The organism is Rhizobium changzhiense (assembly GCF_013087625.1).
GTDB classification, from domain to species: domain Bacteria; phylum Pseudomonadota; class Alphaproteobacteria; order Rhizobiales; family Rhizobiaceae; genus Rhizobium; species Rhizobium sophorae.
Window position 1 is genome coordinate 1 of the sequence record NZ_JABFCQ010000012.1, and the last position, 51,366, is coordinate 51,366.

General features: G+C 61.9%; 45 protein-coding genes and 2 pseudogenes. 32 read left to right on the forward strand and 15 right to left on the reverse strand.

From position 1 onward, the window contains the following. Positions 1-248 (forward strand): annotated as a pseudogene (locus G9X68_RS31210) (sugar ABC transporter ATP-binding protein); the annotation flags it as partial. Between the two features lie 62 nt (positions 249-310). On the opposite strand, the gene G9X68_RS31215 reads toward G9X68_RS31210, so the two are convergent. The 3 genes from G9X68_RS31215 to G9X68_RS31225 all read right to left on the reverse strand — a co-directional run bounded on the left by G9X68_RS31215 (position 311) and on the right by G9X68_RS31225 (position 4,672). Beyond that, a complete protein-coding gene (locus G9X68_RS31215; RefSeq protein ID WP_171605672.1) occupies positions 311-2,554 on the reverse strand; it encodes a glycoside hydrolase family 2 protein in 2,244 nt (747 codons plus the stop codon). A 102-nt stretch (positions 2,555-2,656) separates the two neighbouring features. Beyond that, the gene (locus tag G9X68_RS31220; protein ID WP_064650841.1) at positions 2,657-3,655 is read right to left on the reverse strand and encodes a LacI family DNA-binding transcriptional regulator; all 999 of its coding nucleotides are present in this window, start codon (positions 3,653-3,655) and stop codon (positions 2,657-2,659) included. Between the two features lie 12 nt (positions 3,656-3,667). Next, complete coding sequence (locus G9X68_RS31225) at positions 3,668-4,672, reverse strand: Gfo/Idh/MocA family protein (RefSeq protein ID WP_171605673.1); 1,005 nt, start codon at positions 4,670-4,672, stop codon at positions 3,668-3,670. A gap of 203 nt (positions 4,673-4,875) precedes the next feature. Between G9X68_RS31225 and G9X68_RS31230 the strand changes: the two genes are divergently transcribed. The 5 genes from G9X68_RS31230 to G9X68_RS31250 all read left to right on the forward strand — a co-directional run bounded on the left by G9X68_RS31230 (position 4,876) and on the right by G9X68_RS31250 (position 9,971). Next, complete coding sequence (locus tag G9X68_RS31230) at positions 4,876-6,168, forward strand: ABC transporter substrate-binding protein (RefSeq protein ID WP_171605674.1); 1,293 nt, start codon at positions 4,876-4,878, stop codon at positions 6,166-6,168. A gap of 104 nt (positions 6,169-6,272) precedes the next feature. After that, positions 6,273-7,160, forward strand: a complete 888-nt coding sequence (locus tag G9X68_RS31235; protein ID WP_171605675.1) for a carbohydrate ABC transporter permease — start codon at positions 6,273-6,275, stop codon at positions 7,158-7,160. Position 7,161: 1 nt separating this feature from the next. Beyond that, positions 7,162-8,073, forward strand: a complete 912-nt coding sequence (locus G9X68_RS31240; protein ID WP_064650850.1) for a carbohydrate ABC transporter permease — start codon at positions 7,162-7,164, stop codon at positions 8,071-8,073. A 19-nt stretch (positions 8,074-8,092) separates the two neighbouring features. Next, the gene (locus G9X68_RS31245) at positions 8,093-9,175 is read left to right on the forward strand and encodes an ABC transporter ATP-binding protein (protein WP_168310080.1); all 1,083 of its coding nucleotides are present in this window, start codon (positions 8,093-8,095) and stop codon (positions 9,173-9,175) included. Positions 9,176-9,221: 46 nt separating this feature from the next. After that, the gene (locus tag G9X68_RS31250) at positions 9,222-9,971 is read left to right on the forward strand and encodes a ThuA domain-containing protein (protein ID WP_171605676.1); all 750 of its coding nucleotides are present in this window, start codon (positions 9,222-9,224) and stop codon (positions 9,969-9,971) included. Position 9,972: 1 nt separating this feature from the next. Here the strand turns inward: G9X68_RS31250 and G9X68_RS31255 are convergent, their stop codons facing one another. The 3 genes from G9X68_RS31255 to G9X68_RS31265 all read right to left on the reverse strand — a co-directional run bounded on the left by G9X68_RS31255 (position 9,973) and on the right by G9X68_RS31265 (position 13,079). Beyond that, a complete protein-coding gene (locus G9X68_RS31255; RefSeq protein ID WP_171605677.1) occupies positions 9,973-10,884 on the reverse strand; it encodes an SMP-30/gluconolactonase/LRE family protein in 912 nt (303 codons plus the stop codon). 95 nt (positions 10,885-10,979) lie between these two features. Beyond that, on the reverse strand, positions 10,980-11,801 hold the full coding sequence (locus G9X68_RS31260) for an SDR family oxidoreductase (RefSeq protein ID WP_171605678.1): 822 nt from the start codon (positions 11,799-11,801) through the stop codon (positions 10,980-10,982). A gap of 90 nt (positions 11,802-11,891) precedes the next feature. Then, the gene (locus G9X68_RS31265; protein WP_171605679.1) at positions 11,892-13,079 is read right to left on the reverse strand and encodes a phytanoyl-CoA dioxygenase family protein; all 1,188 of its coding nucleotides are present in this window, start codon (positions 13,077-13,079) and stop codon (positions 11,892-11,894) included. Positions 13,080-13,174: 95 nt separating this feature from the next. Here G9X68_RS31265 and G9X68_RS31270 point away from each other — a divergent pair, with 95 nt between their 5' ends. Further along, a complete protein-coding gene (locus G9X68_RS31270) occupies positions 13,175-14,200 on the forward strand; it encodes a substrate-binding domain-containing protein (protein WP_171605680.1) in 1,026 nt (341 codons plus the stop codon). A 64-nt stretch (positions 14,201-14,264) separates the two neighbouring features. Next, positions 14,265-15,482 (forward strand): adenylate/guanylate cyclase domain-containing protein, encoded by a 1,218-nt coding sequence (locus G9X68_RS31275; protein ID WP_171605681.1) that lies wholly within the window; start codon positions 14,265-14,267, stop codon positions 15,480-15,482. 16 nt (positions 15,483-15,498) lie between these two features. On the opposite strand, the gene G9X68_RS31280 is transcribed toward G9X68_RS31275, so the two are convergent. From G9X68_RS31280 to G9X68_RS31295, 4 genes are all read right to left on the reverse strand, one after another. Further along, positions 15,499-16,278, reverse strand: coding sequence for an SDR family oxidoreductase (locus G9X68_RS31280; protein ID WP_171605682.1), 780 nt, complete (start codon positions 16,276-16,278; stop codon positions 15,499-15,501). An 83-nt stretch (positions 16,279-16,361) separates the two neighbouring features. Next, a complete protein-coding gene (locus tag G9X68_RS31285; protein WP_018072665.1) occupies positions 16,362-16,757 on the reverse strand; it encodes a DoxX family protein in 396 nt (131 codons plus the stop codon). 153 nt (positions 16,758-16,910) lie between these two features. Continuing rightward, positions 16,911-18,059, reverse strand: a complete 1,149-nt coding sequence (gene dgoD, locus G9X68_RS31290; protein WP_171605683.1) for a galactonate dehydratase — start codon at positions 18,057-18,059, stop codon at positions 16,911-16,913. A gap of 66 nt (positions 18,060-18,125) precedes the next feature. Continuing rightward, positions 18,126-18,881: a FadR/GntR family transcriptional regulator gene (locus G9X68_RS31295; protein WP_003543153.1), complete on the reverse strand. Its 756-nt coding sequence runs from the start codon at positions 18,879-18,881 to the stop codon at positions 18,126-18,128. Positions 18,882-19,094: 213 nt separating this feature from the next. Between G9X68_RS31295 and G9X68_RS31300 the strand changes: the two genes are divergently transcribed. The 10 genes from G9X68_RS31300 (at position 19,095) to G9X68_RS31345 (ending at position 32,263) form a co-directional block, all read left to right on the forward strand. After that, positions 19,095-20,078, forward strand: coding sequence for an arabinose ABC transporter substrate-binding protein (locus G9X68_RS31300; RefSeq protein ID WP_171605684.1), 984 nt, complete (start codon positions 19,095-19,097; stop codon positions 20,076-20,078). A gap of 69 nt (positions 20,079-20,147) precedes the next feature. Further along, positions 20,148-21,653 carry an L-arabinose ABC transporter ATP-binding protein AraG gene (gene araG, locus G9X68_RS31305; protein WP_171605685.1) on the forward strand — a complete coding sequence of 502 codons (1,506 nt, stop codon included), beginning with the start codon at positions 20,148-20,150 and terminating at the stop codon, positions 21,651-21,653. A 17-nt stretch (positions 21,654-21,670) separates the two neighbouring features. Further along, positions 21,671-22,621, forward strand: coding sequence for an L-arabinose ABC transporter permease AraH (araH, locus tag G9X68_RS31310; protein ID WP_171605686.1), 951 nt, complete (start codon positions 21,671-21,673; stop codon positions 22,619-22,621). Beyond that, positions 22,618-23,508, forward strand: coding sequence for an aldose 1-epimerase (locus G9X68_RS31315; RefSeq protein ID WP_171605687.1), 891 nt, complete (start codon positions 22,618-22,620; stop codon positions 23,506-23,508). The genes araH and G9X68_RS31315 overlap by 4 nt, the downstream gene beginning before the upstream one ends. Further along, positions 23,509-24,288 (forward strand): SDR family oxidoreductase, encoded by a 780-nt coding sequence (locus G9X68_RS31320; protein ID WP_171605688.1) that lies wholly within the window; start codon positions 23,509-23,511, stop codon positions 24,286-24,288. It begins immediately after the preceding gene. Between the two features lie 207 nt (positions 24,289-24,495). Beyond that, entirely contained in the window at positions 24,496-24,927 is a 432-nt protein-coding gene (locus G9X68_RS31325; protein WP_138333178.1) for an OsmC family protein, read from the forward strand. Between the two features lie 244 nt (positions 24,928-25,171). Next, the gene (locus G9X68_RS31330; protein ID WP_168310091.1) at positions 25,172-25,780 is read left to right on the forward strand and encodes a TetR/AcrR family transcriptional regulator; all 609 of its coding nucleotides are present in this window, start codon (positions 25,172-25,174) and stop codon (positions 25,778-25,780) included. 48 nt (positions 25,781-25,828) lie between these two features. Beyond that, positions 25,829-26,968: an efflux RND transporter periplasmic adaptor subunit gene (locus G9X68_RS31335; protein WP_171605689.1), complete on the forward strand. Its 1,140-nt coding sequence runs from the start codon at positions 25,829-25,831 to the stop codon at positions 26,966-26,968. Between the two features lie 27 nt (positions 26,969-26,995). Then, entirely contained in the window at positions 26,996-30,139 is a 3,144-nt protein-coding gene (locus G9X68_RS31340; protein WP_171605690.1) for an efflux RND transporter permease subunit, read from the forward strand. 213 nt (positions 30,140-30,352) lie between these two features. After that, positions 30,353-32,263 carry a beta-N-acetylhexosaminidase gene (locus tag G9X68_RS31345; protein WP_171605704.1) on the forward strand — a complete coding sequence of 637 codons (1,911 nt, stop codon included), beginning with the start codon at positions 30,353-30,355 and terminating at the stop codon, positions 32,261-32,263. On the opposite strand, the gene G9X68_RS31350 is transcribed toward G9X68_RS31345, so the two are convergent. Beyond that, positions 32,260-33,174 (reverse strand): ROK family protein, encoded by a 915-nt coding sequence (locus tag G9X68_RS31350; RefSeq protein ID WP_171605691.1) that lies wholly within the window; start codon positions 33,172-33,174, stop codon positions 32,260-32,262. The genes G9X68_RS31345 and G9X68_RS31350 overlap by 4 nt on opposite strands. 307 nt (positions 33,175-33,481) lie before the next feature. On the opposite strand from G9X68_RS31350, the gene G9X68_RS31355 reads away from it, so the two are divergent. The 9 genes from G9X68_RS31355 (at position 33,482) to G9X68_RS31395 (ending at position 43,415) form a co-directional block, all read left to right on the forward strand. Beyond that, a complete protein-coding gene (locus G9X68_RS31355) occupies positions 33,482-34,060 on the forward strand; it encodes an exopolysaccharide biosynthesis protein (protein ID WP_171605705.1) in 579 nt (192 codons plus the stop codon). A 149-nt stretch (positions 34,061-34,209) separates the two neighbouring features. Beyond that, a complete protein-coding gene (locus tag G9X68_RS31360; RefSeq protein ID WP_171605692.1) occupies positions 34,210-35,163 on the forward strand; it encodes a sugar-binding transcriptional regulator in 954 nt (317 codons plus the stop codon). 145 nt (positions 35,164-35,308) lie between these two features. Beyond that, positions 35,309-36,619, forward strand: a complete 1,311-nt coding sequence (locus G9X68_RS31365; RefSeq protein WP_171605693.1) for an ABC transporter substrate-binding protein — start codon at positions 35,309-35,311, stop codon at positions 36,617-36,619. A gap of 138 nt (positions 36,620-36,757) precedes the next feature. Further along, positions 36,758-37,630: a carbohydrate ABC transporter permease gene (locus tag G9X68_RS31370; RefSeq protein WP_017989489.1), complete on the forward strand. Its 873-nt coding sequence runs from the start codon at positions 36,758-36,760 to the stop codon at positions 37,628-37,630. A gap of 1 nt (position 37,631) precedes the next feature. Beyond that, positions 37,632-38,462 (forward strand): carbohydrate ABC transporter permease, encoded by an 831-nt coding sequence (locus G9X68_RS31375; protein ID WP_017989488.1) that lies wholly within the window; start codon positions 37,632-37,634, stop codon positions 38,460-38,462. Positions 38,463-38,479: 17 nt separating this feature from the next. Further along, the gene (locus G9X68_RS31380; protein WP_168263026.1) at positions 38,480-39,478 is read left to right on the forward strand and encodes an ABC transporter ATP-binding protein; all 999 of its coding nucleotides are present in this window, start codon (positions 38,480-38,482) and stop codon (positions 39,476-39,478) included. A gap of 85 nt (positions 39,479-39,563) precedes the next feature. Then, positions 39,564-41,045, forward strand: a complete 1,482-nt coding sequence (locus G9X68_RS31385; protein ID WP_171605694.1) for a mannitol dehydrogenase family protein — start codon at positions 39,564-39,566, stop codon at positions 41,043-41,045. A 97-nt stretch (positions 41,046-41,142) separates the two neighbouring features. Further along, the gene (locus G9X68_RS31390; RefSeq protein WP_171605695.1) at positions 41,143-41,832 is read left to right on the forward strand and encodes an HAD family hydrolase; all 690 of its coding nucleotides are present in this window, start codon (positions 41,143-41,145) and stop codon (positions 41,830-41,832) included. After that, on the forward strand, positions 41,832-43,415 hold the full coding sequence (locus G9X68_RS31395; protein WP_171605696.1) for an FGGY-family carbohydrate kinase: 1,584 nt from the start codon (positions 41,832-41,834) through the stop codon (positions 43,413-43,415). The genes G9X68_RS31390 and G9X68_RS31395 overlap by 1 nt, the downstream gene beginning before the upstream one ends. Before the next feature lie 53 nt (positions 43,416-43,468). Here the strand turns inward: G9X68_RS31395 and G9X68_RS31400 are convergent, their stop codons facing one another. Next, on the reverse strand, positions 43,469-44,323 hold the full coding sequence (locus tag G9X68_RS31400) for a MurR/RpiR family transcriptional regulator (RefSeq protein WP_171605697.1): 855 nt from the start codon (positions 44,321-44,323) through the stop codon (positions 43,469-43,471). A 235-nt stretch (positions 44,324-44,558) separates the two neighbouring features. On the opposite strand from G9X68_RS31400, the gene G9X68_RS31405 reads away from it, so the two are divergent. Next, positions 44,559-45,272 carry a sulfate transporter family protein gene (locus G9X68_RS31405; protein WP_171605698.1) on the forward strand — a complete coding sequence of 238 codons (714 nt, stop codon included), beginning with the start codon at positions 44,559-44,561 and terminating at the stop codon, positions 45,270-45,272. Positions 45,273-45,280: 8 nt separating this feature from the next. Here the strand turns inward: G9X68_RS31405 and G9X68_RS31410 are convergent, their stop codons facing one another. Beyond that, on the reverse strand, positions 45,281-45,706 hold the full coding sequence (locus G9X68_RS31410) for a VOC family protein (RefSeq protein ID WP_171605699.1): 426 nt from the start codon (positions 45,704-45,706) through the stop codon (positions 45,281-45,283). Between the two features lie 85 nt (positions 45,707-45,791). Here G9X68_RS31410 and G9X68_RS31415 point away from each other — a divergent pair, with 85 nt between their 5' ends. Continuing rightward, the gene (locus G9X68_RS31415) at positions 45,792-46,370 is read left to right on the forward strand and encodes a TetR/AcrR family transcriptional regulator (protein WP_171605700.1); all 579 of its coding nucleotides are present in this window, start codon (positions 45,792-45,794) and stop codon (positions 46,368-46,370) included. Here G9X68_RS31415 and nth read toward each other — a convergent pair. Continuing rightward, positions 46,335-47,141, reverse strand: coding sequence for an endonuclease III (gene nth / locus G9X68_RS31420; protein ID WP_171605701.1), 807 nt, complete (start codon positions 47,139-47,141; stop codon positions 46,335-46,337). The two genes, G9X68_RS31415 and nth, sit on opposite strands and share 36 nt — an antisense overlap. Between nth and G9X68_RS31425 the strand changes: the two genes are divergently transcribed. Next, positions 47,140-47,637, forward strand: a complete 498-nt coding sequence (locus G9X68_RS31425) for a DUF2244 domain-containing protein (protein ID WP_171605702.1) — start codon at positions 47,140-47,142, stop codon at positions 47,635-47,637. The genes nth and G9X68_RS31425 overlap by 2 nt on opposite strands. Positions 47,638-47,839: 202 nt before the next feature. Beyond that, positions 47,840-48,712 carry a methylated-DNA--[protein]-cysteine S-methyltransferase gene (locus tag G9X68_RS31430; protein ID WP_012759061.1) on the forward strand — a complete coding sequence of 291 codons (873 nt, stop codon included), beginning with the start codon at positions 47,840-47,842 and terminating at the stop codon, positions 48,710-48,712. 133 nt (positions 48,713-48,845) lie between these two features. On the opposite strand, the pseudogene G9X68_RS31435 reads toward G9X68_RS31430, so the two are convergent. Then, positions 48,846-49,853, reverse strand: a pseudogene (locus tag G9X68_RS31435) (sugar-binding transcriptional regulator); the annotation flags it as partial. A 426-nt stretch (positions 49,854-50,279) separates the two neighbouring features. Between G9X68_RS31435 and tal the strand changes: the two are divergent. Then, positions 50,280-51,245 (forward strand): transaldolase, encoded by a 966-nt coding sequence (tal, locus tag G9X68_RS31440; RefSeq protein ID WP_171605703.1) that lies wholly within the window; start codon positions 50,280-50,282, stop codon positions 51,243-51,245. Positions 51,246-51,366: the final 121 nt, after the last annotated feature.

Genomic DNA, 51,366 nt, shown 5'->3' on the forward strand with positions numbered 1-51,366 from the left:
CGGAGGCCTTGACCGATCCCGATGGCGCCGACCGCAAGGCGCGCTCGCTGACCGAGGGCGACTGCCTGATCGAGGTGGTCGAACCGGCCGGCTCCGATACCTTCGCCGTCACCAAGCTCGGCGGCAAATCCGTCGTCGCCCGCCTGCGCGCCGACACAGGCATCGCGCCCGGACAAAACACCCGCCTCGCATTCAATCTCGACAAGGCCGTCTTCTTCGATCCGGAAAGCCAGGCCAGGATCGGGTGAGGGTCGTTAGAGCGCCGCGCGTCCATAAGACGCTAAGGACGCTCTAACACTTTGAGTTTTCGCTAGGCGGCCGTCACGCCGAGCGTCACTGGCGCGAAACGCGTGGAAACCGCTTCGACGGTGATTTCGCCAGTGAACCCTGTCGCCTCCAGCCAGAAGCCGGCAGTGCCGCCCTGCAATGGCACGTTGGTCGGGCCGACGATCCTTGCCGGGCCGTGAACCTTCAGCGAAACGCTGTCGTTCATGAAGGGCAGGCGCTGGCCGCGCTGGTCGAGGGCACGGATGATGACGCGCGTGCTGTCGCGTTCACGGGCTTTCAGCGTCGAGCTGTCGGCAACCACTTCCAGCGCCGTCGGCAGCGGATCGGCCGCCAGCGTCAGGCTGGTCACCGGCTCGCCACCTATATAGCCGGTGAAGGTGCCGTCGATCCATTCGAGGCCCCAGGTGCCGAGCTCGTCGGCGGTAAAGTGCCGATGGTCGAGCACGACGGGCGGATGCGGCAGATGCGGGTAATTCTCGCGGTCCGGACCGATGCGCTTGGAAAGCGCGCCATATTGCAGCTCCACCTCGTCGCAGTTGGTCAGGATGATCAGCGGCAGCACGCCGCCGATATTGCGTTCGCCGCGCGCCCAGAAGGTCACCGGCTTCATGACGATCTCCTCGGAAGGATCGCACTGGCTGATATAGGCATAGGCCGCGAATTTCGGCTCGCGGAACATGTCCATCACGCCGTGATAGCAGATGCGGTCGCCGGATCCGAAATCCTTGTGGGTGTTGTAATCGAACATGCACCAGCCGATGGCGCCGGAGATATCGGGATCGCCATAGGCGGCATTCAGCACTTCCAGGTGACGGCGCACATGCTCGGCCTGGCGCTGCTCCTGGTCATAAATCTTCGTCGGGTGCATGTGGCCGTTGAACTCGGTGATGAGGTACGGCACCTTGTGGGACAGTCCGGTATTTTCCTGCTGAGCGCGCAGCGCGGTGCGCGGGCGGTTGGCGCCCGGCAGCTCTTCATTGCCGAGGATGAAGTCGTTCATCGTGTAGACGTCTTCGAGCAGCTCGCTCTCGGTGAGATAACGCACGCCGCCGGTCTGGCGGGTACTGTCGAGTTCACGGGCGAGGCGATTGGTCTCGGCGTAGAAATTGTGATTATCCTGCGATTCATTGATGCGCACGCCCCAGATGATGATCGAGGGGTGGTTCCAGTCGCGCTCGATCATGCGGCGGACGTTCTCGATCGATTCCTGCTGCCAGTCGGCATCGCCGATATGCTGCCAGCCGGGGATCTCCTCGAAAACCAGCAGACCGATCGCGTCGCATCGGTCGAGGAACCATTTCGACTGCGGATAATGCGAGGTGCGGACGATGTTGCACTTCAGCACCGTCTTCATGATGTCGGCATCGCGCTCCTGGGCGGAACGGCCGGCGGCATAACCGACATAGGGGAAGGCCTGGTGCCGGTTGAGGCCGCGCAGCTTCAGCGGCTTGCCGTTGAGGAGGAAACCTTCCGGCGTGAATTCGGCGGTGCGGAAGCCGAACCTTGTCGAGACACGGTCGGAGCCGTGTTCGGTCCGGAGCTCGACGGTGACATCATAGAGCGTGGGATCGGTGATGTCCCAGAGGGCGATGCCGGTGAGGCCGCCAAAGGAGAGCGTGGTGCGGCTGCCGATCGTTTCGGTCGCGGCAGTGGCGACCACCGTGCCGTCGGCCTGCTTCAGCGTGGCGGTGACGGTCGCCGAGAAGTTGCGGCCCTCGGGATTGGCGATGTCGACGCGTATGGTCGCCGACTTCTCCGGGCGAAGAACGTCAGTGGTTTCGATCTTGAGATTGCGGATGGAGACCGGGTCGGTGACCTTCAGCCAGACGTCGCGGTAGATGCCGGCATAGGTCAGATAATCGATGCGGCCGCCGAAAGGCGGAATGTCGGGATTCTCGCTGCCGTCGATCTTGACGGTGACGAGGTTCTCGCCCTTGACGAGCTTGCCGGTGAGGCGGGCCTCGAAGGGGGTATAACCGTCCTTATGGGCAATGATTTCCTCGCCGTTCAGATAGACGACGCTGTCGGCCATGGCGGCGTCGAAGACGAGCGAGACTTCGCGGCCTTCGAATTCCGGCAGCCAGCGCAGCACCTTCTGATAGGTGAAGGCGCGCTGATAGCTGGTCTCGTCGAAATAGCTGAAGGGCAGTTCGACAGCGGTATGCGGCAGGCTGACCGACTTGGCCGCATCGAAAGCTTCGAGCAAACGCTGGCCGAAGCCCTCATGGAAACTCCAGCCTTCGTTGAAGGAAACGACGGAACGCATCTCAGGCTCTCCCGGTTACGGCATCAGGGACGGTGCGGCGCCTTTCGGCGCGTGAAAATTGAGTCATACTATTCCTCCTTGATGCAATGGGTATGCGAGCTGTTAGGCGGTCGAGCCCCAGCGGGCGGTGCAGGTGAGCGTGATGCTGTGCGGGCCTTCGATCTCGGCGTCATGGCGTTCGATCAGTTCGACGACGGCATCAATAAAGGCAACGTGGTCGAGGCTCAGCGTGGTCAGGTCGTTGCAATCCCAGGCGGCCATAGCGATGCCGTCTTGGCCGACGATGGCGATATCATCAGGTGTGTTCTTGCCAAGCACTCGGCGGGCTGCATCGCGTGCGCCGATCGCCATGACGTCGTTGCCGCAGATGATGGCGTCGACCTTGTCACGGTGCAGCAGGAGCACGGCTTCCTTGAAGCCGGAATCATAGGAGTAGTCACCGAAGGCCTGCGCTTCGAAGGAAAGGCCGCGCTTGGCCAGCGCATCGGCGAACCATTTTCGCCTGAGTTTGTCGATCCAGCTTGAATTGGTGCCGGAGAGGTAGGCGAAACGCTTTTTCCCGTCGCGGACGATCTTGTCGATGATCTCGTCGGCGGCTTCAGCGCCGTCGATGCGGATACTGGAGACGCTTTCGTTGTCGAGCGGCTCGAAGGAGACGATGATCGGCTTCGTCGTGTGGAAGATGTCGACCGCATCCTGCATCGATACCATGTCGGAAAAGACGACGACGTGATCGACCTGATAGGTGGAGGCAAGACGCATCAGCTGCAGCCGGTCGGAATGATCGGCGCAGCAGAGGATGATCGGCAGCAATTGTCTTGCCTGCAGGCGGTGAACGAGAAGCTGCTGCTCCTCGGCCTCGCAAGGGTTGCCGATCGCATTGACGACGAGGGCGACGAGGCGGGAACGCTGGTTGTTCAGCGAGCGGGCGATCGCGTTCGGCTGGTAGCCATGTTCACGCGCGACGGCGAGGATGCGGTCGCGCGTAGCGCTGCCGATACGCGAATCCGGCGAGAAGGCGCGGGAAATGGTGGCGGAGGAGACGCCGGCGAGTTTCGCCAGTTCCTTCGAGGTGATCCGCCGTCTGCTCATACCGCTCATCTTCAGCGCCTGTTAGGCGGCGATCCTGACGGAAGCGCCGTCGGCCGCTGCCGATTCCTTGATTGCATCCCATAGCCTAGCGAATCTGAGGCCCATTTCAACGGAGCCGGAGTTTTCCATCTTTCCCTCACGAATGGCGAGGAAATTCTTCATCGGGTTGCCGAGAATCTCGGCTTCCTCGCGCGGCTCGGCGGTGCGCCCTATACTGATCTCGCGCCAGCCGCCCCAGGCGTCGATGCGTACGATCGCCTTCGAATAGAAGAAGGTGATATAGGAAGCGCAGCCGGGAGGGCCTTCGCCGGCGGCCGTCAATGTCGCCAGCGCTCCGTTCTTCAGCCGGGCGGAGACGGCGGTGGCGATATCGACCTGTCTGCCGTGGTTGTTCATGTAGGCCGACACGCTGTCGAAATCGGAATTGGCGAGCAGGCAGACCGTATTCATCATATGGGCGCCGGTGTCGAACATGAAGCCGCCGCCGGAGATGTCAGGCTGCTGCTTCCAGTGGCCGTGGTAATTGGACGACCAGCTTTCCCAGATCATGCCCGATATGGCGATCAACTCGCCGAACTCGCCGGCGAGAGCCCGCCGGCGCGTGTCGAGCACCAGTGGCGACAGGCCGCCCTGGAAGGCGGTGACGATGGTGACGCCGCTCTTTTTCTGCGCGGCGATCAGCCTCTCGGCTTCAGTGACAGTCGTCACCATCGGCTTTTCCAGGAAGAGATCGAGGCCGGCCTCGGCAACGGCGGTTGCCTGCTCGGCATGGAAGGCATGCGGGGTGGAGACGTAGACGATTTCGAGTTCGCCCCGGCACTCGGCGAGCATCTGACGATAATCCTCGAAACCCTTCGGTTCGGGGGCGCCGGCGGCGAGGCAGACGTCGATCAGGCGCTGGCGCGAAGCCGCCGTGGTGTCGGCGAGTGCAGCAAATTCGATCTCCGGCATCTTGACCCAGCTCTCGGCATATTCCGCCGCCTTCAAGCCGGCACCGATGACGCCGAGACGCAATTTCTCAGACATGAAAATTCCTCCCTGGATGGATTGTGCACACGATTACACAAACGGTATGGCGATGGCAATATCTAAATAAACAAGTAATATCAGTATATTAAAAATCGAGTTCGAATCTTTTCAAAAACCGCCTTGCCAGCATTTGGAATGCGTGTACATTTTCACGACCGGTGCTGGAGGGCGCCGTGTCTCTACAAAAGGGAGGACTTCCGTTGAAGAAGATGGTTCTTGGCGGCCTATGCGCCGTTCTGCTGAGCGCGGTTTCGACGCTGGCGCAGGCAGAAACAATCCGAATTGCAAATCATGGTCAGGCCGGCATCGACGCGATGAAGTCGACGGTCGAGCGGATCGAAAAGAAATATGGCGTCACCGTCGAGGTCATCGAATATCCGGCGCCCGACAAGGATTATCTTACCAAGCTTCTGACGGAGCTCGGCGCCGGCAACGCGCCCGACCTGTTCTCCATCCCAACGACGGCTGCCGTTTCCGACATGGTGGAAGCCGGCTACCTCGCGCCTGTTACCAAGGAGTTCAAGGCCTGGGACGGCTACGCCAACCTCTATGACGTCGCCAAGGAGCTTGCTGTCAGCCCGGATGGCGAAACCTATGTGATGCCGTTCATGCTCGGCATCCAGGAAATCTATTACCGCAAGGACGTTCTCGAAAAAGCCGGCATCTCCACCGAACAGCCGAAGACCTGGCAGGAACTTCTCGACCGCGCGGCCGAGATCAAGCAGAAGACCGGCGCCTACGGCCTGCTCTTTCCGGCCGGCGTCTCCTGGGGAAGCGGCGCCTTCGACGAAGGCTTCCAGCATCTGCTCGTCGGTTCCAAGACGCCGCAGCTCGTTGATGCCGACGGCAAGCTCGACCTCAATGGCGAGGGCATCAAGGACGTCTTCAACGTCTACAAGGAACTGATCGACAAGGATCTGATGCCGACGCAGCCGCTGCTCGGGCCCGAGCCCTGGGTCGTGCCGAAATACCAGATGTTCCCGGAAGGCAAGCTTGCCGCCACCACCTGCGGCTCCTGGTGCTACATTTTCGACTGGGGTCGCGAAAGCAAGAACCCGATCCCTGACGTAACGAAGGTGGTCGGTACGTGGACGGTTCCCGGCCAGAGCAGTGGCCAATATGTGCTGGCCAATCTCGCGGCGCCATGGGCCGTCAATTCCAAGTCGGCCAATACGGAGCTGGCGATCAAGGCGTTGATGGAGATCGGCTCGATCGAGACGCAGGTTTCCTACGCCGCCCGCATCGGCAACATCCCGGCCAGCAAGGATGCGGCTGACAATGCCGAGTTCCAGAAGCTGACGGAACTGGTTCCGATCCATGCCGCGGCCGGGAACGGCGTGTTCCTGAAGCAGGCCTCCGGTTTCGGCACGGTTTCCGAAGGTGTCGCGCGCGCCACCGAAGCGCTGCTGCGCAAGGAAACCGATGCCGCCGGCGCCCAGAAGATCCTTGTCGACTACGTCAAGGAAACGCTCGGCGACGACATGGTCAAGTAAGCTCCGGCATCGTCTCTTCCGCCAGGACGGGGACGCGGCGCCAACGCCCGCGTCTTCCCGCTTTCTTCGACAAGCCGGTTCCATCGATAAGGTTGTGAGCTTCCATGGCCCGAAACTCTCATGAAAAGCGCGCCGAGCGGCAATGGCTGCTGATCCTGCTGCCCTCGTTGGTGCTGCTTCTGGCCTTCGTCATCTATCCGGCCCTCTATTCGATCTATCTGAGCTTCACCAATGAGGCGCTGACCGGGGCCGCCGCCCTTCGACCCCGCTTCGTCGGTCTCAGGAATTACACGCGGCTCTTCAACGATGCGAAGTTCTGGAATTCGCTGTTCGTCACCTTCGTCTTCGTCATCGGTTCGGCGGTGATCGGCCAGTTCGTGCTCGGCCTGATCTCGGCAGTTGCGTTGCGCCGCCCGATCCGCTTTCGGCGCGTGTTTTCGTCGATCATTCTGTTGCCGAATGCAGCCCCTGAGGTCGTCGCCGGTTTCATGTGGATCTCGATGCTGGCAGGCGGCGACAATGCCACACTCAGCCGCATCGTCAGTTTTTTCGGCATCACGCCGGCCGACTGGCTGCAGGTCTTCCCGCTGTCGATGATCATCGTCGTCAACACCTGGCGCGGCATCGCCACGGCGATGATCCTGTTGACGGCCGGCCTCAGCACCATTCCGGCGGAGATCTATGAGGCGGCGCGCATGGACGGCGCCACCCCGTCGCAGATGTTCCGCCGCATCACCCTGCCGCTGATGATGCCGACGATCCTGCTCTATATGCTGATCTCGGCCGTCTCCACCATTGCCGTCTTCGGCCTCGTCTATGCGCTGACGCGCGGCGGACCGGGCGGGGCGACCGAGGTGGTCAGCATCTATATCTACAACCAGTCCTTTACGTCGTTCCAGCTGGGCTATGGTGCCGCGGTGGCCGTCGTCGCACTCGTCATCTCGCTGATATTAGGCATCGCCTATGTCCGGGCCATGAAGGTGGAGGTCTGACATGGCCGTCGTTTCCCCAAGTGAAACTGCAAACAAGGGTCGCTCCGACCTCATCGCCTATGCGACGTTGTCGCTGATCTCGATCTTCTGCGCAGTGCCCTTCTTCTGGGTGCTGCTTGCCTCTCTCGACGGCAATGCGCAGCTCTTCCTGCATTGGCCGGAGCAGTGGACCTTCGCCAACTATGTCAGAGTCTTCACCAAGGAGGACGGGGCGAAGTGGCTGTTCAATTCGCTCTTCGTGGTCGCTAGCGCGACGCTGCTCGTCATGGTGCTTTCGGGGCTCGGCGGTTATGCGCTGTCGCGCACCCGGGCCTGGTGGAAGCTGCCCTTCCTCTACGCGATCCTGCTCATCCGGGTGCTGCCGCCGACGGCGCTCGTCGTGCCGCTCTATAAATTCCTGCTGACGTTGAACAACGCGGAAGCGGCGGTGCTCAGGCCGATCTTCGGCAGCTATACGCGTGACATCATGCGCTGGACCGGCTTCATCGACGGTTATCTCGGGCTGATCCTGGTGCTTGCGACGATGCAATTGCCGCTGGCGCTCTGGATCATGAAGACTTTCTTCGACGGGCTGCCGCGGGACTACGAGGAGGCAGCGCTGATGGATGGGGCAACACTAATACAGCGCATCCGCCGGGTGTTGATCCCGCTGGCGCTGCCGGGGCTTGCCGCCGCAGGGCTCTTCGCCTTCATGTCGGCCTGGGGCGATTTCCTGCTGCCGCTGATCCTCCTGTCGTCGCCGGAGCTGCAGACGCTGCCGCTCGGTCTCTTCCGCGCCTTCCTGCGGATCAACGAGATCGATTACGGCCTGCTGACCGCGCTGGCATTCATCTATCTGCTGCCCGCCGTCGTCGCCTTCGGTTTTGCGCGGCGCTTCCTCGTCCAGACATTTTCGGGCGGCGTGAAGGGCTGAGATCAAGAAAGAGAAACAGATGATCAATCTCAGAAACGTTCGCAAATTCTACGGCGCGCTCGAGGTCATCAAAGGCGTCGACATCACCGTGGAAGACGGCGAATTCGCGGTTTTCGTCGGTCCGTCCGGCTGCGGCAAGTCCACGCTGCTGCGCATGATCGCCGGCCTCGAAGGCATCGACGACGGCGACCTCATCCTTAACGGCAAGCGCATCAACGACGTGCCGCCCGACAAGCGCGGCATCGCCATGGTCTTCCAGTCCTATGCGCTTTATCCGCATATGAGCGTTGCTGAAAATATTGGCTTCTCGCTCAGCCTGAAGAAGGTGCCGGAGGCTGAGATCCGCCGGCAAGTGGAGGGTGTTGCCGAGATCCTGCAGCTCACCGACTATCTCGACCGCCGCCCGGCCGCTCTTTCCGGCGGCCAGCGCCAGCGCGTCGCGATCGGCCGCGCCATCATCAAGAAGCCGGCGCTGATCCTGTTCGACGAGCCGTTGTCGAACCTCGATTCGGCGCTGCGCGTGCAGATGCGCGCCGAGCTGCAGCGCCTGCACCGCGAGCTGAAAGCGACTGTCGTCTACGTCACCCACGACCAGGTGGAGGCGATGACGATGGCCGATCGCATCGTCGTGCTGAACAAGGGCCTCGTGGCACAGGAGGGCGCGCCGATGTCGCTCTACCATCAGCCGGACAATGAATTCGTCGCGACCTTCATCGGTTCGCCGAAGATGAACATCATTCCCGTCACCGCGACACGGCCTGCGGCCGGGAAGGTGCATCTCGACAGCCCGATCGGGCTTTCGCTCGATCTTGCCGATGGCAACGGCGCGGTGCCACAGGGCGAAGCCAAGCTCGGCATCCGACCGGAACATCTGAAGATCGCAGCCGAAGGCCAGGGCCATTTCACTGCCGAAGTCGTCATCGTCGAGCGCCTCGGCGTCGAAACCTACATGACCGTCGGCTCGCAGCAGGAGCCGATCGTCGTGCGCGCCGAGGGCGATATCGCGGTGCGGCCGGGCGACCGCGTATCGCTGACGGCCGATCCCGCCGCCTGCCATCTGTTTGATTCCGCCGGCCGGGTGGTCCGTCCGGCAACTGCCTGACAATCGCGCCTGAAACATCGAGGCCTGAGAAACATCGAGGAATGCCATGACAATTAAGGTCACCATCTGGAACGAGGGACGCCACGAGCAACTCCACAGGGAGGTCCAGGAGATCTATCCCGATCGCATCGACGGGGCGATCGCGTCAGGCATCGCCCATCCCGATTTCGAAATTCGCCGCGGCACGCTTGACGATCCTGATGAAGGCCTGCCGGACAGCGTGCTCGATGATACCGACGTGCTGCTCTGGTGGGGGCATATGGCGCATGAGGAGGTCAGCGACGGACTGATCGACCGCGTGCAGCAACGCGTGCTTAAGGGCATGGGCCTGCTGGTTCTGCATTCCGGCCATCATTCCAAGCTTTTCCGCCGGCTGATGGGCACCAATGCCAACCTTTCCTGGCGGGAGACGCCGGAAGGCGACCTGGAGCGCGTCTGGGTGGTCAATCCCTCGCATCCGATCGCCGAGGGACTGCCGCCCTATTTCGAGGTCAATGCCTCGGAAATGTACGGCGAGCCCTTCGACATTCCGCAGCCGGACGAGCTTGTCTTCATCTCCTGGTATTCCGGCGGCGAGGTGTTCCGCAGCGGCTGCACCTTCCAGCGCGGCCGCGGCCGCATCTTCTTCTTCAGCCCCGGCCACGAGACCTACCCGATCTATCACGACAAGACCGTGCATAAGGTGATCTCGAACGGCATCCGCTGGGCGCGGCAGAAACACACCGATGGCCGCATCCTGGAAAACTGGCATCGGGCCGAGCCGCTGCACGGCCGCCCCGACAAGGCGAAGGCCTGATCTATGGATATTGTGCGCCGGTCGTCTTGATATAGATCGAATAGACCGAACGCGTCGCGGTGATGAAGAGCCGGTTTTTCTTGGGGCCGCCGAAGGTGAGGTTGGACACCGTCTGCGGCACCCTGATCTTCCCGAGCAGCGTTCCTTCGGGCGAAAAGCAGTGCACGCCGTCGGAGGCACTCGTCCAGAGATTGCCGGCGACATCGAAACGGAAACCGTCGGGATGGCCGACATCGAGGCTGCAGAAATAGCGGCTGTTGGCAAGCGCCCTGCCGTCGATGACGTCGAAAACGCGGATATGGCGCGGCACTTCATGTTTTGCGGAGCCGGAATCGGCAATATAAAGCTTCGTCTCATCGGGCGAGAAGGCAAGGCCGTTCGGCTGGATGAAATCCTCGACGACGGCATCGATCGCTCCGCTTGCCGGATCGATCCGGTAGACGTTGCGCGTCGTCTGCTCGGGCTCGGCCTTGTGGCCCTCGTAATCCGACAGGATGCCGTAGGTCGGGTCGGTGAACCAGACCCCGCCGTCGGAGTGCACGACGACGTCGTTCGGCGAGTTCAGCCGCTTGCCCTGGTAGCTGTCGGCGAGAACGGTGATGGTGCCGTCCGTCTCGGTGCGGGTGACACGGCGGCCGCCATGTTCGCAGGAGACCAGCCGGCCCTGCCGATCGCGGGTGTTGCCGTTGACGTAGTTGGAGGGCGAGCGGAAGACGGAGACCGTACCATCCGGTGTCCAGCGCATCATGCGTTCATTCGGGATATCGCTCCAGAGAAGGCAGTTCAGGTCGGAAAACCAGACCGGACCTTCCGTCCAGCGGCAGCCGGAATAAAGCTCCTCGAGGCCGGCGCTTCCGATGACCATTGCACCGAAGCGTTCGTCGCGGATCTCATAAATCGGATTGTCGCCCATGCCAGTTTCCTCCCTGAATGCTGCCGTTCTTTTCCTAGCGGCAAAAAGCTGGAGGTGCCAGAGCCCGGCGATGGAAATGCCGGACTCCGGTTTCTTCAGAGGGCCGCGACTGGATGCGGCGAGCCGTCATAAGCACCCCAGATCGATTGGTCGAAGCAGATGACCGAGCCGGTCATCAGGCCGGATTCGGAAGACGACAGGTAAGCGCAGGCGCGCGCCACCTCGTGCGGATCGACGAGGCGGCCGAAGGGCTGGCTTGCCGCCGCCTTCTCCAGCCAGTCTGCCGCTGCGCCGTGATATTCGCGCTGAATGCGGTCCTCGCCTTCGGAGGCCATCCAACCGATGTTCAGACCGTTGACGCGGATGCGGTTGCGCAGGAGCGCGTAGGCGGTGTTCTTCGTCAGCGTTTCCAGCGCGCCCTTGGAGGCACAATAGGCGGCGATGAAGGGCTGGCCGGCTTTGGCCGACATCGAGCCGATATTGACGACCGTACCCTCGATGTTTTCGCGGCGCATGACCTTCACCGCCTCCTGCATCAGGAAAAACGGCGCGCGAACATTGACGGCGAACATGGAGTCGAAGAGCTCCGGGCTGGTATCGAGGATGGTGCCGCGATCGGTGATGGCGGCGGCATTTACCAACGCGTCGACGCGGCCGAAGGTCTCGTCACAGGCGCGCACGACACTCTGTGCATCCTCGACCTTGCCGAGGTCGGCCTTGAGGTAGACGATTCTGGCGCCGGTCGCGGCCGATATCTCCGCCGCCTTTGCCTTGCCCTTGGCTTCGTTGCGGCCGCAGATGACGATGCCTTCCGCGCCGCGTTCGGCGAAGAGGCGGGCGATGGTCGCGCCCAATCCTTGCGTGCCGCCGGTGACGATGGCGATCTTGCCTTCGAGGCGGCTGTGGTCTGTGCTCATGTGGTTCCTCCTTTGTGATGACGTACGAACGGCCTCCCGCCGATGCGGAAGGCCTGTCGGTGTGGATAGGCAGCTTGCTCCCGTGGCCCGTCAGCTCAACTTCTTGCCCGCCTGCTCGGCAAGTGCTGCCGTAAAGGCTTCATCGCTCCAGCCTTCCTTCAGCGCCTCATGCATCAGCTGCGCCTGTGTCTTCGGCGCCAGTCCGCCGAGCGGCGGGTCGCGGTCGAGGTTGGTCGGGAAGGAGTAGCCCTCGGCGCAGGCGGCGACGGCGTTGGCGACTTCGTCAGGCGAGAGCCTGCCCTGCAAGGCCTTCAAGGCGGGAAACAGCCTGGCGCTCATCCTCTCGCGGTTGACGGTTTCCATTGCTCGGCCGAAGGCGGAGGAGACCTGCAGGAGGTTGGCGACGCGCTTGATGTCGGCCGAGCGGTTGGTGCCGGCGGCATGGAAGAGGGCGGGATTGAAGAAGACGACGTCGCCTTTTTCGAGTGGCAGCTGGACATGATTGGTCTCGAAATAATCCCGGAACTCTTGCCGCTTCAGCGCGAGGTAGCCCGGCACATAGGTCTGGCTGTGCGGCAGGAAGAGCGTCGGACCGCTTTCGAGCGGCATATCGCAATGAGCCACCGCACCCTGCAGCGTCAGTACCGGCGAGAGCCGATGCACATGTGCCGGGAACTGCTCGATCACTTTTGAGGACTGAAAGCCGAGATGGTAGTCGCGATGCGCCGACTGCGCCGAACCGCCCGGATTGACGCGGTTGACCTGCGCCGTCATCTGGTAGCTCGGGCCGAGCCAGGCTTCGCTGGCCAGCGCGATGATGGCGTTGCCGTAATATTCGGCGAAATTTGCCGGATCGGCGAGGCAGTGTTTTTCCAGCGAGTTCCAGATACGGTCGTTGGCACCAGGCTTGGCGAAGTGATCGCCGCCGCCGGTCGAGGTGCGGTGCTGTTCTTCGATGATCGCATCGAAGATCGTGCTGGCGCGGTCGATGATGCCGGTGTCTTCGTAAGCGCGCTTGAACACGACGACACCAGGACCCTCGCCGAAGGCGTCGCAGACTTCCGCCAGTACGGCGCGTCGGCCTTCTGGCGTTGCGGCCGCCGCCATCACCTTGTGGCTGTCATAGATCAGCACGTTTTTTTCGACCGCGGACGCCGAGGGGTAATCGGCAAGCGCGGTCGTCTTTTCCGCAAGGGCGCGAAACTCATCGAGATCGCAGGCGTCTTCGCTCAGCCAGACGCGGTCGGCGCGCAGTTTCTGCTGGTTGTCGGTTTTCATGGCGGGCTCCTCCCTCTTTCCAATGGAGGCACTATACGCCGCGATGCCGGGTGATATAGATCAGAAATCCATCAAAAAACCATCAGGCCGGTCGCGTGGCACACCTCTTTCTCGTGAAGGATATTGCCTTCCAGGCAGGGCTCAGCAGCGCGACCGTCGACCGGGTGCTGAACGGCAGACCGGGTGTGCGCCGGCAGACCGAGATGCGGGTAAGGGCGGCGATCGCGGAGTTGGAGAAGCAGCAGGCCGGGGCGATGGGCAGCGGCCGCATGCTGGCGATCGATATCGTCATGGAGACGCCGCAGCGTTTCAGCGATGCGGTGCGGGCCGCCTTCGAGGCGGAGATGGCGACCTTCCTGCCGGGCGTTTTCCGCTGCCGGTTCCATTTTACCGAGGTGATGAAGCCGGCCGAGCTGGTACAGCTTCTCGATCGCATCCGGCTGCGCGGCACGCACGGCATCGTACTCAAGGCGCCTGACGTCGTCGAAGTAGCTGCCGCTGTCGCGCGGGCGGATGCGGCCGGCATTCCCGTCGTGACGCTGGTGACCGACCTGCCGAATTCGGCACGGATCGCCTATGCCGGCGCCGACAACCGGGCGGCGGGAGAGACCGCCGCCTATCTGATCGGCGAATTTCTCGGGGATGGCGGCGGCAAGGTGCTGGTAACGCTGTCGAGCGGACGGTTTCGCGGCGAGGAGGAGCGCGAAATCGGCTTTCGCCGCGTCATCCGTGCCCGTTATCCCGACATCGGCATTACCGAAATCAGCGAGGGACACGGCACCGATGCCGCGACGGGAACGCTTGCCGCGGCAGCGCTTGCAGCCGACCCCGCCATCAACGCCGTCTATTCGATCGGCGGCGGCAACCGGGCGGTGCTTGCGGCCTTCGACATGGCCAGACGCCCCGTCCGCGTTTTCGTAGCCCATGATCTCGACGCGGATAATCGCGCCATGCTTGCGGCGCGTCGGATCGGCTTCGTGCTGCATCATGATCTCAGAAGCGATGCGCGTTCGGCCTTCCGGGCGATCATGAGCCGGGCACAAGCGTCGGGGCGGGCGATTCCGGCCTCGCTTTCCTCCGTCGAAGTTATCACGCCCTACAATATGCCGGCGGGCGATTGAGCCAATTGAGTTTCCTTCCAAGCCCAATTCGCGCTACAGCTTTAGCACGAGTGAAGGTGAGAACATGGATTACAGCGACGTCAGCACGATTGCAGCCTGGATCACGGAGCAGGGACTGAAGGGTGCTTCGGAAGCCGAGCTGATGACCGGGTTCTGCTCGGCTTGCCGGGATGCCGGCCTGCCGCTCGACCGCGGTCTGGCGCTGATGGATACGCTGCATCCGGTGCATGAGGGCCGCGCCTTCCGCTGGGACAGCATCGAGGAAATCCAGACCGAATTCGAATATGGTCCGACGATCTCGGGGGAGGCGGCATCGAACTGGCAGCGCTCGGCCTTCTATCATCTTTGGTCTCGCAACGAGCGGGAGATCCGCCGGCGTCTCGGCTTCGGCGATCCGATCGATTTCTCCATGCTCGATACGATCGCTGAAGCCGGTCACACCGATTTCGTGGCGATGATGCATCGTTTTTCCGAGGCCGGCACGATCGGCGAGATGGATTGCTTCTTCTCGCATTTTGCGACGAAACATCCTGAGGGCTTTTCCGATCACGACCTCGCCATCCTGCGCAAGCTGGTGCCGGTGTTGGGGCTGGCGATCAAATGTATCGCGCTCGGGCGTATCGCCCGCACCATCGCCGAGGTCTATCTCGGCGAAGACGCCGCGCGCCAGGTGATGGAAGGCAAGATCAGCCGCGGCAAATCGGAGCGGATTTCCGCGGCACTCTGGTTTTCCGATCTGCTGAACTACACCAAGATTTCCGACAGCGTGCCGCCGGAGGAGATCATCCCGCTGCTCAACGACTATAGCGAGGCGGTGATCACGGCGATCCACGAGTCCGGCGGCAATGTGCTGAAGCTGATCGGCGACGGTGTGCTCGCCATCTTTAAGGGCGAGGTGCCGGCGGAGACGTGCCGTGCGGCGCTGAGCGCCGAATCGTTGCTGCGGGAAAAGCTCACCACGCTGAATGCCGCGCGTGCGGCCGACGGCCGGGCGACGACCGACGTCTATATCGGCCTGCATATCGGCGATGTCTTCTACGGCAATATCGGGAGCCAGGACCGGTTGGACTTCACCGTCATCGGACCTGCCGTCAACGAGGTCAGTCGGATCGCCTCGATGTGTCGTTCCGTCGATCTCAACCTGTTGATCTCCTCCGATTTCGCCGCGGCGATACCGGAGCAGCAGCGTACTGCACTCGCCTGCGTCGGACGCTATGCGTTGCGCGGCGTCCAGCGCGCGCAGGAACTGTATACTCTCGACAGCGCCCGGCTGAACGGCTGAGTTCCTGATTGCGAGGCTATCGCAGCAGACCTTGGCCGCCGTCGATCCAGATCGGCGTACCGGTGATGTGTCGGGCGCGGCCGGAGGCGAGGAAAAGGATTGTTTCGGCGACGTCCTCGCTCTTGCCCGCTTTTCCGCCGGCAATCGGGATATCCCCCTGCGGCCAGATGACCGGAACCTCCGTCTCCTCGCGATGGCGGCTGTCGGTATTGGCGCTGATATTGGTCTCGATTTCGCCGGGACAGACGGCATTGACGCGGATCCCGTGGCGGCCGAGCTCGAGGGCGAGCTGCTGAACCATGGCGACCTGGCCCGCCTTGGTTGCGGTGTAGGCAGTGGCGCCCGGCGTGGTGAAGGTGCGGGTGCCATTGATCGAAGAGACGACGATGATCGAACCGCCGTGGCGCTTCAGATGCGGAACCGTCAGATGCAGGGTCAGATAGGTGCCGCGCAGATTGACGGCGATGGTCTTGTCCCATTCTTCCGGCTTCAGATCGTCGATCGGCGCCCACACACCGTTGATCCCAGCATTGGCGACAACGATGTCGAGGCCGCCGAAGGTGTCGGTCAGTTGCGCGACGGCGCCTCGCATTTGAGCTTCGTCGCTGGTATCTGCCGTCAACGCGATCGACTGGCCGCCGGTGGCCTTGATCTCGGCGCACGTCTTTTCGACCTCGTCGGCGGTGCGGCTCAATGCTGCGACCCTTGCACCCTCGGCGGCGAGCCGCAACGCGGCCGCTTTGCCGATGCCGGAACCGGCGCCTGTCACCAATGCGATCTTTCCCTTCAGCTCCATGGGGTGGGCTCTCCTTGCCGTTTTGCCGACATGCCAACTGTTCGGCGCGGCAGTTGGTTCCGGAAGGAGGCGGGTCGTCGCGGTTATCTTAGAAGCGTTTGCTTCAACGCCCATCTCTCCGGTCCGTGGACGGCGGCAAAGAGCAGACCGGCGAGGAAGGTAAAGTGATCGATGAAGAAGCCGAATTCGGCCTGGTTCTGCTGCCAATGGGACGGACCGTGGAAGGCAAAAGCGAGGAAGATCACATAGATGGCTGCGAGCAAGCTTGCCTCGGTGAAGAAGGCTCCTGATATGAAAGCGAGCGCCAGCGCGATCTCGAAGAAGGCGGCGATCCAGGTAAGGAATGTCGCCATCGGAAAGCCCGCGGCAGTGATATAGCCCGCCGTTGCGCCGATATCGGCGAACTTGAAGCCGGCGGCCATGAAGAAGACGAAGCTGAAGATGATGCGGGCGACGATGATTGCGATTGCTCTGGCCATCCTGAAATCTCCTCTTTGAGCTTCCACTATGACGGACGAGACCCCCGATATCCTACACGGTGAATGTAAAAGGGCCGCTTGCGCGACCCTATCACTTTGAATTGCGCACAATCCTTTCCGAAAATCGGTTCCGATTTTCGAGGTTATGCGCTCTCACCACTCGGCGAAGCTGCCGTCGGCATGCCGCCAGATCGGGTTGCGCCAGCGGTGGCCCTCCTTGGCGCGTTCGATGACATAGGCCTCGTCGACCTCGATGCCGAGCCCTGGACCCTGCGGGATCGAGACGAAACCATCGGCATACTGGAACACCTCCTTGTTGGAGATATAGTCGAGGATGTCGTTGCCCTTGTTGTAGTGGATGCCGAGGCTCTGTTCCTGGATGAAGGCATTGTAGCTGACGGCATCGACCTGCAGGCAGGCGGCAAGCGCGATCGGACCCAGCGGGCAATGCGGCGCCAGCGCCACGTCGTAGGCTTCGGCCATCGACGCTATCTTGCGGCATTCGGTGATGCCGCCGGCATGGGAGAGATCCGGCTGGATGATGTCGACGTAGCCGTCGGACAGAACCTGCTTGAAGTCCCAGCGCGAAAAGAGCCGTTCACCGAGCGCGATCGGCGTCGAGGTGTGGTTGACGATATCGCGCAGGGCTTCCTTGTTTTCGGAAAGCACCGGCTCTTCGATGAACATCAGCTTGTAGGGATCGAGCTCCTTGGCGAGCACCTTCGCCATCGGCTTGTGCACACGCCCGTGGAAATCGACGCCGATGCCGATATGCGGGCCGATCGCCTCGCGGATGATGGCAATGGTCTCGACCGCCTTTTCCACCTTCTCATTGGTGTCGACGATCTGCATTTCCTCGCAGCCATTGAGCTTGATCGCCTTGAAACCGCGGGCGACCACTTCCTTGGCATTGTTGGCGACATCCGAGGGACGGTCGCCGCCAATCCAGGAATAGACCTTGATACGATCACGGAGCTGGCCGCCGAGCAGAGAATGGATCGGCTGGCCGAGCGCCTTGCCCTTGATGTCCCACAGCGCCTGGTCGATGCCCGAGATGGCGCTCATGTGGACGGCGCCGCCGCGATAGAAGCCGCCGCGATACATCACGGTCCAGTGGTCTTCGATCAGGAAAGGATCCTTGCCGATCAGATAGTCTTCCAGCTCATGGACGGCGGCCTGAACGGTGAGCGCACGGCCTTCGACGACCGGCTCGCCCCAGCCGACGATGCCCTCGTCGGTCTCGACCTTCAAAAACAGCCAGCGCGGGGGGACGATATAGGTGGTGAGTTTGGTGATCTTCATCGCTGTTCTTTCAGTCTCTTCCCGGGTTTGCGATCGGCGGCGCGTCCGCAGATTTGTCGTGATCCTTCATTTCGTTCTGCCGATCGCTTTTTCGGCGGCGGCAAGATCGCGCACCGCAAGATCGAGCATGCGGTTGGCGCATTCGCGGGCGCCTGCTTTGTCGCGCATGCGCAGGGCCTCGACCAACTGGCCGTGAACGAGCACCGCATCCTCGCGATTCTCGACGCCGATATTGGAGGCATGCAGCGCATATTTCAGCGCCGCGTGAATGGCGCTCGACAGGCGGCGGAAGACCTGATTGTGGCTGGCGGTGAGCAGCACCGTGTGGAACATGACATCGGCATCGGTGAAGCTTTCTGGGTCGCGGGCGCTGTCGCGCATCTGCCGCCAGGCATTGTCGAGGTCGGCGATCTCCTGGGCGCTGGCGCGCTCGGCGGCATATTCGGCGGCTGCCGGCTCGATGGTGCGGCGGGCTTCGAGGATGCAGCCGAGCAGGTCGAAATCCTTGATATAGGGACCCATCCATTCAAGCACGTCGGCGTCCAGGATATTCCAGTCGTCCTTGTCGCAGACGGTGGTTCCGATGCGCGGCTTACCACGGACGAGGCCCTTGGATTCCAGCACTTTCAGCGATTCGCGAATGACGGTGCGGCTGACGCCGTAGAGCTCGCAGAGATCGTTCTCGCGGGGCAGCGGCGAGCCCGCGGGATAGCGGTCCGCACAGATATCCTGAGCGATCGCCGCCGTGACGTTGCGGCGTACGCGCGGGCGGCGCTCGATGCGGCGGCTTTCGGCCCCGCTCTGTCGCTCGATTGTTTCCAACTCACCTCTCCGCTCTGTCTCGCGTGCTAGGCAACCGAACCTGATTATCCGGATTCGATCCGCTTTGCGACGCTTCCTCCCGGCACCTCGTCAATAATCCTATTATTCCAATCATCATACATTGGCAATTGACTGGTATGATGATTTATCATAATTCAATGGACGTTGCCTGGGAGGCAGCGGCTCGGTTTTTTGAGAGTTAGGGAGAGAGACATGCGCTTGTTCAAAGCAGCCATTCTGGCTGGCACTTTCGCCATTCTAGCAGCCGGCTCGGCATTTTCCGCGGACGTCAAGATAGGGTTCATCGTCAAGCAGCCTGAGGAGCCGTGGTTCCAGGACGAATGGAAATTCGCCGACCAGGCCGCCAAGGAAAAAGGCTTCACCGTCGTCAAGATCGGCGCCGAAGACGGCGAGAAGGTTCAGTCGGCGATCGATAATCTCGGCGCCCAGGGTGCGCAGGGCTTCATCATCTGCACGCCCGACGTCAAACTTGGCCCCGGCATCGTCGCCAAGGCCGAAGCCAACCAGCTGAAGCTGATGACGGTCGACGATCGCCTCGTCAGCGCCGACGGCAAGCCGCTGGAAGACGTGCCGCATATGGGCATTTCAGCCACCAAGATCGGCGAAACCGTCGGCCAGGCGATCGTCGACGAAATCAAGAAGCGCGGCTGGGACATGAAAAATGTCGGCGCCGTGCGGGTCTCCTACGACCAGCTGCCGACGGCCGTCGACCGTGTCGAAGGCGCGATCTCGGTGCTGAAGTCCGCCGGCTTCCCGGCCGAAAACATCTATGATGCGCCGCAGGCGAAGACGGATACGGAAGCAGCGCTCAACGCGGCGACCACTGTTCTCAACAAACATGCCGACGTGAAATACTGGGTCGCCTTCGGCCTCAACGACGAAGCCGTCCTCGGCGCCGTCCGCGCCTCCGAATCGGTCGGCATCCCGGCGGCCAACGTCATCGGTGTCGGCATCGGCGGTGCGGAGTCGGCGATCAACGAGTTCAAGAAGCCGGCGGCGACGGGCTTCTTCGGCACCGTCATCATCTCGCCGAAGCGTCACGGCTACGAGACGGCGCTCAACATGTTCGACTGGATCGCCAACGACAAGGTGCCGGAAAAGCTGACGCTGACTTCCGGTTCGCTGGCACTGCGTGACGATTATGAAAAGGTCCGCAAGGATCTTGGCATCGAGTGATCGTCCTTCCAAGATGATATCGTCCGGCGGCCGCTCAGCGTGCCGCTGGCTCTTCTCGGCGGAGCGATGATGGCTTTCCTCGAATTCAGCAATATCTCCAAGGGTTATCCCGGCGTGCAGGCGCTGGCGAATGTGTCCTTCACGGTCGAGAAGGGTGCCGTCCACGGACTGATGGGCGAGAACGGTGCCGGTAAATCGACGTTGATTCGGGTGCTGTCCGGCGATCAGGCCGCCGATGGCGGCAACATCCTCCTCGACGGCGAGGAGCAGAGATACGGGTCCGTCCGCGACGCCTTCCATGCCGGTGTCATCGTCATCCATCAGGAACTGCAACTCGTTCCAGAGTTGACCGTCGCCGAAAATCTCTGGCTCGGACGCTTCCCGGCCAAGGGCGGCGTCATCCATTCTAAGACGCTGATCGAGACGGTGCGCTCGAAGCTCGAGGAGATCGGCATCGATGTCGATCCGCAGACCAAGGTCGCCGCCCTTTCGATCGGTGCGCGGCAGATGGTCGAGATCGCCAAGGCAGTCATGCTCGATGCGCGGGTGATCGCGTTGGACGAGCCAACCTCCTCGCTTTCCTCGCGTGAAAGCGAAATCCTGTTTTCACTCATCGACAGGCTGAAGGCGAAGGGAACGGTCATCCTCTACGTCTCGCATCGTCTCGACGAGATCTTCCGTCTTTGCGACAGCCTCACGGTGCTGCGCGACGGCAAACTTGCCGCCCACCATCCTCAGATCGCCGAAACCACGCGCGAGCAGATCATCTCGGAAATGGTCGGACGCGAGATCAGCAATGTCTGGGGCTGGCGCGAACGTCCGCTCGGCGGCATACGTCTGGAGGTCAAGGGCCTGTCGGGACCGAGGCTACGCCATCCGATCAGCTTTTCCGTCCGCCAGGGCGAGATTCTCGGTTTCTTCGGCCTGATCGGCGCCGGCCGTAGCGAGATGGCGCGGCTGCTTTACGGCGCCGACACCAGGCATCAGGGCCGGGTGACGATCGACGGCGTTGCCGTCTCGCCGAACAATCCGAAGGCGGCGATCAATGCCGGCATGGTGCTTTGCCCCGAGGATCGCAAGTTCGACGGTATCGTCCAGGGCCGGTCGATCGAGGAGAATATCGCGATCTCATCACGCCGGCATTTTTCGCCTTTCGGCATTCTGAGCCCGAGACAAGAAGCGGCGCTGGCAGACCGGTTCATCGCCAAGCTTCGGGTGCGGACGCCGTCGCGCAAGCAGGACATCATCAATCTCTCGGGCGGTAACCAGCAGAAGGTCATTCTCGGCCGCTGGTTGTCCGAGCAGGGGATCAAGGTGCTGGTCATCGACGAGCCGACGCGCGGCATCGATGTCGGGGCGAAATCGGAAATCTACGAAATCCTCTATGAGCTTGCGGCCGGCGGCATGGCGATCGTGGTGATCTCCAGCGAGCTGCCCGAAGTCATGGGCATTTCCGATCGCATCATGGTGATGTGCCAGGGCAGGGTGGCGGCCAATGTCGCCCGCCAGGATTTCGACGAGCGCAGCATCCTGACGGCCGCACTCCCCGATAAGAATGCCGCAGGCACCATTTAGAACCAGGAATACAGACGATGTTTTCGTTGAAAAAAATTCTTCTCGGCGAGCAGGGGCTGGTGATGATCTTCGCTGCCGCCTTCGTGATCGTTTCGCTCTTCGTTCCGAACTTCCTGACCGAGCGAAACATGCTGGGGCTGCTGCAGTCGGTCGTCACGATCGGCATCGTCGCGTGCACGATGATGTTCTGCCTGGCGTCGCGCGATTTCGACCTTTCGGTCGGATCGATCGTCGCCTTCTCCGGCATGATCGCGGTGATGGTGTCGAATGCGACAGGCTCCATTCCCGTCGGGCTGCTCGCCGCCCTGCTTTGCGGCGCCGTCGTCGGTTTCGTCAATGGTATCGTCATTGCGCGGTTTCGCATCAATGCGCTGATCACCACGCTTGCGACCATGCAGATCGTGCGCGGGCTGGCGCTGATCGCGTCCGATGGCCGCGCCGTCGGCATCAACGATCCCGCCTTCTACCAGCTTGCCCTGTCGCGATTTCTCACCGTGCCGACGCCGATCTGGATCATGCTGATCCTTTTCATCCTCTTCGGTTTCGTGCTCAATCGCACCGTCTTCGGCAAGAACACCCTGGCGATCGGCGGCAATCCAGAGGCCTCGCGGCTTGCCGGCGTCAATGTCGTCAACATGCGGGTCTGGATCTTTGCGCTGCAGGGGCTTGTCTGCGGCATTGCCGGCATTCTGCTTGCCTCTCGCATCACCTCCGGCCAGCCGAATGCGGCGACAGGGCTTGAGCTTTCGGTGATTTCGGCCTGCGTTCTCGGCGGCGTTTCGCTGGCCGGCGGCCGGGCGGCGATGAGCGGCGTCATCGTCGGCGTGCTGATCATGGGCATTGCCGAAAACGTCATGAACCTCTTGAATATCCAGGCGTTCTATCAGTATGTGGTCCGCGGGCTGATCCTGCTGATCGCAGTGTTGCTCGACAATTTGAGGTCTTCGGCTGCGGGACGGCGCGGATGAACCAGGGACAAGCCGGCGATGACATCGAACTGAGGCACGGTGATCTCGCTGTCCGGGTCAGCCGTCGGGGTGCGGCCGTCACCGCCGCGACGTATCGAGGCATGCCCTTTCTCGTGGCGGCCGGCGGCCCTGAAGGAATGATGGCGAATTTCGCGATGGTGCCGTTCGGCAATCGCGTTGAAGGCAACGCCATGTCCTTTGCCGGACAAGACTATGCCTTCCAAGCGAATGCTTCCGATCCGCTCTATCTCCACGGCGACGGCTGGCTCAGCCTCTGGCAGCTTGAAGATGCCAGTGCGGGGCATGCGCGCTTCTCCTTTTCCCGTAGCGCCGACAAGGTTTCACCCTATGCCTATCTGAGCCGGCAGGAGATCCGTCTCGCCGGCGATGCCTTGGTGCTGAGGCTTTTCGTGGAAAACCGCGGCGAAGCGGCTCTTCCTTTCGGGCTCGGTCAACATCCCTTCTTCGTGCGGACGCCAAAGACGCGACTGACGATTGCGGCCGATCGTTACTGGAGCGAGCGGCCGGACCATCTCCCTGAGATGCCCGGCCCTGTGCCGGACTATTTCGATTTCAGATCCGAAAAGCTTTTGCCGCAGAGATGGATGAACAATGCCTTCGAGGGTTGGAATGGGCGAGCTGCGATCGTCTGGCCGGAACTTGGAATTCAGGCGGCGCTGGAAGCCGGCGGTGCGCTCGATCGCTTCATGCTGTATATGCCGATCAACCGGAGCGATTTCTTCTGCCTCGAGCCGATGAGCCATCTGCCGAACGGCCATCACCTTCCTGATTTCGGTGGGCTCACGCCGCTTGCGCCGGGGGAGGTTCTTTCCGGCACGGTGACGATCCTGATGTCGGCGCTGCCGGTTCAACCGAAGGAGGGATAGATGGGCAGCCGTCTGCAGGGCAAGAACATCCTGATCACCGGTGCTGCGCAGGGTATCGGCCTTGCAATCGCGAAGGCTTTCATGCGGGAGGATGCCGCCGTCTTCCTCGTCGATCGCGATGCGGCGCTGCTGGCGCAGGCGGTGAAAGAGCTCCAGCGCAGCGGCGGCCAGATTGGGTATCTGCCGGCCGATATTACCGATGCCGGCACGATCACGACATTGGTCGCTCAGGCGAATGAAGAGATCGGACAGCTGAACGCGCTCGTCAACAATGCCGGGGTGAATGTCTTCGCCGAACCGCTCCAGACGACGGACGAGGAATGGAACCGCTGCTTCGACATCAATCTCAAGGGCGCATGGAACTGCTGCAAGGCGGTGCTGCCGGGCCTGATCGAACAGGGCGGCGGCGTCATCCTCAACATCGCCTCGACGCACGCTTTTACCATCATCCCGCATACATTTCCCTATCCGCTGGCAAAACACGCCCTGCTCGGAATGACGAAATCCTTAGGGCTGGAATATGCCGCCCGCAATGTCCGCGTGAACGCGCTGGCGCCGGGCTATGTCTCGACGCAGAAGGTGATCGATTACTGGAACGGCTTCCCTGATCCGGAGGCGGCAAAGGCCGAAACGATGAAACTGCATCCCGGCGGGCGCATCGCGACGCCGGAAGAGATTGCCATGGCGGCCGTATTCATGATTTCCGACGAGTGCCCGTTCATCAATGCCACCTGCCTGACGATCGACGGCGGCCTCAGCGTGCTGCAGCATCCCGCCTGAAGGGCTTCGATCCCGCTATTTTTACAAGCCTGTCGTCTTCTCGGGATAGAGCATTATATTGCCAATCGGGAAGGCTATCTGATCTCCCGCAGGCATGGAGCGGCCCCTGCCGCTTTCTGGAAACAGTTGGAGCATGATGTTGTCCGAAAACCGCGCACACTTTTCGGCATCATGCTCTGAAAGCACAATCGAAAACAGGAGGACGGCATGCAGATCAATCGCACGGCTTCGGCTCATTGGACCGGTGGCCTCAAGGACGGAAAAGGCCTGATCTCGACGCAGAGCGGCGCCCTGAAGGATTATCCCTACGGCTTTGCGAGCCGCTTCGAAGGCATTGCCGGCACCAACCCGGAAGAACTGATCGGTGCCGCCCATGCCGGCTGCTTCACCATGGCGCTGTCGTTGATCCTCGGCGAAGCCGGCTTTACCGCCGAGCATATGGAAACCTCCGCCAAGGTGACGCTCGAAAGCGTCGAGGGCGGTTTTGCCATAACCGCCATTCATCTCTCGCTCTCCGGCCGTATTCCCGGTGCCGATGAGGCGACCTTCACCGAACTCGCCAACAAGGCAAAGGCGGGCTGCCCGGTTTCGAAGGCGCTTGCCTCCGTTCCGATCACACTCGACGTCAAGGTCGTCTGATTTCCGGCCGCCGGCGATGAGGTGCCGCGCTCGCTTTCGCGTCGCGGCACTTTCAATTGCGTTCGATGTCCATCGTTCAGCCGCTCCAAATCCCCACATCCAATGCATGCGTGGTGCGCCGACGAGCACGAGCAGAGCCGACCCGAAGCTGTATTGCGCTCCGGGATGTTGACAAGTGACGCCTGATATTTTACGACTGACGAAATTCAAAATTCGTCAGTCGTAATTCGAGGCATCGAAAGTCATGGACGAGATCGCGGAAAACACACTCGACGTCACCCGGCAGGAGAATGTCACCCGGATTCTCGACGCGGCCGAGCGGCTGTTCCGTCACTATGGCTACAGCAAGACGACGGTGGCCGACATTGCCCGCGATCTCGGCATGTCGCCCGCCAATATTTATCGTTTCTTCGCCTCCAAGGTCGAAATTCACCAGGCGCTCTGCGGGCGCATGCTCGCCACCGCTTATCAAATCGCCTACGACATCCGCCATCAACCGATCAGCGCCAGCGAGCGGCTGCGCCGCTATGTCGAGACCCAGCATCAATTGACGCTCGATCTGATGCTCGACGAGATGAAGGTGCACGAGATGATCGTGGTCGCCATCGAGCGCGACTGGCATGTCATCGAAAAACACATCGATCGTGTTCATGATCTGATCGCCGAAATCATCGCCGAAGGCATTGCAGCCGGGGAATTTGCCGAGCAGGACCCGGTCGTTGCCTCACGCTGCTTTGGTGCTGCGACGAACACACTCTGCCATCCGCAGATGGTGGCGCAATGTCTTGCCAAAACAAACCGCGCAAGCGTCGACGAGCTGATCAATTACGTGATCAGGGCGCTGAAGAAATAATGGGCGGCAGCCGCCGTCGAATCCCGAAACAATCCAGGAGTGCGGAAGATGTTTTCGCTCAACACCCTCAGCCATCGCATGCCGTCCGTCGCCAGTCTCATACTCGTCGGCGCCATCGGCATCGGCGTTTCCGCCTGCTCGGAAGAGAAGGCTGAGGTCAAGCAAGTCATCCGGCCGGTGAAGGTCGTCGAGATCGCCAAGGCCGGCGACACCCGCAAGCTCGACTATTCAGGCTCGGTCAAGGCACGCACGGAGATGAACCTCGGCTTTCGCGTCGCCGGCAAGATCACCGAACGCCTCGTCGATATCGGCGACAAGGTGAAGCCGGGCGACGTGCTCGCTCGGATGGACTCCACGGATTACCAGCTGGCGGTCAAGACGGCGGAAGCCAATCTCGCAGCCGCTGAAAAAGGCGTCGAAACCGCCGATCTCGTCAACAAGCGCAATCAGCAGCTCTTCGACAAGAATGTTTCGCCGAAATCCCAGCTCGAGCAGGCGTCGCTCAGCTACGATCAGGCCGTTTCAAGCCGCGATGCCGCCGCTTCGGCGCTCGATCAGGCGAAGAACCAGGTGAGTTATGCGGAGCTGAAGGCCGACCACAACGGGATTGTCACGACGATCAATGCCGATGTCGGCCAGGTCGTTGCGTCTGGCACTCCCGTCGTTGCCGTTGCCGTCGACGGCGAAAAGGAAGTGCAGATAGCGGTTCCGGAAAACGACATTGCCGAATTCAAGCCGGGCAAGACAGTCAAGGCCAGCTTCTGGGCCGACGACAGGCTGGTGCTCAACGGCAAGGTGCGTGAGGTTTCCGGCAGTGCCGACCAGCAGTCGCGCACCTTTGCGGTTCGGGTGAGCCTGCCGAACGATCCGCGCGTCCTGCTCGGCATGACGGCGACGATCGAGGCCAATGTCAGCAACGGCAACAGCTATGTCTCGATCCCGCTCAGCGCCCTGGCTGAAAAGGACGGGAAGCAGATGGTCTGGACCGTCGACCGCGACACGGCGACCGTGCATGGCCGCGACATCAAGGTTGCCGATTTCACCGGCGACGGCGTGCATGTGACCGAGGGTCTCGATACCGGCGATCTCGTCGTTTCCGCCGGCACGCAGTTCATGAGCGAAAATCTGAAGGTGAAGGTGCCGGACCAGCAGTCGGCCCTGGCCGCCACGGACCAAACGGTCCGCTGATCGCGCCATAGGATAGGGAACAAGACCATGGACGCCACCACCGAAAAGCGGCCCTTCAATCTGTCGCGCTGGGCGATCGGACATCCAAGCATCGCCCGCTTCCTCTTCGGGCTGATCATCATCACCGGCGTGCTCGGCCTGATGCGCATGGGTCAGCGCGAGGACCCCGAATTCACCTTCCGCGTCATGGTCGTGCAGGCGATCTGGCCGGGCGCTTCCATCCAGGAGATGGAAGATCAGGTCGTCAACAAGATCGAGCGCAAGCTGCAGGAAACCCCGCATATCGACTGGGTCAAGTCCTATACGCGGGCGGGCAGCGCGATCATCACCCTGCAGGTCAAGGGCGACACGAATTCGAAGGATGTGGCGGACGCCTTCTACCAGGTGCGCAAGAAAGTCGGCGACATCTCCAGCGAGCTGCCGCAGGGCCTGCTCGGCCCCTATTTCAACGACGAGTTCGGCGACACGTTCATCACGCTGCATTCGATCAGCGGCGACGGCTATTCCTATCCGGAGCTGAAGAAATTCGCGATCCAGGCGCGCGACATGCTGCTGACGACGCCGGGCGTCGAGAAGGCCGTCATCATCGGCGACCAGCCTGAGAAGATCTATGTCGACGTCTCGTCCAAGGCGCTCGCCGAGCGCGGCCTGACGATCCTCGATCTGCAGAACGCCATCAAGGGCCAGAACAATGTCGATCCGGCGGGCTCGGTCGATACCGGCCTGCGCTCGGTGCGCATCTCCGTCGAAGGCGACGTAAAGAAGGCCGCCGATATCCGCGAACTGCGCCTGCGCGCCGGCGGCCAGGTGACGCGGCTCGGCGATATCGCCACCGTCAGTTCCGGGCTCGAAGACCCCTATCAACGCAAGTACCGCTTCAACGGTCACGACAGCGTTCAGGTTGGCGTCGTCATGGCCAAAGGCTTCAACGTCACCGATGTCGGCAAGGGCGTGGAGGCGACCTATCAGCGCTTCGAGGAGGCGCTGCCTTACGGCGTCGCCGTCGATCAGATCGCCAACCAGCCCGACGTGGTGACGGATGCGGTCAGCGAATTCATGCATGCGCTCGGCGAAGCTCTGATCATCGTGCTGGTCGTCTCGTTCGTGTCGATCGGCTGGCGATCGGGCCTCGTTATCGCCATCGCCATTCCGCTGGTGCTGGCCGCCACCTTTGCGCTGATGTACGAACTCGGCATCGACCTGCAGCGCATCTCGCTCGGCGCGCTGATCATTGCGCTCGGCCTGCTCGTCGACGATGCGATGATCGTCGTCGAGATGATGGAGCGAAAGCTGGAGGAAGGGCTCGTCAAGATCGAGGCGGCAAGCTTTGCCTATTCCTCGACCGCCTTCCCGATGCTGACGGGGACGCTGATCACCACGGCCGGCTTCATTCCCGTCGGCTTCGCCGCCTCGACGGCCGGCGAATATGTGCGGTCGCTGTTCTACGTTGTCGGCATCGCGCTTGTCACCTCGTGGTTCGTCGCGGTCTACTTCACGCCGTGGCTCGGCTATATGATCCTCAAGCAGCGCCATCACGCCGGCGAGCATCACGACGCCTTCGACACCGGTTTTTATCGCCGGCTGCGCGGCACGGTCGGCTGGGCGGTGCGCCACCGCGTCATCGTGCTGCTGCTGACACTCGGCACCTTCGTCACCAGCCTCTGGGCCTTCCAGTTCATTCCGCAGAATTTCTTCCCGCAATCCTCGCGGCCGGAAATTCTCGTCGATCTCTGGCTGCCCGAGGGCACCAGCATCAAGGAAGTCGAAGTGCAGGCAAAGGCGCTCGAAGCCAAGATGATGGATGATCCCGACAAGCGGTTCATCGCCACCTATATCGGCGAAGGCGCGCCACGCTTCTTCCTGCCGCTCGACCAGCAGCTGCGTAATCCGAACTTCGCCCAGCTGCTCGTCATGGCCAATGACGAATCGGCACGCGAGCGGCTGATCGTCAAGCTGCGGACGATCCTTGCGGAAGACTTCCCCGACATTCGCGGCAAGGTCGACCGCCTCTTCCTCGGTCCGCCTACCGGCTGGCCGGTGCAGATGCGGGTCATGGGGCCTGACCGCCAGGAAGTTAGGCAGATCGCCGATCAGGTAAAGGCGCGCTTCCAGGCCAATCCGATGCTCGGCGCCATCCATGACGATTGGCTGGAAGAGGTGCCGGGAATGAAGCTGGTGATCGACCAGGATCGCGCCCGGGCACTCGGCGTCACCTCGCAGCGCGTGCGCCAGATGCTGCAGACCGCCATGTCGGGGGCTGCGCTCGACGATTTCCGCGACGGCGAGGAGACGGTCTCGATCGTCGCCCGCGAGCCGGATGCCAGCCGCTCGCTGCTGTCGGCGGTCAATTCCGTCTATGTCCCGACAGATTTCGGCGGCTTCGTGCCGGTCTCGCAGGTGGCCAAGGTCGTGCCCGTCATGGAGCAGGGCATCGAATGGCGGCGCAACCGCCTGCCGACGATCACCGTGCGTGCGACGCTGCCTGACGGCGTGCAGCCGAACGACGTTGCCATGAAGATGTATGCCGACATGAAGGACCTGCGCGACAGCCTGCCTGCCGGCTACAATGTCGAAATCCAGGGCGGCGCCGAGGATGCGGCGGAAAGCCAGATGTCGATCGCCGCCAAGGCGCCGATCATGCTCGCCGTCATCATCGTGCTGCTGATGGTGCAGCTGCAGCATTTCGGCAAGGCGATGCTGGTGCTCGCCACCGGACCGCTCGGGATCATCGGTGCGGCGGCGGCATTGCTGATCAGCGGCGCCCCCTTCGGCTTCGTGGCGATCCTCGGCGTCATTGCGCTGCTCGGCATCATCATGCGCAACTCGATCATCCTGGTCGACCAGATCGACCAGGATATCAAGGCGGGCATGCACCGGCAGGAGGCGATCGTCGGGGCGGCCGTGCGGCGCTTCCGGCCGATCATGCTGACGGCGCTGACCGCCGTGCTGGCGCTGATCCCGATTTCCCGCGGTGTCTTCTGGGGTCCGCTCGCCTACGCGATGATGGGCGGCATCCTGGTTGCGACCGTGCTGACCATTCTGGTTCTGCCCGCCGGTTACGCCCTTTTCTTCGGCCGGGAGCCGAAGGCGAAGGACGAGCCAGGCAGGGATGCCGACGCCATCCAGGAAGAGGCGGATGACAGACATCCGCCGGCGTTGGCAGCAGAGTGAGGACGGCGCGGCGAAAGCCGCGCCGTTTTCCTTACAGGTCACAGCTTAATCATCAAAGCGCCTTGCTGCCTACAGCGCCGCGCGTCTTTACTGCCTGCCCCGTCTTGCAACTGCGCGCCGATTCCATTGCCGCCTCGAAAAAGCTAAGCTGCGAAAGCATGCCGGGAGACCAACCGCGATCCCGGCCACTCAGCGACGAGGCAGGGCATGACCATGGCCGATTACCATCTGGAAGCAAGTTGGAGCCCGGTCGAGGGCAGTTTCGGGCGCCTCACTTTCACGCTTTTCAATCTTTCGACCGAGCCGCTATCCGGCTTCTCGCTCGTCTATACGTCAGAGACGCGGGTTGCCGACAAACATGTCTGCGACGGCGGCAGCCTCAAGCGGCGGGTCGCGCATTTCCATGAATTCCTGCCGCCCGAGGGGCTGAGCGTGCCGCCCGGCGGGCGCTGGCGGTTCACGGTTGAGGGGCTGACCAGGGCGCCGAAACATATGACATCAGGCGTCAAATCGGCCTATCTGACGCTTGGCGACGGGCGCCACGTTCCGGTTGGTTTCGGCGATCTGATGCTCGAAGGCCGGGATGGCGGCATGGCACCTCCGCTTCTGCCGCCAGGCCGGATCGAGGAACCTTTCTCGCTGCTACCCTGGCCGCTGGCGCTCGGGCTGAAGGCGGGAGAGCTGCCGGTCGTCCTTTATCCGGCCGCGCGGACGCGGCCCGATGCGATCAAGGCGCTCTCGCTGGTTCTCGCGCTCTACCAGCGGCTCTATCCGGCCGACAACGTGCCGTTTTCCCTCAGTGCCGTCGAAGCCGGGCGGGCCATTCGTTTCGTCACCGAATCGTCGATCGCCGCCTTTGCCTATGAATTGCGTTTTACCGCGCATGAGATCGTGCTTTCGAGTGCGGATGCCGCCGGGCGGCAATACGGGCTGATCAGCCTGGCGCAATTGCTGCACGGTGCCCGCGCCGATCGTGAGCGCTTCAAATTCCCCAATTTCGGCACGATCGCCGACCAGCCGCGTTATGACTGGCGCGGCTGCCATCTCGATGTGTCCAGGCAATTCTATTCGGTGGCGGACGTCGCGCGGCTGATCGATATTCTCGCTTGGAATAAGCTCAACATCTTCCACTGGCATCTGACGGATGACGAAGCGTGGCGGCTGGAAATCAAAGCCTATCCCGCGCTGACGGAGATCGGCGCCCGGCGCGGGCCGGACGAAGTCCTCGTGCCGCAGCTTGGCGACGGGGCGGAACCGCGCTCCGGCCATTACACTCAGGAGGATGCCAGGCGGATCGTTGCGCATGCCGCCTCGCTGCATATCGAAGTGGTGCCGGAAGTCGACATTCCAGGCCACAGCATGGCGACGCTGTTCTCCCTGCCCGAGCTTGTCGACGGGCAGGAGGCGCCGGACAGTTATCGCTCGGTGCAGGGTTATCCGAACAATGCTCTCAATCCGGCGGTCGAATTCACCTATGAGTTTCTCGGCAAGGTGTTCGACGAGATGGTGACGCTGTTTCCCGGCGAGTACCTTCATATCGGCGGCGACGAAGTGGCGCGTGGCTCCTGGCTCTCCTCGCCGCTCTGCAAGGCACTGATGGAGCGGGAGAAACTTGCCGGCACCGCCGAGCTGCAATCCTATTTCCTGAAACGTATCAAAGCCATGCTGTCTGAGCGCGGCAGGAAACTCGTCGGCTGGAACGAGGTCTCGCATGGTGGCGGGGTCGATCGCGACGGCACGCTGCTGATGGCCTGGGAAAATCCCGCCGTCGGCATCGAGCTGGCACAGGAAGGCTACGACGTGGTGATGACGCCGGGCCAGGCCTATTATCTCGATATGGCGCAGGCCGAAGCCTGGGCCGAGCCCGGCGCGGCCTGGGCGGGGTTCAGCCCGCCGGAACACACCTATGCTTACGAGGCTGAGGGTGAGCTGCCGGAGGCGCTGCAGGAGAAGATGCGCGGTATCCAGGCCTGCATCTGGACCGAGAACTTCCTGTCGCGCGCCTATTTCAACCGGCTGGTTTTTCCGCGCCTTTCGGCCGTTGCCGAGGCTGCCTGGACGCCTTCGGCGCGCAAGGACTGGGATCGCTTCGCAGCGATCGTGCGGATGTGGCCGGTGCTTTAAGCCGCCGCTTCGGCCTTCAGCCCCAGCAGTGCCGCGCCGATCAGGCCGGGTTCGATGCGGCATTCGCTGCGGACCACCAGCGGGCGATCGAACTTGCGCAGGATGCGGGCGCGCACGGCGTGGTCGAGCTCGGCAAGCAGCGGCTCGACATTGGAAAGCCCGCCGCCGACCGGCACGATGGTCGCGCCGGTGATGTTGATCGTTAGCGCCAAGGGCGAGGCGACGAGATCGACATAGACGTCGATCGTCCGTGTCGCCTTCTCCTCTCCGTGGCGCCACTGAGCGATGATCTCCTCGCTGGCAAGGTCGAGATCGTGCAGCGTCTTGTGCAGGCGCTCCAGGCCGCGAGCGCCGCCGACGGTGTCGACGCAGCCCCTCTGGCCGCAGCCGCAGGCATAGGCAGGAATGGCGACGGGCGGATTGCCGGCCGCCGATGCGATGATCGGCCCGTGACCCCATTCGCCGGCAAAGCCGCCGGCGTCGTTGACGAGGCGTCCGTCGGCAACCAAGCCGCCGCCGACGCCGGTGCCGAGGATGGCGCCGAAGACGATGCGGTGGCCGCGGCCGGCGCCGAGGCCGGCTTCGGCCATGGCGAAACAGTCGGCGTCGTTCGCAATCAGTACGGCCAAGCCGAGTTCGACTTCGAGATCGGCCGCGAGCGTGCGGCCGTGGATGCAGGGAATGTTGGCGCAGATCAGGCGCTGCGTATCGGGATCGACGACGCCGGCGATGGAAAGGGCGATACGGCTCGGCTGTTCGCCGGTTTCGGCGATGATGCCGCGCAGGGTCTCGACGAAAGCGGCGAAATCATCCCTGGGCGTCGGGCGGCGGCCGAGGGGAAGGATGTCTGTCTTGGAGCGGGCGATGCCGCCCTTGATGGCGGAGCCGCCGATGTCGAATGAAATGATCATTGCCACTCTGCCGTTTTTCTGGTCTCCGAGCGTCTGCTCGCACTGTTGGCGGGGAATTACAAGCCTTCATTCGGCCGCCTGCCGTCTGCGTCTGCGGCGCAAACGGAGGATGATCAAGCGCAAATCGCCACTGACAGGCCTTCCGTCCGATTTCCTGTTCCGCAAGTCATTCAATTGGCATATTGCACGGCCAAAATCCGAGCCTGCAATTCCATCATCCACTGGTATCATGACGATCGAAAACGCCGACACCGACAGACGCAGAAGCCGAAGACCACGTCCCAAAGGCCGTCGCCTCTCATCCATTTTGCGGCAGATGGCCGCCGACCAGAGCCGCGAGCGGATTTCGATCGGCGATCTGTTCGACACGATGGGCGACAGGGCGATCAGCGCGCTGATGCTGATCTTCGCCCTGCCGAACGCCTTTCCCACTCCGCCGGGCACCTCGGCCGTGCTCGGCGCGCCCTTGGTCTTCCTGGCAGCGCAGCTGACCTTCGGGCTGAAACCTTGGCTACCGAAGGTGATTGCCAACCGTTCGATGCGGCGGGAGGATTTCGAAACCATCGTCGGCCGCATCCACCGCTGGCTCGCCTGGGCCGAGCGCATGCTGAAGCCGCGGCTTGCGATCTTCGCCGAACCGCCGGCGGAGTATCTCGCCGGGGCGGCATGCCTGCTGCTGTCGATCGTGCTGCTGCTGCCGGTCCCGCTCGGCAACATCCTGCCGGCAATCACGATCTCGGTCTTCGCGTTCGGCATCTTGGGCCGTGACGGGCTCTTCGCGCTCATCGGCTTCGTGATGACGGCCGTGTCGCTGGTCATCGCCGGCGGGGTGATTTACGGTCTCGTGAAGGCGGCGATCTATATCGTCGTGCAATGGTTTGCCTGAGCGGGTTTGCCACAATGATGACGGTTATTTGGCGAGGCCCTTTGCAACAGGCTCGACATTTGCCGGAATTTTGTTTTGATCTGGCGCGATAGAAACTCAAATCATGTTCGGCGGCGGCACGCCGGCTCATTTTGCGCGGTAGGCATTAGATGGTAAAAAGATCCGAGACCCCTGCACGGCTCGACGATGCGGCGCGTGCCGGCTGGCTCTATTACGTCGCCGGGCGCACGCAGGACGAAATCGCCGCTGCGATGGGTATCTCGCGGCAATCGGCGCAGCGGCTGGTGTCGCTGGCGGTCGCCGAGCGCCTGATCAAGGTGCGGCTCGATCATCCGATCGCCGCCTGCCTGGAGCTCAGCAGTCAGCTGCGGCGGAAATTCGGGCTGAAACATGTGGAGGTGGTGCCGAGCGATCCCGCGTCGTCGTCGACCACGGTCGGTATCGCCGAGGCGGCCGCTGCCGAGATCGAGCGGTGGCTGAAACGGGCCGAGCCGATCGTGCTTGCCATCGGGACCGGCCGCACGCTGAAGGCGGCCGTCGACCAGCTTCCGGCGATCGAATGTCCCAATCACCGCATCGTTTCGCTGACCGGCAATATCGCCCCGGACGGATCGGCGGCCTATTACAACGTCATCTTCAGCATGGCCGATGCCGTGAAGGCGCGACACTATCCGATGCCGCTGCCGGTGCTGGTCACCTCGGCGGAGGAGCGGGAGCTGCTGCATGGCCAACAGCTGGTGCGCTCGACGCTTAACATGAGCGCGCAAGCCGACGTCACCTTCGTCGGCATCGGCGAGCTCGGCATCGATGGGCCGCTTTGCGTCGACGGTTTTCTCGAGAAGGACGAGATGATGGAGCTGATGCGCGGGGGTGCTGTCGGCGAGATCTGCGGCTGGATCTTCGATGTCGACGGCAGGTTGATCGACAACCCGATCAACGAGCGCGTCGCGTCGGCGCCGATCCCGTCTCGCGACGCATCGATGGTCATTGGGCTGGCCAAGGGCAAGCGTAAATTCAAGGCGATCAGGGCTGCCGTTGTCGGCCATCAAATCAATGCTTTGATCACCGATGAAGAGACTGCTGAGTTTTTGCTCAGGAATTGAGCAAAAATATCATAGTTAAATCAATTGGATGAGTATTCTCTTCGGCATCGCAGCAACGATTGCCGATTGACATTCTTTATCGTTTGTTGAGTAATTGCCCATGAGCGAAGCGAATGCTCACACCCCATCTTCTGGGAGGAAGATTATGACATTGAAAACTTTTCTGCTGGGCGCCTGCTCAGCACTGGCGTTTGCCGGCATGGCTTCGGCCGAGACGCTGACAATCGCAACCGTGAACAACGGCGACATGATCCGGATGCAGAAGCTGACGGATGATTTCAAGGCGAAGAATCCCGGCATCGACCTTGAGTGGGTAACCCTCGAAGAGAACGTGCTGCGCCAGAAGGTCACGACCGACATCGCGACCAAGGGCGGCCAGTACGACGTCTTGACGATCGGCACCTATGAAGTTCCGATCTGGGCAAAGCAGGGCTGGCTGGTGCCGCTCGACAATCTCGGCGCCAATTACGACGTCGACGATTTGCTGCCGGCGATCCGCAGCGGCCTGACCCTGGACGGCAAGCTCTATGCGGCGCCGTTTTACGGCGAAAGCTCGATGGTCATGTACCGCAAGGACCTGTTCGATGCTGCCGGCCTGAAGATGCCGGACGCCCCGACCTGGGACTTCATTGCCGACGCTGCCCGCAAGATCACCGACAAGGACAAGGAAGTCTATGGCATCTGCCTGCGCGGCAAGGCCGGCTGGGGCGAGAACATGGCCTTCCTGACGGCCATGTCCAACTCCTTCGGCGCCCGCTGGTTCGATGAAAACTGGAAGCCGCAGTTCGATCAGCCGGAGTGGAAGGACACGCTCGACTTCTACGTCAAGCTGATGAAGGATGCCGGTCCTCCGGGCGCTTCCTCCAACGGCTTCAACGAGAACCTGGCGCTCTTCCAGACCGGCAAGTGCGGCATGTGGATCGATGCCACCGTTGCCGCATCCTTCGTCAGCAACCCGAAGGAATCGACCGTCGCAGACAAGGTCGGCTTTGCGCTGGCTCCCGACAAGGGTCTCGGCAAGCGCGGCAACTGGCTGTGGGCCTGGAGCCTTGCCATCCCGGCAGGTTCGCAAAAGGCTGAAGCCGCCGAGAAGTTCGTCGCCTGGGCCACGAGCAAGGATTACACCAACCTCGTTGCCGAGAAGGAAGGCTGGCTGAACGCACCTCCGGGCACCCGCAGCTCGCTCTATGCGAATGCCGAGTACCAGAAGGCGGCTCCCTTCGCCAAGACGACGATCGACTCGATCAACGCGGCCGATCCGAGCAAGCCGACCGTCAAGCCGGTCCCCTATGTCGGCGTCCAGTTCGTGGCGATCCCGGAATTCCAGGGCATCGGCACGGCGATCGGTCAGCAGTTCTCGGCAGCCCTTGCCGGCCAGCTTTCGGTCGATCAGGCGTTGCAGAGCGCACAGCAGCTGGCCACCCGCGAAATGACCAAGGCCGGCTACATTAAATAAAGCCTCCCGAGCAAGAGGTGGATCCTTGACAATCCGCCTCTCTGGGCCGCCGATTGCCCGAACTGCATCGGCGGCCGCTTTTTTCCAGACAAGCTGCCTTGCGGCCGCTCCCCGCTTCAGTCCAGATCGGTGATTGCCATGGCAACGTTACATACCCGCTCCTCCGCGCGCCTGATGATTGCGCCCTCCGTGCTGCTCCTCTTTGCATGGATGATCGTCCCGCTGGCGATGACGATCTACTTCTCGCTGCTGAACTACAATCTGCTCAGCCCCGGCATGGAAAGCTTCGTCGGTTTTCTGAACTATCAGTACTTCCTGACGGATCCGGCTTTCTTCGCCGCGCTGATCAACACGCTGCTGCTTGTTGCCGGCGTGTTGTTGATCACCGTCATCGGCGGCATCGCCTTTGCGCTGCTGCTCGACCAGCCGATGTATGGCCAGGGCATCGTGCGCATCCTGGTGATTGCGCCGTTCTTCGTTATGCCGACGGTGGCGGCGCTGGTCTGGAAGAACATGTTCATGAACCCGGTCAACGGGTTGTTTGCTCATCTTGCCAAGGCGCTCGGCCTGCAGCCGATCGACTGGCTGGCGAATGCGCCGCTGTTTTCCGTCATTCTGATCGTCGCCTGGCAATGGCTGCCGTTTGCCACCCTCATCATGCTGACGGCGCTGCAGTCGCTCGACGAGGAACAGAAGGAAGCCTCCGAGATGGACGGCGCCGGGCCGATCTCGAAATTCATCTACATCATCCTGCCGCACATGGCGCGCGCCATCACCGTGGTGATCCTGATCCAAACGATCTTCCTGCTTTCGGTCTTCGCCGAAATCCTCGTCACCACCAATGGCGGGCCGGGCACCGACAGCACCAACCTTACCTATCTCGTCTATGCCCAGGCGCTGCTGCAGTTCGATATCGGCGGCGCATCGGCCGGCGGCATCGTGGCTGTTATCCTCGCCAATATCGTCGCGATCTTCCTCGTGCGCCTCGTCGGCAAGAATCTGGAGGCTTGAGATGGCCAGAAAAGTCACAACCAAGCGTAAGCTCATCGTCACCGCGATCGCCTGGACGCTCGGCATCCTGATCTTCTTCCCGATTCTGTGGACGTTTCTCACCAGCTTCAAGTCGGAAGCCGACGCCATCGCCTCGCCGCCGCAGTTCCTGTTCTTCCACTGGACGACGGAGAACTATGCCGAGGTGCAGAGCCGGTCGAACTATCTCGGCCACTTCATGAACTCGGTGATCATCTCCTTCGGCTCGACGCTGATCGGCCTGATTATCGCCATTCCGGCCGCCTGGGCGATGGCATTTTCGCCGACCAAGCGGACCAAGGACGTGCTGATGTGGATGCTGTCGACCAAGATGATGCCGCCGGTCGGGGCGCTGATCCCGATCTACCTGATGTTCCGGAATTTTGGCCTGCTCGACACGCGCACTGGCCTGGTGATCGTGTTGACGCTGATCAACCTGCCGATCATCGTCTGGATGCTCTACACCTACTTCAAGGAAATCCCCGGCGAGATTCTCGAGGCGGCTCGCATGGACGGGGCGTCGCTGATGAAGGAGATCGTCTACGTGCTGACGCCGATGGCCGTGCCGGGCATTGCCTCGACGCTGCTTTTGAACATCATCCTTGCCTGGAACGAGGCGTTCTGGACGCTCAATCTCACCGCCTCGAAGGCAGCACCGCTGACGGCCTTCATCGCCTCCTATTCCAGCCCCGAGGGCCTGTTTTACGCCAAGCTCTCGGCGGCATCGACGATGGCGATCGCGCCGATCCTGATCCTTGGCTGGTTCAGCCAGAAACAACTCGTCCGCGGCCTGACCTTCGGCGCTGTGAAATAACATAAAGGGAGAGAAACATGGGCAGCATTACCCTTCAGAAGGTTTCCAAGGTCTTCGGCGAAGCCAAGGTCATCCCTTCGATCGATCTCGACATCAAGGACGGCGAGTTCGTCGTCTTCGTTGGCCCGTCGGGTTGCGGCAAGTCCACGCTGCTCCGGCTGATCGCCGGGCTTGAGGACGTCTCCGGCGGCAAGATCGTCATCGACGGCAGGGACGCCACCGAAAAGGCGCCGTCTGAGCGCGGCCTTGCCATGGTGTTCCAGTCCTATGCGCTTTATCCGCATATGAGCGTGCGCAACAACATCGCCTTCCCGCTGAAGATGGCCGGCATCGACAAGGCGGAGATCGATCGCAAGGTGAGCGATGCCGCCCGGGTGCTCAACCTCACCGACTATCTTGAGCGCAAGCCACGCCAGCTGTCGGGCGGCCAGCGCCAGCGCGTGGCGATCGGCCGCGCCATCGTGCGCCAGCCCTCGGCCTTCCTGTTCGACGAACCGCTGTCGAACCTCGATGCCGCGCTGCGCGTCAACATGCGCCTCGAAATCAGCGAGTTGCATCAGCAGCTGAAGACGACGATGGTCTACGTCACCCACGACCAGGTGGAAGCCATGACCATGGCCGACAAGATCGTCGTCCTGAACAGGGGCAATATCGAGCAGGTCGGCTCGCCGCTCGAACTCTACAGCCGCCCCCGCAACCTCTTCGTCGCCGGCTTCATCGGATCGCCGAAGATGAACTTCATCACCGGCCAAAACGCCGCCGCGCTGAACGCCCATACCATCGGCGTCCGGCCCGAGCATGTGCTGCTGTCGATGGAAAGCGGCGACTGGAAGGGCAGGGTCGTGGTCGCCGAACATCTCGGTTCCGACACCTTCCTGCATATCGATGCCGAGGGCATCGGCATGCTGACGGCGCGCGGCAGCGGCGACTTCGCCGCCAAAGCGGGCGATACGGTCTTCCTGACGCCGGACCGTTCGCGTATTCATAAATTCAACGAGGGCGGCCTTGCCATCTGAGGCAGGCGGCCGGGCTGGGGGCAGGCATGCGAGCCGGGCGATGGCGCCCCGGCCGTCTCGGCAAGACCTTCAAGAGGACTGAAATATGACGTGCAAACTATCGCTGGCAACGCTTTCGGATGTGGCGCGCACTGCTGCCATCCCTGGATATGACAGGGCGTCGCTGAAAGCCGGCATCGTGCACTTCGGCGTCGGCAACTTCCACCGTGCCCATCAGGCGATCTATCTCGACGATCTCTTCAATGCAGGCACGGATCACGACTGGGCGATCGTCGGCGCCGGCGTGCTGCCGTCGGATGCCGCAATGCGCGAAAAGCTTGCGGCGCAGGATTTCCTGACGACAGTCGTCGAACAGGACAATAATAAGACCGCGGCGCGCGTCACCGCGCCGATGATCGACATACTGCCGGTCGGCGATGCCGCAGCGATCATCGGCAGGCTTGCCGACCCCGAAATCCGCATCGTTTCGATGACGATCACCGAGGGCGGTTACTTCATCGATGCATCAGGCACGTTCAATCCAGCCCATCCGGCGATCGCTGCAGACGGAGAGAACCCCAACGCGCCGAAGACGGTGTTCGGCCTGATCGTCGCCGGCCTGAAGGCGCGCAAGGACAAGGGCATTAAGCCCTTCACCGTCATGTCCTGCGACAACATTCCCCATAATGGCATCGTCACCGCCAATGCCGTGGTCGGTACGGCGGCACTTTCGGACCCCGCCTTTGCCGACTGGATCCGGGCGAATGTCGCCTTCCCGAACGCCATGGTCGACCGAATCACGCCGGCGACCAGCCAGCGCGAGATCGATTTCCTCAGGGGCAATTTCGAGATCGAGGACAGTTGGCCGGTCTATTGCGAGGAATTCAAGCAATGGGTGCTCGAGGATAAGTTCACCGCCGGCCGGCCGGCGTTGGAAAAGGTCGGCGTCACCTTCGTTGCCGATGTCACGCCTTACGAGCATATGAAGATCCGCATCCTTAACGGCGGGCATGCCGCGATCGCCTATCCGGCGGCGCTGATGGACATTCATTTCGTGCATGATTCCATGGAAGACCCGTTGATCCGCGCCTTCCTCGCCAAACTCGAGAAAGACGAGATCATTCCGATCGTACCGCCGGTGCCGAACACGTCGCTGACGGATTATTTTGCGCTGATCGAACATCGCCTGCTCAATCCGAAGATTGCCGACACCATTCCGCGGCTGGCGCAGGACGGCTCGAACCGCCAACCGAAATTCATCCTGCCGTCGACGCTCGACAATCTTCGCCAGGGCCGGGACGTCGTCGGCCTGGCGCTGGTTTCAGCACTCTGGTGCCGTTATTTCGCCGGCAAGACCGACAGCGGCAAGGATATCGTCTTCAACGATGCGAGCGCAGAGCGACTGCATGCCGCAGCGCTGAAAGCCAAGGACGATCCTTCGGCCTTCCTCGTCTTCGACGATATTTTCGGCGAAGTGGCGAAGTCCGAACTTTTCCGCAAGCGTTTCGCCCATGCTCTCAAAACCTTGTGGGAAAAGGGCACGCGGGAGACGCTGCAGCTCTATCTCGACGGCAAGCTCGCAGTGTAAGGAATCCGGATGGCGGTATCTATTGCTGCCATTCATCCGGCCTTGCGAGTGAAGCGGGACGGTAACGTGTCCGAATTGAACTCAGGTTGGGTCTTCCATGGCTGATGCTGAAACACGGCTGGTCATCTTCGATTGCGATGGCGTACTCGTCGACAGTGAGCCGATCTCGATCAGCGTGCTTGTCGGGGCGATGAACGATCTCGGCGTCTCGATCACCGAGGACCAGGCCTATGAGCGCTTTCTCGGCCGCAGCCTGTCGACCCTCATCGATACGCTGGAAACCGAATTCAACGTCCATGCCGACGAGGAATTCCTCGAGCGTATCCGCATCGAACTCTACGCCCGTTTTCGCACGGAACTGAAGCCGATCGACGGTATCGCCGCGGCGATCGACGGGCTTGGCGTTCGCTGCTGCGTTGCCTCCTCCAGCCAGATGGAACGAATCCGGTTCTCGCTGTCGGTGACCGGGCTTCTCGATAAGCTGCCCGACATCTTCAGCGCAACGATGGTCAAGCGCGGCAAACCGGCGCCCGATCTCTTCCTGCATGCGGCGCGTGAAATGCAGGTCGAGCCGGCTCATTGCCTTGTCGTCGAAGACAGCCCGGCCGGCATTGCCGCCGCCAAGGCGGCAGGCATGACGGTCTTTGCCTTCACCGGCGGATCACACGCCAACTTCGCCGGATATCGTGCCGAACTCGACCGCCTCTCGCCGGAAGTGGTGTTTGACGCCATGCCGGATTTGATACACCTTGTCCGCAACCATAAGCTGGACGGGACCAAGACTTGATGCGTGATCATGTGGTTGCGGTGGATATCGGCACGGGCAGCGCGCGCGCCGGCGTCTTCGATGCACGCGGCCGTCTGCTCGCCAAGGCCGAGCATCCGATCGTGATGAACCGGCCGCGCGAAAACCATGCCGAGCATGATTCCGAAGACATCTGGTCGGCCGCCTGCACAGCAGTGCGCAGGGCGATGGAGCAATCCGGCGTCGCCGCCGCCTCGGTCGGAGCGATCGGCTTCGACGCCACCTGTTCGCTCGTCGTCCGTGACCTCGAGGGCCGGCAGCTCAGCGTTTCCACAGGCGGCGAGAGGCGTTTCGACACGATCGTCTGGCTCGATCACCGGGCGCTGAAGGAAGCTGATTTCTGCACGGCGACGGGGCACAGGGTGCTCGAACATTCCGGCCACGTGATGTCGCCGGAAATGGAAATGCCGAAGCTGATGTGGCTGAAGAAAAAGCTGCCCGCCACATGGGAAAAGGCCGGCTACTTCTTCGATCTCGCCGATTTTTTGACGTGGAAATCGACCGGATCTCCCGCCCGTTCGCGCTGCACGCTGACGGCGAAATGGAACTATCTCGCCCATCTCGAAAAGGGCTGGCAGCAGGACTTCCTGGATCAGATCGGCCTCGAGGACCTTCAGGCGCGCGGCCACCTGCCGGATGAGACCACGCCTGTCGGAGACAGCGTCGGCCGGCTGACCGAGCAAGCGGCGGAAGCGCTGGGGCTGACTGTGGACTGCTGTGTCGCTGCCGGGATGATCGACGCCTATGCCGGCGCACTCGGCGCGCTCGGCGGCTATGCCGCAGATCCTGTCAAACGCGAGCACCAACTGGCGCTGATTGCCGGCACGTCGAGCTGCATCGTTACCTTCTCGCGGGAGCGCAAGCCGAGCCATGGCATGTGGGGTCCCTATTACGAGGCTGTCTTCCCGCAATCCTGGCTGGTGGAGGCCGGGCAATCGGCGACCGGCGCGCTGCTCGACCACATCGTGCGCATGCATGCGGCCGGCGGTGAGCCGACGGCGGCGCTGCATCAGAGGATCGTCGCGCGCATCGCCGAATTGCGGGCCGAGGAGGGGGATGCCTTCGGTGCGCGGATCTTCGTGCTGCCGGATTTCCATGGCAACCGCTCGCCGCTCGCCGATCCGCATGCGGTCGGCGTCGTCAGCGGGCTGACGCTCGATACGTCCTTCGATGGGCTCTGCGCGCTCTATTGGCGCTCTGCGGTGGGGATTGCGCTCGGCATCCGCCATATCCTGGAAATGATGAAGGAATACGGCTACATGCCCAATACGCTGCATATCGCTGGCGGGCATGTGAAAAACCCGGTGCTGATGGAGCTTTATAGCGATGCGACCGGCTGCAAGGTCGTGGTGCCGAAGATGAACGAGGCAGTGCTGCTCGGCACGGCGATCGCAGCCTCCGTCGCCTGCGGCTTGTACAAGGATCTGGCGGCGGCCGGCGAGGCGATGTATCCGGGCGCCGACGAACGGCTTCCCGACCAGGCGAAGCAGGCGCTCTACGACCGCGACTACCGCCGACTTCTCGCCATGCACCGGCACCGCGCCGAATTGGAAACGATGCAATAGAGCGCCGCTCTAAGGACGCTCCATCACTTTGAATCTGCGCATAACCTTTTAAATTAGTGATTCGCCGTCTCGCCGAGGACGGTTGCGAATTCCATCATGCGGCGGCGGCGAAGGGCCGCCTCTTCTCCGACTTGGAGGATGACGGATTCCGACAGGCAATCGAGCAGTGCGATCAGCGGCGGAAGATTGTCGAGATCGGGGGCGCGAGCGGGCGGCAGAGGCAGCATGACGTTCGACTGGTCCGCCATCCAGTCCGCTTGCTGCGGTGAAATGAGCACAACCTTATAGCCGTAGCGCCGCGCCGTCCGAGCAAGCAGCCGCGCCTTGGCGAAGCGACGACAGTCAATGATGACAAGCAGCGCGTCGTCGACCGCCAGCCGGGCGAAGAGTTCCGCAAAACGGTTGTCGGCGGCGTCGAGTGTGCGCACGCCGTCGCGGGCTTGCGTCAGCCGCTGGCAGAAGTGATTGGCCAGGCTTGCGAGCCGCGCATGAGTGGCGATCGACACTTCGCGGGCCGTGCTGATCAAGCCGACGGCTTCCGACCAGTTCGGCTGCGCCGTCAGATGATAGATATGATGGAGGGCCTGGATCTGTTCGGCAACCAGCACGGCGAGCGGTTTGCCCTCCGCGGCGTCGGCATGCAGCTCGCTCATGGCGCTCTGCAACTGCGCCGGCGATGTCGTCACGGTCTCGCGAATCTCCACCTTGACGCTGTCCAATCCCTGATAACCGAGCGCGCGCAGGAAGCGCCCGACGGTCATCGGCGAGAGATCCAGCCTGTCGGCAACGGACGCAGCCGTCTCGAACGGCAGGTCGTTCAGATGTTCGGTGAAATATTTCGCGATACGGCGCTCGGCCGGTGTGCCGGTTTTTGCGTATTGCCTGAGTTTTTGCACAAAGTCTTCCACGTTAGCCTCCCCGTCTTCCTCAGAGGCGTTCCGTGGATGCGCTGTTGCGACCCCTTGTCTTTGCAACTATTTCGGAAGCTGCTTCTCAGGCCCGTGCGTATTTCATATATGCCACAATATTATATTAGTATTTAGTTTTCGACAAGTTTTCTATTACTGAATGCAATTTTTATTCTCTCTTGTCGGTGGCCTGCATCTTTCCTACATCTTCGGCGCAACCGGAGACGCCTGAGACATGATTCTTGACGCCGCTCGACTTTCGCTCGCCAATCTGTTCGCATCGGAAACACGTTCTGTCTTCTGGAAGGTGCTGGGTCTGACGATCCTCGTGCTCGTCGGCCTCTGGTTCGCGCTGCGCGGGGCCTTCATGGCCTTTCTCTTTCCCTGGCTCACAAGCTTCTTTCCCGATATGCCGGATTGGGCGGGGTGGTTCGCTCTCATCTTCGCGATCCTTGCCGGTATCGGCCTTGCCCTCATGCTGGCCTTACTGCTGTCGCCGGTCACAGCGCTGATCGCCGCCCTGTTTCTCGACGACGTCGCCGATGTCATCGAAAAGCGCGACTATCCCAAGGACGCGCCGGGCACCGCCATGCCGCTCGGTCCGGCGATGGCAAGCTCGATCAAGTTCCTCGGTGTGGTGATCCTCGGCAATATCGTGGCATTGCTGCTGCTGTTCATCCCCGGCGTCAATCTGGTCGCGTTCTTTCTGGTGAACGGCTATCTGCTCGGACGGGAATTCTTCGAATTCGCCGCCATGCGCTTCCGTTCGCCGGATGAGGCGCGGCTCTTTCGCGCCAAGCATGCCTCCACCGTCTTTCTCGGCGGGCTGATGATCGCCCTTTTTCTGGCGATCCCGATCGTCAATCTTCTGACGCCGCTTTTTGCCGCCGGCATGATGGTGCATCTGCACAAGCTGATTTCCGCTAAGGATCCCGGTTTGCGCGCCTAGACTAAAGCTCAGCCGGGCAGGGCGGAGGCGTCGTACATCGCCGCAAATTCGGCGCTCGGCGGGATCGGCTTGATGATGTCGATCAGTACGCCGTTCGGATCGGCAGTGATGAAATGCCGCTGGCCGAAATCCTCGTCGCGGATTTCTCTCAGAATTGGCAGACCGGCGTTCCGGCAGGCGGCATAGATCGCATCGACATCGGCGACCTCGAAATTGAGGAGCAGGCCGGACACCCTGCCGCGGGCTATGGCCGGGATGGTCTCGTGGCTGCCGTCAAGGATGGCAAGCGCAATATGCTCCTCCTCTGCCGATTGCAGGTGAACATACCAGTCGCTTTCGAACAGAGATTTGAAGCCGAAATGCGTGCAATAGAAGCTGGCGGTGCCGGCAACGTCGTCGGTCATGATGACAGGATAATAGCTCGTCGATTTCATCTCTTTTTCCTCCTTTTTTGTTTACATACAATCTGTATGTTTTTGTCTATTAACATACATTCTGTTTGTATGTAAAGAGATATGCATGAGCCGCAGCAATCGCGAGAGAACGGAGCAGACGAGACAGGCACTGATCGATGCCGGTCGGCGTCTCTTCGTCGAGAAAGGTTATGCCGCAACAGCGACGCCGGAGATCGTCGCGGCGGCGGGAGTGACGCGTGGCGCGCTCTACCATCATTTTGAAGACAAGAAGGCGCTTTTTCGGGCGGTTATCGAATGCGAGGCGCGCGCGGTGGCCGCGGCGATCGAGGCGCACTCGGCGTCCCACGACGCGCCGCGTGCCATGCTGATTGCCGGTGCCTCGGCCTATTTCGATGCGATGGCGGCGCCAGGGCGCACGCGGCTGCTGCTGATCGAGGCACCTGCGGTTCTCGGCCCGCTGGCGAGTGCGGCGATCGATGCAGAGAATGCGGAAGCGACGCTGCGGGCAGGGCTTGCAGCGATGCTTCCGGAGGCCGGCGCTATGCTTGAACCGCTGACGTCGCTGCTATCGGCGGCCTTCGATCGCGCGGCGATCGCGATCGAGACAGGTGCTGAAAGGCGGCATTACGAGCAGGCGATCGCTGTCCTACTCGACGGCCTCGCCGACCACCTGCGGCGGTAGCTCGACCAGCGGCGCCGGCACATCCCAACTCTTCTCCGGCGATTTGCAGAGATCGGCCATGATACAGCGCTCGCATTCGGGCCGGCGCGCCTTGCAGGTGTAGCGACCGTGCAGAATCAGCCAGTGATGGGCGTGATAGAGGTAGTGGTTCGGGATCACCTTCATTAACCGCGCCTCGACCTCGTCCGGCGTCTTGCCGGGGGCAAGCCTGATGCGATTGGCGATGCGGAATATGTGGGTGTCGACGGCCATCGTCGCCTGGCCGAAGGCCATGGAAAGCACGACATTGGCGGTCTTGCGGCCGACGCCCGGCAACCTCACCAAATCGTCGCGCGTCTCCGGCACCTTGCCGCCAAATTGGTCGACCAGCAACTGCGATAGCGCGATGACGTTTTTCGCCTTGTTGCGGTAGAGGCCGATCGTCCTGATGTAGTCGCGCAGCCGCTCTTCGCCGAGATCGAGCATCTTTGCCGGCGTATCGGCAACCTTGAAGAGCGCGCGCGTCGCCTTGTTGACGCCAACATCGGTCGCTTGCGCCGAAAGTGCCACGGCGACGACGAGCGTGAAGGGGTTGGTGTGCTCGAGTTCGCCCCTCGGTTCCGGCCGCTGCACCGAGAAGCGGCGGAAGATCTCCTCGCGCTCGGCCAGCGAATAGGCCGTGCGCACCGCTGCCGCCGGTTTGCGGCGGGCGATCACATTCACGTCCTGCGGCGTCTTGGTAACGGATTTGAGTTTCGGATTCGCCATGGAAACTCTATAATCAGCAGCCATGACGGAAAGCAACGCCGACAGCTTCAATGAGCAGCCTGTTTTCGCTGCCGAGCTCTTTCCCCACCGGTCGCTCGGCCGCCGGGGCTTCAAGGTGCTGCTTGCCCTATCCGGTGCCGTCTGCTTGCTTTACGGCACGTTCTTCATCGCGACGGGGGCCTGGCCGATCGGCTTGTTCTTCGGAGTGGATTTTCTGCTTCTCTACGGCGCCTTCTGGCTGAATTACCGCTCCGGGAAAGCGCGCGAGCAGGTGACGGTATCGCGCACGGATGTGTCGGTGCGCAAGTTTGCGCCCTCGGGACGGATGGTGGAGCATCATTTCAATCCGTTCTGGGCGCGCTTCCTCGTTCGCCGGCACCAGGAGATCGGCATCCTTTCCATGCATATCTTCGGCGAGGGCCGGCGCACGGATATCGGCTCCTTCCTCAATCCCGACGATCGCGAAAGCTTCGCCAAGGCCTTCAAGGGAGCGCTGGCGACGGTCAAGCAGCGGATCTGAGCTAGAGCGGTTCAGCTTTTCACGGAGGCGCAGAACCGCTCCAGCTTTTGTTTTTACGCAATTCCCGGCAAAAGCGCTTCGCACTTTGCCTGGGAAAACCGCTTCGCACTTGTCCTGGCATTGCTCCATCCGGCGGCTACGCAAGAATCGGGTGGTTTGCTCACCGCCTATTGACTATCTCCTGGTTACAAGGAGAAAGACGATGAATATGATCGCCAACCTGCAGACAGACATCACGCCTGACGGCCCTGATTATGACATTGTCCGTCGGGTGATCGAACTCATCACCGAGGATTACCGCGACCAGCCGTCGCTGGAGGCGATCGCGGCGCGGCTCAACCAGTCGCCAACGCAGCTCCAGAAGACCTTCACCCGCTGGGCCGGGCTGTCGCCCAAAGGCTTCCTGCAAGCGGTGACGCTCGACCACGCCAAGCGGCTGCTGCGCAAGGAAGACATGCCGCTGCTCGAGACCTCGATCGAGGTCGGCCTTTCCGGGCCGAGCCGCCTGCATGACCTTTTCGTCACCCATGAGGCGATGTCGCCCGGCGAATGGAAGGCCAAGGGCGGTGGTCTCATCATCCGCTACGGCTTCCACATCTGCCCCTTCGGCGTGGCGCTGATCATGGTGACCGACCGCGGCCTTGCCGGCCTTGCCTTCAGCGATTCCGGCGACGAGAGGGCCTGCCTCGAGGATATGACCTGTCGCTGGCCGAACGCCGAATATGTCGAAGACCTGCAGGCGACGGTTCCCTACGCTGCCCGCATCTTCGAACCCGGCAAATGGTCCTCCGATCAGCCGCTGCGCGTCGTGCTGATCGGCACGGACTTCCAGGTGCGCGTCTGGCAGAGCCTGCTGAAAATCCCGTTCGGCAAGGCCGTCACCTATTCCGATATCGCCAACGATATCGGCAGCCCGACGGCGCAGCGCGCCGTGGGCGCGGCGGTCGGGGCAAACCCGATCTCCTTCGTGGTGCCCTGCCATCGGGCGCTCGGCAAGAATGGGGCGCTGACGGGCTACCATTGGGGCCTCACCCGCAAGCGGGCGATGCTCGGCTGGGAATCGGCGCACGCCTGATAAAATTTCCCGGGTAGAGCGGTGAGTCGGTCGTGGCTTATCGCTCTGACCGGTCGGTCCTTTCGTCGCTCAACCGCAACTGCTTGTCGGTGCCGACCGGGGTCGAGCCACGGGTCTCGACCCGTCCTTCGGACCCCCGCTGGGGAGAAGAGGCGGGCGGCGAGGCTTCTGCCAATTCCAGCAATGCGCGTGCAGCACTTTCATCGGTAATCAGCGTGTTGCAGCCGATGCGCTTGATCGTCGCACGGATCGCCACGGCCCGATGGGCGCCGCCGGAGGAGAGCACGATGTGCTTTGCCTCCTTCAGCGTGTCGAGATCGACGGACATCACGCGCCGATTGATCGAGTGGTCGACCGAATTACCGTCCTTGTCGAGAAAGTTGAACATGGTGTCGCAGACGCAGCCGGCATCGATCAGTTCCTGCAGTTCGGCCTTCGAGATCCAGCCCTCCGACAGCGAGGTCGAATGCGGGCCGATATCGCCGCAGCTGACGATCGCCAGATCGAGATTCTCGGCGAGGCGGTAGATCGTGTCCAGCCCGCATTTCTCGATCAGATTGCGCTTCGTCTCGATGGAATCGACGAGAAGCGGCGCCAGGAACATGTAGCACTCGGCGCCGAGCTGATTTGCCAGCCGCCATGTGTAATCGATCGGGTTCGTCTGATGCACGGCGACGATGCCGCCCAGCAGCGAGACGACCTTGCAATTGGCGCGCCGCGGCGGCCGGAAGCTCGACAGCGAGGCGGTCATGGTGCGGCCCCAGCCGACGCCGATGGTGTAGTCGTCCGGGATGGCTTCGGAGAGGAACCGGCCAAGCGCCAGGCCGACATTTTTAGCCAGCGAATTGACGTCGCCATTGACCGGCGCAGGGACGACGATCGCCTCGTCGAGGCCGTAGGCGCGTTCCAGCTTCACCGAAAGTTCAACGCAGTCGCCGATCGAATCGTTGATCCAGATCTGGACTTCGCTGCGCTTCATCGCCTCGTCGAGCAGACGGATCACCGTGGTACGACTGATGCCGAGCTGTTCGGCGACGTCCTTCTGGGTCAGGCCCTCGTTGTAATAGAGCCATGCCGCCCTTAGCCGTAGCGAGGATGCCTCCGAATAGGCCGTGTGCGTGCCGCGTTTGAGCTTGACCACATCTCCTCCGCACGATTTCCTGCCCTAGATCCCTCGTGGGATGAAAGGCCTTAGCGACGCTTTTGTTGCCGGGGATAATGACGGGTGTGACACTTATGTCAATTGAAATGCACAAATGTCCTTGACTTTTCGTAAGGCGAATGGCGATAGTCCGGGTGACACACGTCGTTCTTGTCCGTCCGAGGAGGACATAGTGCGGGCATGCCGAAAGTCACGACCGGCCTTCCAGCCGCAAGCGGCATCGCTTGCGTACGAACAGCCGTTCGTTCGCGGCCGGAACACGGCCATTGTCCTTCACGTTTATGAATCATCCGTGACGGATGCGCGCATTTTCGCCTGCAGCATACAAACAACCTGTCGGTAGATCACCTTTGCCCGGCGGAACTCGCGCCGGTCGCAGCCCAAGTTCAACAAGGATTATTGACCATGACATCCAAGCTTGACCAACTCCGCGAGATTACCACCGTGGTCGCCGATACCGGCGACATCGAGGCCGTCGCCCGCCTGAAGCCGGTCGATTGCACGACGAACCCGAGCATCGTGCTCAAGGCTCTCGGCACGCCGATGTTCGCCGACGCCATCAAGGAAGCCGTTACCTGGGGTAAGAAGCAGGGCGGCAATCCCGAAGCCGTTTCTTCCGCCGTCGCCGATCGTCTCGCCATTTCCGTCGGCGCAGCCCTGGTGAAGCTCGTCCCGGGCCGCGTCTCGACCGAAGTCGACGCCGATCTTTCCTTCGATACCGAGGCTTCGCTTGCCAAGGCGCGCGCGATCATCGCCGCTTACAAGGATCGCGGCATCGACCAGGACCGCATCCTCATCAAGCTCGCTTCCACCTGGGAAGGCATCCGCGCCGCGGAAGTGCTGCAGAAGGAAGGCATCGACTGCAACCTGACGCTTCTTTTCAGCAAAGCCCAGGCGATCGCTTGCGCCGACGCCAAAGTGTTCCTGATCTCGCCTTTCGTCGGCCGCATCCTCGACTGGTACAAGAAGTCGACGGGCAAGGACTACACTGCCGAGGAAGATCCGGGCGTCATCTCTGTCCGTGAAATCTACAACTACTACAAGGCGAACGACATCAAGACGATCGTCATGGGCGCCTCCTTCCGCAGCGCCGGCGAAATCGAAGCCCTTGCCGGCTGCGACCGCCTGACCATCAGCCCGAACCTGCTCGACGAACTCGCCAAGGATGACGGCAAGCTGGAGCGCAAGCTCTCGCCGGAGAGCCGCAAGCCGGATCCGAAGGTCTCCGTCGACGAGAAGACCTTCCGCTGGATGATGAACGAAGACGCGATGGCGACGGAAAAACTCGCCGAAGGCATCCGCGCCTTCGCCAAGGATCTCGGAACGTTGCGCACCATGGTGCAGAAGGAACTGCAGCTCGCCGCCGCCTGATAAGGCGCGGCATACAATTAGAGACTTTCCGGGTTAGATTGCAGCATTCTGTTGGCTCAAACGGAGTCGGATGGTCGACCGGCCGGCGCGTGTCGTAGCCCGGCTCTACGGCCAAGCCGGC

Excerpts from the sequence above, each read along its gene's own strand:
- G9X68_RS31215 (WP_171605672.1), bottom strand. The coding sequence starts at position 2,554 with ATGCGTTCCGTCGTTTCCTTCAACGAAGGCTGGAGTTTCCATGAGGGC.
- G9X68_RS31220 (WP_064650841.1), bottom strand. The coding sequence starts at position 3,655 with ATGAGCGGTATGAGCAGACGGCGGATCACCTCGAAGGAACTGGCGAAA.
- G9X68_RS31225 (WP_171605673.1), bottom strand. The coding sequence starts at position 4,672 with ATGTCTGAGAAATTGCGTCTCGGCGTCATCGGTGCCGGCTTGAAGGCG.
- G9X68_RS31235 (WP_171605675.1), top strand. The coding sequence starts at position 6,273 with ATGGCCCGAAACTCTCATGAAAAGCGCGCCGAGCGGCAATGGCTGCTG.
- G9X68_RS31240 (WP_064650850.1), top strand. The coding sequence starts at position 7,162 with ATGGCCGTCGTTTCCCCAAGTGAAACTGCAAACAAGGGTCGCTCCGAC.
- G9X68_RS31245 (WP_168310080.1), top strand. The coding sequence starts at position 8,093 with ATGATCAATCTCAGAAACGTTCGCAAATTCTACGGCGCGCTCGAGGTC.
- G9X68_RS31250 (WP_171605676.1), top strand. The coding sequence starts at position 9,222 with ATGACAATTAAGGTCACCATCTGGAACGAGGGACGCCACGAGCAACTC.
- G9X68_RS31255 (WP_171605677.1), bottom strand. The coding sequence starts at position 10,884 with ATGGGCGACAATCCGATTTATGAGATCCGCGACGAACGCTTCGGTGCA.
- G9X68_RS31260 (WP_171605678.1), bottom strand. The coding sequence starts at position 11,801 with ATGAGCACAGACCACAGCCGCCTCGAAGGCAAGATCGCCATCGTCACC.
- G9X68_RS31265 (WP_171605679.1), bottom strand. The coding sequence starts at position 13,079 with ATGAAAACCGACAACCAGCAGAAACTGCGCGCCGACCGCGTCTGGCTG.
- G9X68_RS31275 (WP_171605681.1), top strand. The coding sequence starts at position 14,265 with ATGGATTACAGCGACGTCAGCACGATTGCAGCCTGGATCACGGAGCAG.
- G9X68_RS31280 (WP_171605682.1), bottom strand. The coding sequence starts at position 16,278 with ATGGAGCTGAAGGGAAAGATCGCATTGGTGACAGGCGCCGGTTCCGGC.
- G9X68_RS31285 (WP_018072665.1), bottom strand. The coding sequence starts at position 16,757 with ATGGCCAGAGCAATCGCAATCATCGTCGCCCGCATCATCTTCAGCTTC.
- dgoD (WP_171605683.1), bottom strand. The coding sequence starts at position 18,059 with ATGAAGATCACCAAACTCACCACCTATATCGTCCCCCCGCGCTGGCTG.
- G9X68_RS31300 (WP_171605684.1), top strand. The coding sequence starts at position 19,095 with ATGCGCTTGTTCAAAGCAGCCATTCTGGCTGGCACTTTCGCCATTCTA.
- araG (WP_171605685.1), top strand. The coding sequence starts at position 20,148 with ATGGCTTTCCTCGAATTCAGCAATATCTCCAAGGGTTATCCCGGCGTG.
- araH (WP_171605686.1), top strand. The coding sequence starts at position 21,671 with ATGTTTTCGTTGAAAAAAATTCTTCTCGGCGAGCAGGGGCTGGTGATG.
- G9X68_RS31315 (WP_171605687.1), top strand. The coding sequence starts at position 22,618 with ATGAACCAGGGACAAGCCGGCGATGACATCGAACTGAGGCACGGTGAT.
- G9X68_RS31320 (WP_171605688.1), top strand. The coding sequence starts at position 23,509 with ATGGGCAGCCGTCTGCAGGGCAAGAACATCCTGATCACCGGTGCTGCG.
- G9X68_RS31325 (WP_138333178.1), top strand. The coding sequence starts at position 24,496 with ATGCAGATCAATCGCACGGCTTCGGCTCATTGGACCGGTGGCCTCAAG.
- G9X68_RS31330 (WP_168310091.1), top strand. The coding sequence starts at position 25,172 with ATGGACGAGATCGCGGAAAACACACTCGACGTCACCCGGCAGGAGAAT.
- G9X68_RS31335 (WP_171605689.1), top strand. The coding sequence starts at position 25,829 with ATGTTTTCGCTCAACACCCTCAGCCATCGCATGCCGTCCGTCGCCAGT.
- G9X68_RS31340 (WP_171605690.1), top strand. The coding sequence starts at position 26,996 with ATGGACGCCACCACCGAAAAGCGGCCCTTCAATCTGTCGCGCTGGGCG.
- G9X68_RS31345 (WP_171605704.1), top strand. The coding sequence starts at position 30,353 with ATGGCCGATTACCATCTGGAAGCAAGTTGGAGCCCGGTCGAGGGCAGT.
- G9X68_RS31350 (WP_171605691.1), bottom strand. The coding sequence starts at position 33,174 with ATGATCATTTCATTCGACATCGGCGGCTCCGCCATCAAGGGCGGCATC.
- G9X68_RS31360 (WP_171605692.1), top strand. The coding sequence starts at position 34,210 with ATGGTAAAAAGATCCGAGACCCCTGCACGGCTCGACGATGCGGCGCGT.
- G9X68_RS31365 (WP_171605693.1), top strand. The coding sequence starts at position 35,309 with ATGACATTGAAAACTTTTCTGCTGGGCGCCTGCTCAGCACTGGCGTTT.
- G9X68_RS31370 (WP_017989489.1), top strand. The coding sequence starts at position 36,758 with ATGGCAACGTTACATACCCGCTCCTCCGCGCGCCTGATGATTGCGCCC.
- G9X68_RS31375 (WP_017989488.1), top strand. The coding sequence starts at position 37,632 with ATGGCCAGAAAAGTCACAACCAAGCGTAAGCTCATCGTCACCGCGATC.
- G9X68_RS31380 (WP_168263026.1), top strand. The coding sequence starts at position 38,480 with ATGGGCAGCATTACCCTTCAGAAGGTTTCCAAGGTCTTCGGCGAAGCC.
- G9X68_RS31385 (WP_171605694.1), top strand. The coding sequence starts at position 39,564 with ATGACGTGCAAACTATCGCTGGCAACGCTTTCGGATGTGGCGCGCACT.
- G9X68_RS31390 (WP_171605695.1), top strand. The coding sequence starts at position 41,143 with ATGGCTGATGCTGAAACACGGCTGGTCATCTTCGATTGCGATGGCGTA.
- G9X68_RS31395 (WP_171605696.1), top strand. The coding sequence starts at position 41,832 with ATGCGTGATCATGTGGTTGCGGTGGATATCGGCACGGGCAGCGCGCGC.
- G9X68_RS31405 (WP_171605698.1), top strand. The coding sequence starts at position 44,559 with ATGATTCTTGACGCCGCTCGACTTTCGCTCGCCAATCTGTTCGCATCG.
- G9X68_RS31410 (WP_171605699.1), bottom strand. The coding sequence starts at position 45,706 with ATGAAATCGACGAGCTATTATCCTGTCATCATGACCGACGACGTTGCC.
- G9X68_RS31415 (WP_171605700.1), top strand. The coding sequence starts at position 45,792 with ATGAGCCGCAGCAATCGCGAGAGAACGGAGCAGACGAGACAGGCACTG.
- G9X68_RS31425 (WP_171605702.1), top strand. The coding sequence starts at position 47,140 with ATGACGGAAAGCAACGCCGACAGCTTCAATGAGCAGCCTGTTTTCGCT.
- nth (WP_171605701.1), bottom strand. The coding sequence starts at position 47,141 with ATGGCTGCTGATTATAGAGTTTCCATGGCGAATCCGAAACTCAAATCC.
- G9X68_RS31430 (WP_012759061.1), top strand. The coding sequence starts at position 47,840 with ATGAATATGATCGCCAACCTGCAGACAGACATCACGCCTGACGGCCCT.
- tal (WP_171605703.1), top strand. The coding sequence starts at position 50,280 with ATGACATCCAAGCTTGACCAACTCCGCGAGATTACCACCGTGGTCGCC.